This window comes from Pseudomonas marvdashtae, from assembly GCF_014268655.2.
GTDB lineage: Bacteria > Pseudomonadota > Gammaproteobacteria > Pseudomonadales > Pseudomonadaceae > Aquipseudomonas > Aquipseudomonas marvdashtae.
In genome coordinates, this window is record NZ_JABWQX020000001.1 from 1342060 (window position 1) to 1397200 (window position 55141).

55 protein-coding genes, 5 tRNA genes, 2 pseudogenes and 1 riboswitch (2 of these 63 running past the window's edge) are annotated in these 55141 nt (G+C 59.7%); of the genes and pseudogenes, 38 read left to right on the forward strand and 24 right to left on the reverse strand.

Annotated features, from left to right (window positions below; translation table 11 throughout):
• The 4 genes from astD to astE form a co-directional block, all read left to right on the forward strand.
• Positions 1-737: the 3' portion of a succinylglutamate-semialdehyde dehydrogenase gene (gene astD / locus HU742_RS06170; RefSeq protein WP_186643785.1), read on the forward strand. The gene continues 733 nt to the left of window position 1, outside the view; the window shows 737 of its 1470 coding nt (coding positions 734-1470); the start codon falls outside the window, past its left edge; its stop codon occupies positions 735-737.
• A gap of 86 nt (positions 738-823) precedes the next feature.
• Positions 824-2170, forward strand: coding sequence for an N-succinylarginine dihydrolase (gene astB / locus HU742_RS06175; RefSeq protein ID WP_186643685.1), 1347 nt, complete (start codon positions 824-826; stop codon positions 2168-2170).
• A 69-nt stretch (positions 2171-2239) separates the two neighbouring features.
• Complete coding sequence (locus HU742_RS06180) at positions 2240-2527, forward strand: hypothetical protein (protein WP_003178862.1); 288 nt, start codon at positions 2240-2242, stop codon at positions 2525-2527.
• A gap of 12 nt (positions 2528-2539) precedes the next feature.
• Positions 2540-3547 carry a succinylglutamate desuccinylase gene (gene astE, locus HU742_RS06185; RefSeq protein WP_186635897.1) on the forward strand — a complete coding sequence of 336 codons (1008 nt, stop codon included), beginning with the start codon at positions 2540-2542 and terminating at the stop codon, positions 3545-3547.
• Between the two features lie 58 nt (positions 3548-3605).
• On the opposite strand, the gene HU742_RS06190 is transcribed toward astE, so the two are convergent.
• Positions 3606-4115, reverse strand: coding sequence for a 6,7-dimethyl-8-ribityllumazine synthase (locus tag HU742_RS06190; RefSeq protein ID WP_186643686.1), 510 nt, complete (start codon positions 4113-4115; stop codon positions 3606-3608).
• 101 nt (positions 4116-4216) lie between these two features.
• Positions 4217-4385: riboswitch (FMN riboswitch) on the reverse strand.
• Positions 4386-4527: 142 nt separating this feature from the next.
• Between HU742_RS06190 and ltaE the strand changes: the two genes are divergently transcribed.
• The 7 genes from ltaE (at position 4528) to HU742_RS06225 (ending at position 10487) form a co-directional block, all read left to right on the forward strand.
• A complete protein-coding gene (gene ltaE / locus HU742_RS06195) occupies positions 4528-5532 on the forward strand; it encodes a low-specificity L-threonine aldolase (RefSeq protein ID WP_186643688.1) in 1005 nt (334 codons plus the stop codon).
• A gap of 146 nt (positions 5533-5678) precedes the next feature.
• The gene (alaS, locus tag HU742_RS06200) at positions 5679-8300 is read left to right on the forward strand and encodes an alanine--tRNA ligase (protein WP_186643690.1); all 2622 of its coding nucleotides are present in this window, start codon (positions 5679-5681) and stop codon (positions 8298-8300) included.
• An 85-nt stretch (positions 8301-8385) separates the two neighbouring features.
• Positions 8386-9627, forward strand: coding sequence for an aspartate kinase (locus HU742_RS06205; RefSeq protein ID WP_186643692.1), 1242 nt, complete (start codon positions 8386-8388; stop codon positions 9625-9627).
• A 185-nt stretch (positions 9628-9812) separates the two neighbouring features.
• The gene (gene csrA, locus HU742_RS06210; protein WP_003178872.1) at positions 9813-10001 is read left to right on the forward strand and encodes a carbon storage regulator CsrA; all 189 of its coding nucleotides are present in this window, start codon (positions 9813-9815) and stop codon (positions 9999-10001) included.
• 62 nt (positions 10002-10063) lie between these two features.
• Positions 10064-10154: transfer RNA gene (locus HU742_RS06215), tRNA-Ser, on the forward strand.
• A gap of 107 nt (positions 10155-10261) precedes the next feature.
• Positions 10262-10338 (forward strand) — tRNA-Arg (locus HU742_RS06220).
• Positions 10339-10410: 72 nt separating this feature from the next.
• Positions 10411-10487 (forward strand) — tRNA-Arg (locus tag HU742_RS06225).
• Positions 10488-10527: 40 nt separating this feature from the next.
• On the opposite strand, the gene HU742_RS06230 is transcribed toward HU742_RS06225, so the two are convergent.
• The gene (locus tag HU742_RS06230) at positions 10528-11019 is read right to left on the reverse strand and encodes a cell envelope protein SmpA (RefSeq protein ID WP_186643787.1); all 492 of its coding nucleotides are present in this window, start codon (positions 11017-11019) and stop codon (positions 10528-10530) included.
• A 323-nt stretch (positions 11020-11342) separates the two neighbouring features.
• On the opposite strand from HU742_RS06230, the gene mgtE reads away from it, so the two are divergent.
• Positions 11343-12785, forward strand: coding sequence for a magnesium transporter (gene mgtE / locus HU742_RS06235; RefSeq protein WP_186635906.1), 1443 nt, complete (start codon positions 11343-11345; stop codon positions 12783-12785).
• 123 nt (positions 12786-12908) lie between these two features.
• Here the strand turns inward: mgtE and HU742_RS06240 are convergent, their stop codons facing one another.
• Positions 12909-13235: an Arc family DNA-binding protein gene (locus HU742_RS06240; protein WP_186635909.1), complete on the reverse strand. Its 327-nt coding sequence runs from the start codon at positions 13233-13235 to the stop codon at positions 12909-12911.
• A 529-nt stretch (positions 13236-13764) separates the two neighbouring features.
• Here HU742_RS06240 and HU742_RS06245 point away from each other — a divergent pair.
• The 5 genes from HU742_RS06245 (at position 13765) to HU742_RS06265 (ending at position 19273) form a co-directional block, all read left to right on the forward strand.
• Positions 13765-13841 (forward strand) — tRNA-Arg (locus HU742_RS06245).
• A gap of 220 nt (positions 13842-14061) precedes the next feature.
• Positions 14062-15669 (forward strand): tetratricopeptide repeat-containing response regulator, encoded by a 1608-nt coding sequence (locus HU742_RS06250; protein ID WP_186635912.1) that lies wholly within the window; start codon positions 14062-14064, stop codon positions 15667-15669.
• Positions 15662-16354, forward strand: coding sequence for a sensor histidine kinase (locus HU742_RS06255; protein WP_186635915.1), 693 nt, complete (start codon positions 15662-15664; stop codon positions 16352-16354). The genes HU742_RS06250 and HU742_RS06255 overlap by 8 nt, the downstream gene beginning before the upstream one ends.
• Positions 16355-16599: 245 nt before the next feature.
• Positions 16600-17841, forward strand: a complete 1242-nt coding sequence (locus HU742_RS06260; protein ID WP_186643789.1) for a glutamine synthetase family protein — start codon at positions 16600-16602, stop codon at positions 17839-17841.
• A gap of 70 nt (positions 17842-17911) precedes the next feature.
• The gene (locus tag HU742_RS06265; RefSeq protein WP_186643694.1) at positions 17912-19273 is read left to right on the forward strand and encodes an MFS transporter; all 1362 of its coding nucleotides are present in this window, start codon (positions 17912-17914) and stop codon (positions 19271-19273) included.
• Between the two features lie 62 nt (positions 19274-19335).
• Here HU742_RS06265 and HU742_RS06270 read toward each other — a convergent pair whose 3' ends face one another.
• From HU742_RS06270 to flgA, 4 genes are all read right to left on the reverse strand, one after another.
• Positions 19336-20082, reverse strand: coding sequence for a flagellar brake protein (locus tag HU742_RS06270; protein ID WP_186643701.1), 747 nt, complete (start codon positions 20080-20082; stop codon positions 19336-19338).
• Positions 20083-20174: 92 nt separating this feature from the next.
• On the reverse strand, positions 20175-20642 hold the full coding sequence (locus HU742_RS06275; RefSeq protein ID WP_186635924.1) for a flagella synthesis protein FlgN: 468 nt from the start codon (positions 20640-20642) through the stop codon (positions 20175-20177).
• Positions 20643-20690: 48 nt separating this feature from the next.
• Positions 20691-21005 (reverse strand): flagellar biosynthesis anti-sigma factor FlgM, encoded by a 315-nt coding sequence (gene flgM, locus HU742_RS06280; protein WP_186635927.1) that lies wholly within the window; start codon positions 21003-21005, stop codon positions 20691-20693.
• 160 nt (positions 21006-21165) lie between these two features.
• Positions 21166-21930 carry a flagellar basal body P-ring formation chaperone FlgA gene (gene flgA / locus HU742_RS06285; protein WP_186643703.1) on the reverse strand — a complete coding sequence of 255 codons (765 nt, stop codon included), beginning with the start codon at positions 21928-21930 and terminating at the stop codon, positions 21166-21168.
• Between the two features lie 78 nt (positions 21931-22008).
• Here flgA and HU742_RS06290 point away from each other — a divergent pair, with 78 nt between their 5' ends.
• Both HU742_RS06290 and cheR read left to right on the forward strand, forming a co-directional pair.
• Complete coding sequence (locus HU742_RS06290; RefSeq protein WP_186612250.1) at positions 22009-22935, forward strand: chemotaxis protein CheV; 927 nt, start codon at positions 22009-22011, stop codon at positions 22933-22935.
• A gap of 55 nt (positions 22936-22990) precedes the next feature.
• Positions 22991-23818 (forward strand): protein-glutamate O-methyltransferase CheR, encoded by an 828-nt coding sequence (cheR, locus tag HU742_RS06295; RefSeq protein WP_186635932.1) that lies wholly within the window; start codon positions 22991-22993, stop codon positions 23816-23818.
• Positions 23819-23841: 23 nt separating this feature from the next.
• On the opposite strand, the gene dspII is transcribed toward cheR, so the two are convergent.
• Positions 23842-24954: an enoyl-CoA hydratase/isomerase DspII gene (dspII, locus tag HU742_RS06300; protein ID WP_186612248.1), complete on the reverse strand. Its 1113-nt coding sequence runs from the start codon at positions 24952-24954 to the stop codon at positions 23842-23844.
• 131 nt (positions 24955-25085) lie between these two features.
• Between dspII and ung the strand changes: the two genes are divergently transcribed.
• On the forward strand, positions 25086-25778 hold the full coding sequence (ung, locus tag HU742_RS06305; RefSeq protein WP_186635938.1) for a uracil-DNA glycosylase: 693 nt from the start codon (positions 25086-25088) through the stop codon (positions 25776-25778).
• A gap of 29 nt (positions 25779-25807) precedes the next feature.
• On the opposite strand, the gene HU742_RS06310 is transcribed toward ung, so the two are convergent.
• Genes HU742_RS06310 through HU742_RS06325 form a run of 4 tightly spaced genes read right to left on the reverse strand, consistent with a single transcriptional unit; the run spans position 25808 to position 29866 of the window.
• On the reverse strand, positions 25808-26848 hold the full coding sequence (locus HU742_RS06310) for an AbrB family transcriptional regulator (protein ID WP_186635941.1): 1041 nt from the start codon (positions 26846-26848) through the stop codon (positions 25808-25810).
• Positions 26841-28355 (reverse strand): tripartite tricarboxylate transporter permease, encoded by a 1515-nt coding sequence (locus HU742_RS06315; protein WP_186635944.1) that lies wholly within the window; start codon positions 28353-28355, stop codon positions 26841-26843. The genes HU742_RS06310 and HU742_RS06315 overlap by 8 nt, the downstream gene beginning before the upstream one ends.
• Before the next feature lies 1 nt (position 28356).
• Entirely contained in the window at positions 28357-28818 is a 462-nt protein-coding gene (locus HU742_RS06320; protein WP_186635947.1) for a tripartite tricarboxylate transporter TctB family protein, read from the reverse strand.
• Between the two features lie 55 nt (positions 28819-28873).
• Positions 28874-29866, reverse strand: a complete 993-nt coding sequence (locus HU742_RS06325) for a Bug family tripartite tricarboxylate transporter substrate binding protein (protein WP_186643705.1) — start codon at positions 29864-29866, stop codon at positions 28874-28876.
• A 456-nt stretch (positions 29867-30322) separates the two neighbouring features.
• Between HU742_RS06325 and HU742_RS06330 the strand changes: the two genes are divergently transcribed.
• Both HU742_RS06330 and HU742_RS06335 read left to right on the forward strand, forming a co-directional pair.
• The gene (locus tag HU742_RS06330; protein ID WP_186612242.1) at positions 30323-30994 is read left to right on the forward strand and encodes a response regulator; all 672 of its coding nucleotides are present in this window, start codon (positions 30323-30325) and stop codon (positions 30992-30994) included.
• Positions 30987-32378 carry a sensor histidine kinase gene (locus HU742_RS06335; RefSeq protein ID WP_186635953.1) on the forward strand — a complete coding sequence of 464 codons (1392 nt, stop codon included), beginning with the start codon at positions 30987-30989 and terminating at the stop codon, positions 32376-32378. The genes HU742_RS06330 and HU742_RS06335 overlap by 8 nt, the downstream gene beginning before the upstream one ends.
• Positions 32379-32514: 136 nt before the next feature.
• Here the strand turns inward: HU742_RS06335 and HU742_RS06340 are convergent, their stop codons facing one another.
• Both HU742_RS06340 and ygfZ read right to left on the reverse strand, forming a co-directional pair.
• Complete coding sequence (locus HU742_RS06340) at positions 32515-33336, reverse strand: HDOD domain-containing protein (RefSeq protein ID WP_186635956.1); 822 nt, start codon at positions 33334-33336, stop codon at positions 32515-32517.
• 34 nt (positions 33337-33370) lie between these two features.
• A complete protein-coding gene (gene ygfZ, locus HU742_RS06345) occupies positions 33371-34312 on the reverse strand; it encodes a CAF17-like 4Fe-4S cluster assembly/insertion protein YgfZ (RefSeq protein WP_186643708.1) in 942 nt (313 codons plus the stop codon).
• Positions 34313-34462: 150 nt separating this feature from the next.
• On the opposite strand from ygfZ, the gene HU742_RS06350 reads away from it, so the two are divergent.
• A complete protein-coding gene (locus HU742_RS06350) occupies positions 34463-34717 on the forward strand; it encodes an FAD assembly factor SdhE (protein ID WP_060541233.1) in 255 nt (84 codons plus the stop codon).
• Positions 34701-35153 carry a protein YgfX gene (locus tag HU742_RS06355; protein WP_186643709.1) on the forward strand — a complete coding sequence of 151 codons (453 nt, stop codon included), beginning with the start codon at positions 34701-34703 and terminating at the stop codon, positions 35151-35153. The genes HU742_RS06350 and HU742_RS06355 overlap by 17 nt, the downstream gene beginning before the upstream one ends.
• On the opposite strand, the gene nadB is transcribed toward HU742_RS06355, so the two are convergent.
• Positions 35122-36738: an L-aspartate oxidase gene (gene nadB / locus HU742_RS06360; RefSeq protein WP_186635966.1), complete on the reverse strand. Its 1617-nt coding sequence runs from the start codon at positions 36736-36738 to the stop codon at positions 35122-35124. The two genes, HU742_RS06355 and nadB, sit on opposite strands and share 32 nt — an antisense overlap.
• Before the next feature lie 559 nt (positions 36739-37297).
• Between nadB and rpoE the strand changes: the two are divergent.
• From rpoE to HU742_RS06380, 4 genes and pseudogenes are all read left to right on the forward strand, one after another.
• Positions 37298-37878 (forward strand): annotated as a pseudogene (gene rpoE, locus HU742_RS06365) (RNA polymerase sigma factor RpoE/AlgU).
• 30 nt (positions 37879-37908) lie between these two features.
• Complete coding sequence (locus HU742_RS06370; protein ID WP_186612236.1) at positions 37909-38490, forward strand: sigma-E factor negative regulatory protein; 582 nt, start codon at positions 37909-37911, stop codon at positions 38488-38490.
• A gap of 8 nt (positions 38491-38498) precedes the next feature.
• Positions 38499-39446, forward strand: a complete 948-nt coding sequence (locus HU742_RS06375; RefSeq protein ID WP_186643710.1) for a MucB/RseB C-terminal domain-containing protein — start codon at positions 38499-38501, stop codon at positions 39444-39446.
• 229 nt (positions 39447-39675) lie between these two features.
• On the forward strand, positions 39676-41103 hold the full coding sequence (locus HU742_RS06380) for a DegQ family serine endoprotease (protein ID WP_186643711.1): 1428 nt from the start codon (positions 39676-39678) through the stop codon (positions 41101-41103).
• Between the two features lie 60 nt (positions 41104-41163).
• Here HU742_RS06380 and HU742_RS06385 read toward each other — a convergent pair whose 3' ends face one another.
• The gene (locus HU742_RS06385) at positions 41164-42597 is read right to left on the reverse strand and encodes a M48 family metalloprotease (protein WP_186635976.1); all 1434 of its coding nucleotides are present in this window, start codon (positions 42595-42597) and stop codon (positions 41164-41166) included.
• 98 nt (positions 42598-42695) lie between these two features.
• Here HU742_RS06385 and HU742_RS06390 point away from each other — a divergent pair, with 98 nt between their 5' ends.
• Both HU742_RS06390 and HU742_RS06395 read left to right on the forward strand, forming a co-directional pair.
• Positions 42696-42935, forward strand: coding sequence for a sulfurtransferase TusA family protein (locus HU742_RS06390; protein WP_186643712.1), 240 nt, complete (start codon positions 42696-42698; stop codon positions 42933-42935).
• Positions 42936-42964: 29 nt separating this feature from the next.
• Positions 42965-44035 (forward strand): AI-2E family transporter, encoded by a 1071-nt coding sequence (locus tag HU742_RS06395; RefSeq protein ID WP_186635979.1) that lies wholly within the window; start codon positions 42965-42967, stop codon positions 44033-44035.
• A 57-nt stretch (positions 44036-44092) separates the two neighbouring features.
• Here the strand turns inward: HU742_RS06395 and HU742_RS06400 are convergent, their stop codons facing one another.
• Together HU742_RS06400 and HU742_RS06405 are read right to left on the reverse strand one after the other, a co-directional pair.
• A complete protein-coding gene (locus HU742_RS06400) occupies positions 44093-44566 on the reverse strand; it encodes a peroxiredoxin (protein WP_186635982.1) in 474 nt (157 codons plus the stop codon).
• Positions 44567-44576: 10 nt separating this feature from the next.
• Complete coding sequence (locus HU742_RS06405) at positions 44577-45137, reverse strand: glycine cleavage system transcriptional repressor (RefSeq protein ID WP_003184325.1); 561 nt, start codon at positions 45135-45137, stop codon at positions 44577-44579.
• A gap of 315 nt (positions 45138-45452) precedes the next feature.
• On the opposite strand from HU742_RS06405, the gene dapA reads away from it, so the two are divergent.
• The 5 genes from dapA to HU742_RS06430 all read left to right on the forward strand — a co-directional run bounded on the left by dapA (position 45453) and on the right by HU742_RS06430 (position 49141).
• Positions 45453-46331 carry a 4-hydroxy-tetrahydrodipicolinate synthase gene (dapA, locus tag HU742_RS06410; protein WP_186643713.1) on the forward strand — a complete coding sequence of 293 codons (879 nt, stop codon included), beginning with the start codon at positions 45453-45455 and terminating at the stop codon, positions 46329-46331.
• A 17-nt stretch (positions 46332-46348) separates the two neighbouring features.
• Positions 46349-47464 (forward strand): NlpB/DapX family lipoprotein, encoded by a 1116-nt coding sequence (gene bamC / locus HU742_RS06415; protein ID WP_186635989.1) that lies wholly within the window; start codon positions 46349-46351, stop codon positions 47462-47464.
• A 4-nt stretch (positions 47465-47468) separates the two neighbouring features.
• Positions 47469-48227, forward strand: coding sequence for an MBL fold metallo-hydrolase (locus HU742_RS06420; RefSeq protein ID WP_186612227.1), 759 nt, complete (start codon positions 47469-47471; stop codon positions 48225-48227).
• Positions 48228-48254: 27 nt separating this feature from the next.
• Positions 48255-48968, forward strand: coding sequence for a phosphoribosylaminoimidazolesuccinocarboxamide synthase (gene purC / locus HU742_RS06425; RefSeq protein ID WP_186635992.1), 714 nt, complete (start codon positions 48255-48257; stop codon positions 48966-48968).
• 83 nt (positions 48969-49051) lie between these two features.
• Positions 49052-49141 (forward strand) — tRNA-Ser (locus tag HU742_RS06430).
• Positions 49142-49345: 204 nt separating this feature from the next.
• Here HU742_RS06430 and HU742_RS06435 read toward each other — a convergent pair.
• The 4 genes from HU742_RS06435 to HU742_RS06450 form a co-directional block, all read right to left on the reverse strand.
• Positions 49346-49960, reverse strand: a complete 615-nt coding sequence (locus HU742_RS06435; RefSeq protein ID WP_186635995.1) for a hypothetical protein — start codon at positions 49958-49960, stop codon at positions 49346-49348.
• A gap of 352 nt (positions 49961-50312) precedes the next feature.
• Complete coding sequence (locus tag HU742_RS06440; RefSeq protein ID WP_186635998.1) at positions 50313-50579, reverse strand: short-chain dehydrogenase; 267 nt, start codon at positions 50577-50579, stop codon at positions 50313-50315.
• Positions 50580-50907: 328 nt separating this feature from the next.
• A complete protein-coding gene (locus HU742_RS06445; protein WP_186643715.1) occupies positions 50908-51312 on the reverse strand; it encodes a hypothetical protein in 405 nt (134 codons plus the stop codon).
• The gene (locus tag HU742_RS06450) at positions 51312-51593 is read right to left on the reverse strand and encodes a hypothetical protein (protein WP_186636004.1); all 282 of its coding nucleotides are present in this window, start codon (positions 51591-51593) and stop codon (positions 51312-51314) included. The genes HU742_RS06445 and HU742_RS06450 overlap by 1 nt, the downstream gene beginning before the upstream one ends.
• Positions 51594-51947: 354 nt before the next feature.
• Between HU742_RS06450 and HU742_RS27005 the strand changes: the two are divergent.
• The 3 genes and pseudogenes from HU742_RS27005 to HU742_RS06460 form a co-directional block, all read left to right on the forward strand.
• Positions 51948-52724: pseudogene (locus tag HU742_RS27005) on the forward strand (MCP four helix bundle domain-containing protein); the annotation flags it as partial.
• Positions 52725-52802: 78 nt separating this feature from the next.
• Positions 52803-53582: a methyl-accepting chemotaxis protein gene (locus HU742_RS27010; RefSeq protein WP_437179890.1), complete on the forward strand. Its 780-nt coding sequence runs from the start codon at positions 52803-52805 to the stop codon at positions 53580-53582.
• A 13-nt stretch (positions 53583-53595) separates the two neighbouring features.
• Positions 53596-54342, forward strand: coding sequence for a phytanoyl-CoA dioxygenase family protein (locus HU742_RS06460; protein WP_186643717.1), 747 nt, complete (start codon positions 53596-53598; stop codon positions 54340-54342).
• An 11-nt stretch (positions 54343-54353) separates the two neighbouring features.
• Here the strand turns inward: HU742_RS06460 and HU742_RS06465 are convergent, their stop codons facing one another.
• Together HU742_RS06465 and HU742_RS06470 are read right to left on the reverse strand one after the other, a co-directional pair.
• Complete coding sequence (locus tag HU742_RS06465; protein WP_186636013.1) at positions 54354-54722, reverse strand: cupin domain-containing protein; 369 nt, start codon at positions 54720-54722, stop codon at positions 54354-54356.
• A 104-nt stretch (positions 54723-54826) separates the two neighbouring features.
• A protein-coding gene (locus HU742_RS06470; RefSeq protein ID WP_186643718.1) for an AraC family transcriptional regulator crosses the window boundary here: on the reverse strand, positions 54827-55141 show its 3' end. 492 nt of this gene lie beyond the right edge of the window; 315 of the gene's 807 nt are visible here — the last part of the coding sequence; its start codon lies beyond the right edge, outside the window — the gene reads right to left on this strand; its stop codon occupies positions 54827-54829.

Below are 55141 nucleotides of genomic sequence, written 5' to 3' on the forward strand. Positions count from 1 at the left end.
AGATGGGCGGTAACAATCCGCTGGTGGTGGATGAGGTGGCCGACGTCGATGCGGCGGTCTACACCATCATCCAGTCTGCCTTCATTTCCGCCGGCCAGCGCTGCACGTGCGCACGCCGTCTGCTGGTGCCGGAAGGGGCGTGGGGCGATGCCTTGCTTGAGCGCCTGGTGCAAGTCAGTTCGACCATCGAGGTGGGCGCCTTCGACCAGCAGCCGGCGCCGTTCATGGGCTCGGTGGTGTCCTTGGGCGCGGCGAAAGCGCTGATGGATGCGCAGAATCATTTGCTGGGCAAGGGCGCGGCGCCGTTGCTGGCCATGACCCAGCCCCAGCCACAGGCTGCGTTGCTGACGCCGGGGATTCTCGATGTGACTGCCGTGGCCGAGCGCCCCGATGAGGAACTGTTCGGGCCGCTGCTGCAAGTCATCCGCTACAAGGATTTCGCAGCAGCGATCAGCGAGGCCAACAACACCCAATATGGCTTGGCCGCCGGCTTGCTGTCGGATTCGCAAGCGCGCTACGAACAGTTCTGGCTGCAAAGTCGTGCAGGTATCGTCAACTGGAACAAACAGCTGACCGGTGCCGCCAGCAGCGCGCCGTTCGGCGGTGTCGGCGCCTCGGGCAACCATCGCGCGAGTGCCTATTACGCGGCGGATTATTGCGCTTATCCGGTGGCCTCGCTGGAAACCCCAAGCCTGGTCATGCCGGCGAGCCTGACGCCTGGTGTGCGGATGGCGTAAAACCGCTATCGCGGGTTCGCTCGCGATAGCCGCGCCGTAGTTGTTATTGATGCCTATAAAAAACAGATTCTCGTGGAGCCTCGCTGATGAAATCCTATGAAGTCAACTTTGACGGTCTAGTGGGGCCGACCCATAACTACGGCGGGCTCTCCTACGGCAACGTTGCGTCCCAGAGCAACAGCCAGCAGTCGTCCAACCCCAAGGAAGCGGCGCTGCAGGGCCTGGCGAAAATGAAGGCGCTGATGGAAATGGGTTTCCAGCAAGGTGTGCTGGCGCCACAGGAGCGTCCGGACGTGGGGGCCCTGCGTCGGTTGGGTTTTTCCGGCAGCGATGCCCAGGTCATCCAGCAGGCGGCGAAGGAAGCGATGCCGCTGCTCGTCGCCAGTTGCTCGGCCTCGAGCATGTGGGTCGCGAATGCCGCCACCGTCAGCCCAAGTGCCGACACCGCCGACGGCCGCGTGCATTTCACCGCCGCCAACCTCAATTGCAAATACCACCGCAGCATCGAACACCCGACCACCAGCCGTGTGCTCGGAGCGATGTTTGCCGACCAGCAGCACTTCGCTCATCACGCTGCCTTGCCGGCGGTGGCGCAGTTCGGCGATGAAGGCGCGGCCAACCACACGCGTTTCTGCCGCGCCTATGGTGAGGCTGGTGTCGAATTCTTTGTGTTCGGTCGCAGTGCTTTCGACAGCCGTTATCCATCGCCGCACAAATACCCGGCGCGCCAGACCCTCGAGGCGTCCCGCGCGGTCGCCCGCCTGCATGGCTTGAGCGAAGAGGGCGTGGTGTACGCCCAACAGAATCCGGCGGTGATCGACCAGGGCGTTTTCCACAACGATGTAATCGCGGTGGGCAACGGCGAGGTGCTGTTCTATCACGAGGACGCATTCCTCGAGACCGAGAAGATGCTGGCCGAACTGAGCAGCAAACTTGCCAAGGTTGGTGGGAAATTCCAGTCGGTGTGCGTGCCGCGTTCGGCCGTTACCGTCGATGATGCGGTGCGTTCCTACCTGTTCAATAGCCAATTGCTGTCGCGTCCCGACGGTTCGATGCTGCTGATCGTGCCGGAGGAATGCCGCGGCAACGAACGCGTCTGGCAATACCTGCAAGGCCTGACCGGCGCTGGCGGCGTGATCCGCGAAGTGAAGGTCTTCGACCTCAAGCAAAGCATGCAGAACGGTGGTGGCCCGGCGTGCCTGCGGTTGCGCGTGGCGCTGAACGAAACCGAGCTGGCGGCGGTGAATCCAGGGGTTATCATGACCGCGCCGCTGTACGATTCGCTGACCCACTGGGTCGATCGCCACTACCGCGACCGGATGACCGAAAACGACCTGGCGGACCCGCAATTGCTGCTTGAATGTCGGTCGGCACTGGATGAACTGACACAAATCCTTAAACTTGGCTCGGTTTATCCCTTCCAGATCAATTGAAAGCGCGCGCGACCTGACTACAGTCAAAGCAGGGCGCGTTGCCTTATCCCCAGACGAGAATGTAAAGACATGAGCGATACCCTGCAGCTGATCCTTGAAGACACCGACGGCACGCAACTGGAAACTTCCTGCACGCGCGTCGCAGTGATGTGGCAAGGCAAGGAACTGTGGATCCAGCAGGATGGCCGCGGCCAGTTGCTGATCGGCGTCGACGTCGAAGAAGGGGATGAGGAATACGCCAACCTGCTGCTGCGTCCATTGGCGACCAACCTGGTCAGCCTGCAACTGGAAATGGAACCGGCCGACGTCGGCGATGATGACCATGTCCATGGCCCGGATTGCGGCCACGACCATTAAGGAACCCGCGCTATGCTCGCCCTCGGCAAACTGCTTGAACTGACGCTCGCCGGCCGTGAACCGGCGGAGAAGACTCAACTGACTGTCGAAGGCGTACGGATGCGCTGGTTGAGCGAGGGCGCGCTTGAGGTCAAGCCGCCCGAAGCCTGGGATAACGGCCTGGACCTGCTGCTATCGGCCGGAATCCACGGCAACGAAACCGCGCCGATCGAATTGCTCGACCGCCTGCTTCATGGCATTGCCCGCGGCGACCTGAAGCCTCGGGCGCGCATTTTGTTCCTGTTCGGCAACCCCGAGGCCATCCGTCGTGGAGAGCGCTTCGTCGAGCAGGACGTCAACCGGCTGTTCAACGGTCGCCACGAATTGAGCGGCGGCCCCGAAGCGTTGCGAGCGTGTGAACTTGAACGACTGGCCGCGAGTTTCTTCAGCGTGCCGGACCGCAGCCGTCTGCATTACGACCTGCACACTGCGATTCGTGGCTCGAAGATCGAGCAGTTCGCCCTGTATCCCTGGAAGGAAGGCCGTCCGCATTCACGTCGCGAACTGGCGCGCCTGCGCGCGGCGGGCATGGAGGCGGTGTTGCTGCAGAACAAGCCGTCCATCGTCTTCAGCGCCTACACCTACGATCAGCTCGGCGCCGAGTCTTTCACCCTCGAATTGGGCAAGGCCCGGCCGTTCGGACAGAACAACGGGGTTAACGTCAGCTTGCTGGAAACCCGCCTGCAACAGATCATTGAGGGCAACGAGCCGGAGCTGGATGAAGGGCTCGATGGCTTGCAACTGTTCAGCGTCGCCCGGGAAGTCATCAAGCACAGCGATAGCTTCCGCCTGAACTTGCCGGCGGACATCGAGAATTTTTCCGAGCTTGAAAAAGGTTATGTGCTGGCCGAGGACATCGCCCAGACTCGTTGGGTGATCGAAGAGGAGGGGGCCCGGATCATCTTCCCGAACCCCAAGGTCAAGAATGGCTTGCGTGCCGGGATTCTGATCGTGCCGGCGACGGACGAAAACCTGGCCTGAATCCAGCGTTGACTCGGTCGTGGGAGCGAGCAAGTCCGCCCCCACGATCGAATCGGCGTCAGACTGCCAGGGCGCGCTGCTCACTGCGGCGCAATGCCCGGGTCTTGTGCAGCGTATCAGCGCAGGTCTTCGCCGCTTCCTGGCCCTTGTGCACGAAATGCTCGAAGAAGAACTTCTGATGTTCTTCGCCGGCATGAAAGTGATGTGGCGTGAGCACGACCGAGAACATCGGCACTTCGGTTTCCAATTGGACCTGCATCAGGCCGCTGATCACCGATTGGGCGACGAATTCGTGACGGTAGATGCCGCCATCCACCACCAAGCCTGCAGCAACGATGCCGGCGTACCGGCCGGATTTTGCCAGCAGCTTGGCGTGCAGCGGAATTTCAAAGGCGCCGCCAACCTCGAAGAAGTCGATGTCGCTTTCCTGATAACCCTGGCTGATCATCTCGGCGACGAAGCCTTTACGGCTCTGGTCGACGATTTCCTTGTGCCAGCAGGCCTGGATGAACGCGACGCGCTCGCCCGGATGGGTTTTGGTTTTGCTGTCGATTGCAGTGGGTTGCATGTTCTGGTTCCTGTTTGTGTGAAAAACAGGGCGTCATGAATCGAAGGGGATTCGAGGGTACGCCGCGCACAAGACAGTCGCAGGCGGCCCTTGGGTGTCAATCCCGTTCTCTCTTCATCCGGACTATGACCGTCGGCCCCGGGATCGCACCGGGTCTGCTGACCTTGTCGCTGCACCGCAAGAAAGTGGTGAGTGCCAAGCGCTCGCGGGCTATGCGCATTGCGCGCAATTACCGCCGGTGGGGAGTTGCACCCCGCCCTGAGAACGTTTTTGTCGCCGTGGTTGGCGGCGGAGGATTTTTAACACATATTTCGGTGCAACGCATGGGCAACTGGCTTGATTATTCATCGCCATGCCCGCAGTAATTGTCATCCGAAAGGGCATTCCCCCATCTGAACCCGAGGCCAGATTCATGAGCGTTATCGACCTTCGCAGCGACACGGTGACTCAACCTTCCGCCGGCATGCTCGATGCCATGGCCAATGCGCCAACGGGCGACGACGTCTACGGTGAAGACCCGACCGTCAATCGCCTCGAAGCCGAACTTGCCGAGCGCCTGGGCTTCGCGGCGGCGCTGTTCGTGCCGACCGGCACCATGAGCAACCTGCTGGGGTTGATGGCTCATTGTGAGCGCGGCGACGAATACATCGTCGGCCAGCAGGCCCACACCTACAAATACGAAGGGGGCGGTGCGGCGGTGCTCGGTTCGATCCAGCCCCAGCCTCTCGAGGTACAGGCCGATGGCTCGCTGGACCTGACGCACGTGGCTGCGGCGATTAAACCCGATGACTTCCACTTTGCCCGCACCCGCCTGCTGGCCCTGGAAAACACCATGCAGGGCAAGGTGCTGCCCCTGGAATACCTGGCCCGGGCCCGGCGTTTCACCGAGGAACACGGCTTGGCGCTGCACTTGGACGGCGCGCGCCTGTACAACGCCGCGGTCAAGCTGAACGTCGACGCGCGCGAGATAACCCAGCATTTCGATTCGGTGTCGGTGTGCCTGTCCAAGGGCCTGGGTGCGCCCATTGGCTCGGTACTGTGTGGCAGCGTCGAGCTGATCGGCAAGGCCCGGCGGCTGCGCAAGATGGTCGGTGGCGGCATGCGCCAGGCCGGGATCCTCGCGGCGGCGGGGCTGTATGCCCTGGAGCATCAGGTCCAGCGCCTGGCCGATGATCACGCCAATGCCCAGCGGCTCGCCGACGGCTTGCGTGCGGCAGGCTATGACGTCGAGCCCGTGCAGACCAACATGGTCTACGCACAGCTTGGCGAGCGGGCCGAGGCGATCAAGGCATTCGCCGCGGAACGTGGCATCAAGCTCAGTGCCGCGCCCCGTTTGCGCATGGTGACCCACATGGACGTCAGCGCGGGGCAGATCGACCAGGTCATCGACACTTTCGTCGACTTTTCCCGCAACTGATCGCCCCGGCGAGCCAATTGACGGTTTCTATCGCATAAACACGCTGTACCCCACGCAAAGGGCCGATATAATGCGGCCCTTTGCCGTTGCTTCGTCTGTTGACGTTTTGCACAGGCCTTTGGCCGCAGCCTCCGTGGAAGAACCTAATGAAAAGCGCAGAAATCCGTGAAGCCTTCCTTCGCTTCTTCGAAGAGCAAGGCCACACCCGAGTAGCCTCCAGCTCTTTGATTCCGGGCAACGACCCGACCCTGCTGTTCACCAACGCGGGGATGAACCAGTTCAAGGACTGCTTCCTGGGCCAGGAAAAACGTGCCTACACCCGTGCGGTGAGCAGCCAGAAATGCGTACGCGCTGGCGGCAAGCACAACGACCTGGAAAACGTCGGCTATACCGCTCGTCACCACACCTTCTTCGAAATGCTGGGTAATTTCAGCTTCGGCGACTATTTCAAGCGCGACGCCATCACCTTCGCCTGGAACTTCCTGACCTCCGAGAAGTGGCTGAACCTGCCCAAGGAAAAGCTCTGGGTCACGGTCTACGCGACGGATGACGAAGCCTATGACATCTGGACCAAAGAGGTCGGTGTCCCAGCCGAGCGCATGGTGCGCATCGGCGACAACAAAGGCGCGCCTTACGCTTCCGACAACTTCTGGACCATGGGCGATACTGGCCCGTGCGGCCCTTGCACCGAGATTTTCTACGATCACGGCGCCGACATCTGGGGCGGCCCACCCGGCTCGCCGGAAGAAGATGGCGACCGCTACATCGAGATCTGGAACAACGTCTTCATGCAGTTCAACCGCACCGCCGATGGCGTGTTGCATCCGCTGCCAGCGCCGTCGGTGGACACCGGCATGGGCCTGGAGCGGATCAGTGCGGTGCTGCAGCACGTTCATTCCAACTATGAAATCGACCTGTTCCAAAGCCTGTTGAGCGCTTCGGCCAAGGCCATCGGGTGCTCCAACGACAACCAGGCTTCGCTCAAAGTGGTGGCGGACCACATCCGTTCGTGCGGCTTCCTCATTGCCGATGGTGTGCTGCCATCCAACGAAGGCCGTGGCTACGTGCTGCGCCGAATCATTCGCCGCGCCTGCCGTCACGGCAACAAGCTGGGCGCCAAGGGCAGCTTCTTCTATCAGATCGTCGCCGCGCTGGTGGCCGAGATGGGCGAGGCTTTCCCGGAACTCAAATCCCAGCAGGCGCACATCGAGCGCGTGCTCAAGGGCGAAGAAGAGCAGTTTGCCAAGACCCTGGAGCAGGGCCTGAAGATCCTCGAGCAGGACCTGGCCGAGCTCAAGGGCAACGTGGTTCCGGGCGATGTGGTGTTCAAGCTGTACGACACCTATGGCTTCCCGATGGACCTGACCGGCGACATCGCCCGCGAACGCAACCTGACCCTCGACGAGGAAGGTTTCGAGCGCGAGATGCAAGCCCAGCGCGTGCGTGCGCGTTCCGCCAGTTCTTTCGGCATGGACTACAACAGCCTGGTCAAGGTTGACGTGGCGACCGAGTTCACCGGTTACGCCGCGACCACCGGCTCGGCCAAGATCGTCGCGATCTATAAGGACGGCCAATCGGTCGACATCCTGAGCGAAGGCCAGGAAGGCGTGATCGTGCTGGACAAGACGCCGTTCTACGCCGAATCCGGCGGCCAGATCGGCGACAGCGGTTATCTACAAGCGGGCAGCTCGCGTTTCGACGTGCGTGACACCACCAAGACCGGCGGCGCCTTCCTGCACCATGGCGTGCTGGCCTCGGGCAGCCTGATGATCGCCGCTCCGGTGGCGGCCCATGTCGACGCCGAGGTTCGGCATGCCACGTCGCTGAACCACTCCGCCACGCATTTGCTGCACGCCGCGTTGCGCCAAGTGTTGGGCGAGCATGTCCAGCAGAAGGGCTCGTTGGTAGATAGCCAGCGCCTGCGCTTTGACTTCAGCCATTTCGAAGCGATCAAGCCGGAGCAACTCAAGGCGCTGGAAGACATCGTCAATGCCGAAATCCGCAAGAACTCCCCGGTAGAAACCGAGGAAACCGACATCGAGACCGCCAAGCGCAAGGGCGCGATGGCGTTGTTCGGCGAGAAGTACGGCGACAGCGTGCGCGTGCTGAGCATGGGCGACTTCTCCGTTGAACTGTGCGGTGGCATCCACGCCAACCGGACCGGCGATATCGGCCTGCTGAAGATCATCAGCGAAGGCGGCGTGGCTTCCGGCGTGCGGCGTATCGAGGCGGTCACTGGCGCTGCGGCGCTGGCGTACCTCAATGCGGCGGAAGAACAACTCAAGGAAGCGGCGACCCTGATCAAGGGCAGCCGCGACAACCTGATCGACAAGCTCTCGGCCGTGCTGGAGCGCAACCGCCTACTGGAAAAACAACTCGAGCAGTTGCAAGCCAAGGCTGCCAGCGCTGCGGGCGACGATCTGTCGGCCCAGGCCGTGGACGTCAAGGGCGTGAAGGTGCTGGCCGTGCGTCTCGATGGCCAGGACGGCAAGGCGCTGCTGGCGCTGGTCGATCAACTGAAAAACAAACTCGGCCGCGCAGTGATCCTGCTCGGCGGTGTCCATGAGGAAAAGGTCGTTCTCGTCGCAGGCGTGACCAAAGACCTGACTGGCCAACTCAAAGCCGGTGATTTGATGAAGCAGGCCGCTGCGGCAGTGGGCGGGAAGGGCGGTGGTCGTCCGGACATGGCGCAAGGCGGCGGTACCGACGCCAGCGCCCTGGACGCGGCACTGGCCCAGACCGTTGCATTTGTAGAGCAGGGTATTTAAGGCAGCGCTCCGGGCTCGCCAAGCGTGGGCCCGACCGCTGTTGATTGATTATTGGGCGCCCTTCATGGGCAGAGGCGGCTTTGAAATGGCTTTGATCGTACAGAAATTTGGAGGCACCTCGGTCGGCACCGTCGAGAGAATCGAACAAGTCGCCGACAAGGTTAAGAAATTCCGTGACGCGGGCGACGACCTGGTGGTCGTGCTGTCGGCAATGAGCGGCGAGACCAACCGTCTGATCGATCTGGCCAAGCAAATTAGCGGCGACCAGCAACCGGTCCCCCGCGAGCTGGACGTGATCGTGTCCACTGGCGAGCAGGTGACCATTGCCTTGCTGGCCATGGCCCTGATCAAGCGTGGCGTGCCGGCGGTGTCCTACACCGGCAACCAGGTTCGTATCCTGACGGACAGCGCGCACAACAAAGCGCGTATCCTGCAGATCGACGATCAGAAAATTCGCGGTGACCTGAAGGCCGGTCGCGTTGTGGTCGTCGCCGGCTTCCAGGGCGTGGACGAGCACGGCAATATCACCACCCTCGGTCGTGGCGGTTCCGATACCACCGGCGTGGCGCTGGCGGCAGCCCTCAAGGCTGACGAGTGCCAGATCTACACCGATGTGGATGGCGTCTACACCACCGATCCGCGGGTTGTCCCCGTGGCTCAGCGCCTGGACAAGATTACCTTCGAAGAGATGCTGGAAATGGCCAGCCTCGGTTCCAAGGTGTTGCAGATCCGCGCGGTTGAATTCGCCGGCAAGTACAACGTTCCGCTGCGCGTTCTGCACAGCTTCAAAGAGGGTCCGGGCACCCTCATTACTATTGATGAAGAGGAAACCATGGAACAGCCGATCATTTCCGGCATCGCTTTCAACCGCGATGAAGCCAAGCTGACCATCCGTGGTGTGCCAGACACTCCCGGCGTGGCCTTCAAGATTCTCGGCCCGATCAGTGCCGCCAACATCGAAGTGGACATGATCGTGCAGAACGTCGCGCACGATAACACCACCGACTTCACCTTCACCGTGCACCGCAACGACTACCAATCTGCTGAAACCGTGCTGAAAAAGACGGCTGTCGAGATCGGTGCCCGGGAAGTGGTGGGCGATACCAAGATCGCCAAGGTCTCGATCGTCGGTGTCGGCATGCGTTCCCACGCAGGCGTGGCCAGCCGCATGTTCGAGTCCCTGGCCAAGGAAAGCATCAATATCCAGATGATCTCCACCTCGGAAATCAAGGTGTCCGTGGTGATCGAAGAGAAGTACCTGGAGCTGGCCGTGCGCGCCCTGCACACGGCTTTTGAACTCGACGCTGCTGCCCGACAGGGCGAGTAAGGCGTTGTCCGGAGGGCGCGGCATTGACCGCGCCCTTTGTTTTTCTGAATGGCGTGCCCCAAAACTGTTCTTTTGCGCGCGCTGGTCAATACTAGGCCTGTAGGCTGCGACCGTTTCGGTTGTAGGTCCCATGCCTTTTTTTTGCAGATTGTTGTCCCTGAACTGAATTGGGTGAGGAGAAAGGTATGCTGATTCTGACTCGTCGGTGCGCAGAAAGCCTGATTATTGGCGATGGCGAAATCACCGTGACCGTGCTCGGCGTCAAAGGAAACCAAGTACGTATCGGCGTCAACGCACCGAAAGAGGTCGCTGTGCATCGGGAGGAAATTTACCTGCGTATCAAGAAAGAGAAGGACGACGAACCAAGCCATTAATTTTTATCGATTTTTATGTTTGCAAACGGGGATGAAGGTGGTTAATATACGCCCCGTGTTGCGGAGAGCTGGCCGAGTGGCCGAAGGCGCTCCCCTGCTAAGGGAGTACACCTCAAAAGGGTGTCGGGGGTTCGAATCCCCCGTTCTCCGCCATTATTCGTTTAGTGCGCTGTAGTCTGGCTTGATCGGTAAGTGATTGAAATTACTGAAAAAAGCGCTTTACAAAAAGATTCGGCGACCTATAATGCGCGGCAACAAATGCACTCGTAGCTCAGCTGGATAGAGTACTCGGCTACGAACCGAGCGGTCACAGGTTCGAATCCTGTCGAGTGCACCATTTAAGAGTTGCTTGCAGCAATGCAAATAACTTGGCTTCAACCAGTTGTGATCTGGTATAAAACCACAATCTGCACTCGTAGCTCAGCTGGATAGAGTACTCGGCTACGAACCGAGCGGTCACAGGTTCGAATCCTGTCGAGTGCACCAAACACCAAAAAGCCCGCGTTTAACGCGGGCTTTTTGCTGTCTACGATTTGCCTTTTACACAGCCTTTCTCATCGAATACAACTTCTGCACTGCGGCCTTTCTTCGCTTTGTAGGTATACCGCGTACTCGAATTCCGAATCTTGATCGTGTCGGGCTTGCCCAGCGCGCTGATGACGTCCTGCTGGCTCATGCCGGCGATGATGCGTTGGTTGATGATGGCTTCGCGGCGCTGGCCGGCGTTGATCAGATTCCCGCAGTTGTCTTCGAACTGGCCAACAATGGCCGGTTCCTTGCGCCTGGTTATGTTGCCGGATGTTTGACGGGGTTCCGCTTCGGGCAGCATCGGCTCGGCGTGGCTCGGCGTGAACGAATGAATCTGCTGCAGCGACAGGGTCTCGCCTGCTTCGCAACTCAAACTCGTAAACGTAACCTGCCCAGCGACGTTTTCGCAGCGGTGCACGGTTTGCCCGGTAGCCCATAAAGGCATACAGGGCAGGGCGGCGAGCAAAAACAGACAGTGACTTGGCGACATCATCCTGGCGTCCTCCTTGACGTTGAAATCAAAGGGTAGCCGCTGGGTTTCTGCCTAGGCATGTGTTTTCTTTTCAAGATAAGTCGTCGTAAATGCAGAGGTTCAGCCTGTGTCCAGGTTTGTCTCGCAAGCGCTTGTTCTTGCCATGATTTTTTAACGTTTTACAGCTTCAAGCGGTGTATGATTGCGCCCGTCAGCCCCGCCGGGGCTTTGGAATATCTTCATGGACTTACCCAGTAGTTACTCAATATCCCGTTTTGCCAATCATGAACTGACTGATTGATCCTTCCGGCGTGTTCCACTGCTGGGAGTGGAGTTCGCCTATGACCGAAGTAGAAGTAAAAAAAACGCAGGAAAGCCTTCAGGATCGCCTCGCTCAAGTCGTTGAGCTGCTGCATCGCCAGCGGGTCGTCGAAGACCTGACGCATCGCCAGGAAGGCCCTCACTCCGACCGGGTCGGGAACCTGGTCCACCGGCAGAATCTCGTCGAGTTGCAGCGCAAGCTCGATGACCTGCACTCGGCCGACGTCGCCTACATCCTTGAAGCCTTGCCACTGGAAGAGCGTCTGACGGTCTGGCAACTGGTCCAGGCTGATCGCGACGGTGACATTCTGCTCGAAGTGTCCGACTCGGTCCGTGAGACCCTGATCGCCGACATGGATGATCACGAGTTGCTGGCTGCCGCGAAGGAGATGGACGCCGACGAACTCGCCGACCTTGCCCCCGAACTGCCGCGCGACGTTGTCCATGAGCTGATGGAAGCCCTCGATGGCCAGCAGCGTGAGCGTGTGCGCTCGGCGTTGTCCTACGACGAGGAGCAGGTCGGTGCGCTGATGGACTTCGAGATGGTGACCATCCGCGAAGACGTCAGCCTTGAAGTGGTCTTGCGCTACCTGCGTCGCCTCAAGGAGCTGCCGGGGCATACCGATAAACTCTTCGTGGTCGATTACGACGGCGTGCTCAAGGGCGTGCTGCCCATCAAGCGCTTGCTCGTCAATGATCCAGAGAAGCAAGTGGCCGAGGTCATGGCCAGCGATCCGGTGAGTTTCCACCCGGACGAAAATGGCTACGATGCCGCCCAGGCGTTCGAGCGTTATGACTTGATTTCCGCGCCGGTGGTGGACAAGAACGGCAAGCTGATCGGCCGTCTCACCATCGATGAAATGGTTGACCTGATCCGTGAGGAAAGCGAAAGCGAAGTCCTCAGCATGGCCGGTCTGCGCGAAGAAGAAGATATTTTCGCCTCGGTCTGGAAATCCCTGCGTAACCGTTGGGCCTGGCTGGCGGTCAATCTGATTACGGCTTTTGTCGCTTCCCGCGTCATCGGCCTGTTCGAAGGCTCCATCGAGAAGCTGGTGGCGCTCGCGGCGTTGATGCCGATCGTTGCCGGTATCGGCGGTAATTCCGGCAACCAGACCATTACCATGATCGTTCGCGCCATGGCGCTGGACCAGGTCAGCACCGGCAATACCTCGCGATTGATGCGCAAGGAATTGGCAGTGTCCTTGATCAACGGCGTGGTCTGGGGTGGGGTGATCGGCGTGGTGGCGTATCTGCTATATGGCAGCTGGTCGCTTGGCGTGGTCATGACTGCCGCGATGACGCTCAACCTGCTGTTGGCCGCGCTGATGGGAGTATTGATCCCGATGACCTTGGCCCGTCTGGGGCGCGACCCGGCAATGGGGGCCAGTGTGATGATTACCGCCGTGACGGACAGTGGCGGTTTCTTTATCTTCTTGGGTTTGGCGACGATCTTCCTGCTCTGAGCACCTCATAAAAGAAGCCCGCCTGATTGGCGGGTTTTTTCTGGGCGATGACTTTGCAATCAGATGCCGGATCCAAGGCAAAAAAAAGCCAGCACAAGGCTGGCTTTAATGTCTGGGCTGCGATCAGGACGCGTCTGCGGCCATTTCGACGTCGTGGGCAATCAGCGAAACGAGGGCGTTTTGCTGGCGATGGGAGAGTTGTCGGAAGCGTTGAAGCAACTCGCGCTCATGCAACGACAGCTCCGGGCTGTCCAGGCGCATGCTCAGCTCTTCACCCAAGGCACCTTCCTGAATCAGGCTTTGCTCTAGGCGCGCGATGATTTCGGAGTTCATGCTGCGGTGATGATTACGAGCCACCTCGGCAATGCGTTCCCGCATTCCGTCTGGCAGACGTACGACGAACTTGTCAGCCGTACGGCTGGAATAAATTGCCTGTTTCATTGGGCGCATATTTATTTAACCGGTTAGTTCAGGGGAGCGGTTCTCGGGATTGGCCGCAGGATGTCGATAGGACAAGGTCTGCAGCCAAATGTTCAACCTGAATTGTTAAGAGGCCCGCATCATGCCTCAAAATTGCCAGATCATTGGCGCCAATTCTGTGACAAATTCTGATCCGCGTAAAGGCGTTATGCCAGTACCCTTCGTCAAAAAATGCGGACTGGTTTGAAAAAACACACAGGTTCCGCATTTGTGACCACTGCATCGTGTCGTTGTGCCATACCGTTGGGCGGATAACCGGTACGGAGCGAAACCTCTGCCGTCCTTGTTCTTTATAGGATAGTGGCAAATGGCCGATTTACTAGGCCGGGATGCTTTGGCGCGGATGAATGGCGGCCGAATTCTCCAGGGACGCGGTCGCTGCGCGTACCGAGCCGCACCATTTGCCTACACTTAAAAAACATGGACGACATGACAAACGCAGGGCTGGCCGTTAACATGCTCGCCGTCCAACGCACCGCGTTTCTCGCGGTCGACTTGTGTCTCAGTAGCTCAATTGGATAGAGCATCCCCCTCCTAAGGGGAAGGTTGGCAGTTCGAACCTGCCCTGGGACACCATATTTTCTGCCCCGCCCTGCAAGTCTCTCTCGATCCCCTTAACGGAACGCCAACCGCTGCCGATAACCCGATGAGCCGGTTTTCGTGACGCCCCGAGGTTCTGGATTGGCTCGCGATGTGCGCTGCGAGTGTCTATCCTCTGCGCGCGTCGCCGGGCTGCGGGGCGGTGTTTCATCGTTTTGCCGTTGAGTTCATCTTCTTATTTGCCTGGACATCCTCGATGCTCGCGTACCACCAAAAAAGTTTTCTGATCGTCGATGATTTCTCGGATTTCCGCAGTTCCGTCCGGTCTATGTTGCGTGAGCTGGGCGTCAAGGACGTGGATACCGCCGACACCGGTGAGGTGGCGCTGCGCATGTGCTCGCAAAAGCGCTATGACTTTATTCTGCAGGACTATCACCTGGGCGACGGCCGCAAGAATGGCCAGCAAGTGCTGGAAGACCTGATGGTCGAAAAGCTCATCAGCCATGAAAGCGTGTTCCTCATGGTGACTGCCGAAAGCAGCCAGGCGATGGTGCTCAGTGCCCTGGAGCATGAGCCCGATGCGTACCTGACCAAACCGTTCAATCGTTCCGGCCTGGCCCAGCGCCTGGAGCGCCTGGAGCAGCGCAAGACGCTGCTCAAACCGATCCTGCAAGCCCTTGATCGTGGCAAGCCGATGGAAGTGCTCAACGCCTGCATCGCGCTGTGCAAGCAGGATCCGCGCTACGGACCGTTGTGCCTGCGCTATCGAGCCGATGCGTTGCGTGACTTGAATCAGAACGAAGCGCTGGAGCGCCTATACAACACCATTCTTGCGGACCGCCCATTGCCATGGGCGTACGCGGGCCTGGGAAAATTGTTGTTCAAGCGCGGTCAGGTCCTTCAGGCCAAGGACGTTTATCAGAAGGCTCTGAAAGTATTCCCGATGATGCCGGCCTTATATGACGGCATGGCTGAAGTGCTGGTGGCCGAAGGCGATACGAAACAGGCGCAACACGTATTGGAAGAAGCGGTTCGCTTGTCACCGCTGGCGGTGCGCCGGCAATCGTTGCTGGGCAAGCTGGCAATGACCAATGAAGACTACGAGACCGCCTCGAAAGCCTATCGCCAGGCGGTCGGGCAGGGTGCGCAGTCGCGCTTCAAGGATCCGGAAAGCAATCTCGGCCTGGCCCACGCGTTGATCAGCAAGGGTAGCGAGAAAGGCCTGGACACGCGTACCCGGCTGGAAATCAACACGACGCTCAGCGCCGTGGCGAAGGATAATCCCAGCGATCCGGGGTTACAGGTTCGGGCCCGCTTGATGAAGGCCACGAGTCTGCTGCTCAACGATGCCGAAACCGCCGAGAAGCTGACCGAGCAGGCCTTGCAGCGTCTCGACGGCATGGAACAGTTCATGAGCGCCGAAGCCGCTTTGCTGGTTGCCAAGCAGTTGCAGATGCTTGGGCAGACCAGCGCCGGCGAGTCGATGCTCAAGAACTGCGCGGAAATTTATGGCGATGACCCAGCCGTGATGCAGGGTATCGCCAAGCTCACCGATGACCCCAACATCCTCAACCAGGGCAACGCCGCCGCCGAGCTGAACCGCGAAGGTGTGCGCGTCTACAAGACCGGCGCGTTGCCTGAGGCGCGAGAGCTGTTCCGTCGTGCCCTGAAGATGCAGCCCAAAAACATCAGTATTGCCCTGAACATGGCGCAGTCGTTGTTGCACGGCACCGATACCAGCGTGGAATCGGAGCTGCTGCAGGAATGCCGCGCCTGCCTGAAACTGGTGGGCATGATGCCCGACACCGATGCGCGTCATGCGCGTTATCAGAAACTGCGAAGCAAGGCATTTGGCGATGAATGACAGCGAACAGGCGCTCGATTTTTCCACGGTGATCGCGTCTACCGTGCACGACATGAAAAACTCCCTGACCTTGCTCATGCAGGCTCATACGCAATGGCTCGAGCGTTTGCCGGAACCTGATCGGCAGACGTCGGAGCAGGGCGTGATGGAGTTCGAATTCGCCCATCTCAATGGCTTGCTGGTGCAACTGCTGGGGTTGTACAAACTCGGCGTCAATCAGTTGCCGCTGCATCCGGCCTATCACGAGCTGGATGATTTCATCGAAGCGCAACTGGCCGGCCATCAGGACGTGTTCCGCAGTCGCGGGATCATGGCCACTTATGAAGTCGATCCGCTGAGCCCGCTGGGTTTCTTCGATCGCGAGTTGATTGCTTCGGTGCTCGATAACATGATCAACAACGCCATTCGCCACGCTCGGCAGACCGTGTTGATCAGCGTGAGCGATGAGGCCGGGCAACTAGTCCTGACCATCAATGACGACGGTGAAGGTTATCCGCCCGAAATGATCGAGCGTCAGGCCGAATACGTCCAGGGCATCAACCACAGCAGTGGCAGCACCGGGCTGGGCCTGTATTTCGCGGCGAGAATTGCCGGGCTGCATCAGCGTGGCGGTTTGAGCGGGCGTACCGAAATTGCCAATGGCGGTGTGCTGGGTGGCGGAGTGTTCAGGCTTTACTTGCCTTGAGCCCGTTGCGCCAATAGCGCCGGCGATGCGCATCGTCTCTAAGCGCCGGTGTTTATTGTTTTCAGGCGCTTGATATTCCGAACAGCTGGAGCCTATTTTGTACGGGTTGCCGTTCGCGGCTCGCACATAACAAGGATTGCGTCATGACGACCGATGGCCAGCGTTCACTCGCGCAGCGACTGACCGGCATTGATGAGATTGAATGTGTCACGCCGGATTTGAATGGCGTGCCCAGGGGCAAGGTAATGACCGCCGAGGGCTTTTTGGAGGGCCGGCGGTTGCAGATGGCGCGAGGCGTGCTGCTGCAATGCATCATGGGCGGTTATCCGCCGTCGCGTTTTTACGGTAGCGACGATGGCGACCTGGCGCTGGTCGCTGATCCAGAGCAGGTCCATCGCCTGCCGTGGAGCCAGTCGCCGCGTGCCTTGGCTATTTGCGACGCCGATGAGCTGACCGGCGAAAGCTCGCGACTCTCCACACGTGGCCAGCTCAAAGCGGTGATCGCCCGGTATGCCGCCCGCGGCTTGGCGCCGGTGGTGGCTACCGAGTTGGAATTTTTCGTGTTCGCACCCAACCCGGACCCCACCCAGCCATTCCTGCCGCCGGTGGGGCTCGATGGCCGCCGCGAAGACGGCCAGTCCGCGTTCAGCGTGAGTTCCAACAACGGCTTGCGCCCGTTTTTCAACGAAGTCTACGCATGCATGGCGGCGCTGGGATTGCCCCGCGATACCTTCATGCATGAAATGGGCGTGAGCCAGTTCGAGATCAATCTGCTCCATGGCGATCCGTTGTTGCTCGCCGACCAGACGTTCCTGTTCAAGCACCTGCTCAAGGAAGTCGCCCTCAAGCACGGCCTGACCGTGGTCTGCATGGCCAAGCCCCTGGCCCATACGCCGGGCAGCTCGATGCATATCCATCAGAGCGTGGTCGAACTGGGCAGCGGTCGTAATGTGTTCAGCGACGAGGCGGGCGAGCCGACGGCAGCTTTCCGGCACTTCATTGGCGGGCAGCAGGCCGGCATGGCGGATTTCACCGCGCTGTTCGCACCGAACGTGAACTCCTACCATCGGTTGTGCCATCCATTCGCCTCGCCAAACAACGCGTGCTGGTCCCATGACAATCGTTCCGCCGGGTTGCGCATCCCCGCCAGTGCGCCGCAGGCCCGACGGGTCGAGAACCGCTTGCCGGGTGCCGACGCCAACCCTTACCTGGCGATTGCCGCGAGCTTGGCGGCGGGCCTCCATGGCATCGAAAACCAACTTGAGCCGAGCGCTGTGATCCAAGGCGAATTCGAGGTGCCGGATAATTTGTCCCTGCCGTGTACCTTGCACGCGGCCCTCGAACGTCTCAAGCGTAGCCAGTTGGCGAAGGAACTGTTCGGTGCCGAGTTCATCGAAGGTTACATCGCTTCGAAGACCATGGAACTGACCAGCTTCTTTGACGAAATCACTCCCTGGGAGCGGCGTGTCCTAGCGGCCCAGGCATAACGAACCGTTGCATTCGGGCTACCTTCAATAGATAGCCCTCACTCACCTCAAGGAGCCGCTCGGAACGCCGATGCGCCAAATCTGGAAACCTTTTCGAGCGCTTTATTTTTCCTCGCTGATGATGCTCATCGGCTCGGGCCTCCTGAGTACTTACCTGGCCTTGCGCCTGGCCGCCGACCACGTCGACAGCCTATGGGTCGGTGCGCTGATGGCCGCCAACTATTTCGGCCTGGTGCTGGGCGGCAAGATCGGTCACCGACTGATTGCCCGCGTCGGGCATATTCGCGCCTATTCGGCCTGCGCCGGAATCGTCGGCGCGGCGGTATTGGGCCACGGCCTGATAAATTGGCTGCCGGCCTGGATCGTGCTGCGGATGATTGTTGGCCTGGGCATGATGTGCCAGTACATGGTCATCGAGAGTTGGCTCAACGAGCAGGCCGAGGCCAAGCAGCGCGGGGTGGTGTTCAGCGGCTACATGATCGCCTCGTACCTGGGGCTGGTGCTGGGGCAATTGATTCTGGTCATGCACCCGGCCCTTGGGTTGGAACTGCTGATGCTGGTGGCCTTGTGCTTCGCCCTGTGCCTGGTGCCGGTGGCGCTGACCCAGCGGATTCACCCGGCACCCTTGCATCCGGCGCCGATGGAGCCGCGTTTCTTTATCAAGCGCGTGCCGCAATCGTTGACCACGGTCCTGGGCTCCGGGCTGATCGTCGGCTCCTTCTACGGCCTGGCGCCGCTGTACGCTTCTCAGCAGGGCTTGAGCACAGAACAGGTCGGTCTGTTCATGGGTAGCTGCATTTTTGCCGGGCTGCTGGTGCAATGGCCGCTGGGCTGGCTATCGGATCGTTACGACAGGGCGCTGTTGATCCGCTGCTTCGCGTTGATCCTTGTGGTGTGCGCGCTGCCGTTGGCGATCCTGCCGAAGGTGCCGCTGGAAGTGTTGTTCGTGGCGGGGTTCTTCTGTTCCCTGGTGCAGTTTTGCCTGTATCCATTAGCGGTGGCGTTCTCCAACGACCATGTCGAAGGTGATCGTCGGGTGTCGCTGACGGCCATGTTGCTGGTGACCTACGGCGTTGGCGCCAGTATTGGCCCGCTGGTGGCCGGGGTGCTGATGAAGTTGTATGGCAGCCAGATGCTCTACGGCTTTTTCGCCTTGTTTGCGTTGATCCTGGTGTGGCGGATCCGGCCGAAAGCGGTAACCAATCTGCATCAGGTCGACGATGCGCCGCTGCACCATGTGGCCATGCCGGACAACATGACCAGTTCACCCTTGGTGGCGTGCCTCGATCCGCGGGTCGACGAGCAGGTTGTGCAGGAGCAGATGCAGACGTCACCCAATCCGGACGTCGAGCCCGAGCCGGAATTGGAGCCGGTCATCGAAGGGGCCGACGATGAACCTCCACCCTCCGATTTCACTCGGGCAAGGCCTTGAGCCTGGCATAAAAAACGGGCAATCCCTCGTGAGGATTGCCCGTTTTTTCATGCGTGCGAAAATCAGAAATCGTCTTTATCGAACCGACGGGCTTCACGCTGCAATTGATACACGAAACGCTCGACCTGACGCTGTACCAAGCCGCTGATATTGTGAAAGCGAACACCGGCAAAAGTGGTATTGATCCGCTCTTCAAAATGCAGATAGCGCAGTTCCACCGGCGCGGTCATGTTGCCGAAAGGCAAGGCGGCGATAAAACGCTCGTAGACTTGACCCAGTTGCAGCCGTTCGGTGATGTCGCCATCGAAGCGTAGCTTGCAGCCGGTCGCGGAGATATCCAGCAACTTGCCGTTCACCGGAGACTTCAGCTTGTCGCCCCCCAACTCCACGTTCACCAGCTGCGCCAGTTTCAGGGCGGCGCGGAAGGCATTGCGACGTTGGTGATAAACCACTTCATCAGGCAGGGCGCCGCGATAGCAGCGTCCGTCTTTGGACTCCTGGATGGTCAGCACACCGTTGCCTTCCCACGCGATGCGCACGCCATCATGGAAACCCTCGACTCGAAACGGCTCGCCCGCCAGCAGGAAACGCTCGCCGTCACGGGGGATCATTTCATCCAGGGCCAGGGTATTGCTTTCGCGGTCGACATCCACCAGATAGCTCTGGAAACGCTGGCTGCGCTCATGGAAGGTGATGATCAACGGGTCATGGCTGTCTTGCAGCATCCGCAGGTTGCCGGAGATTTCCAGAGGGGTGCTGAGGACCTTCGGTGGCTGCGGAGCATCATCCGCGTTTGAGGCATTGAACACGGTGGGTCAATCTCCAGGCAAAATACGACTACAAAGAGCCAGCATTTTGCCAGCATGTAGCGCGCGTTGATAGTGCGCAGGCATCGTTCCCTTCATGCCTGGCTGAGCGGGCGGTGCTTGACCAGTTTTGCGGTCGAACCGCGAGCGTCATAAAGCGTAGGGATTTCGCCACCATTGAGGATGCGCAACTGGTTGGCCGTAGCGGCCTGCTGCATCTGGATGGATTGACCGATTCGAGCGTTGGCGGCCTGGCACTGGCTGAGCAAGTCAGTGAGCGCTGCGCTCTGGGATAACAGCTGATCGCCAATCGATGATTGACTCGCCAACTGCTCAAGGCCGCTATTGTCGGCGGGCAGGTTGAGGCTGGCGAGAATCTCGCTGCGCTTGCGGCCATGCTGATCGAGCAAAATGATCAATGCCTGTTTCTGCGCCAGAATATTTTCCAGCAGGGGCATGTCGCGACCGTGCAGTGCCAGGGATTCGGTCTGCAGCAGCTCCAGCAATTGTTGCGCTGGAGCGAAGTCGTCGTTGATCAGTTGCAATAAATGAGTGTCGTGCATGGCTGGCCTTGGGTCTTAAGCGTCCAAAAGCCTGGCGCAGGCGGCGGCCTAGCGCTGGGCTTCGAAATTGAGCAGTTTGCTGGCTACACGGTTGCTGTCGACTTGGTAGCTGCCATCGGCGATTGCTGCTTTCAACTGCGCCACGCGGGCGTTGTCGACGACAGGTTGATCGCGCAGCTTATCCGTGACCTTTTGCAACTGCTGAGCCTCATTGCTGAGGTGTACCGACTCCCCGTTGCTGACAGTAGAAGCTTTTTCGGCTGGCTTGGATTTGTCGGTTTCGACGGTTTCCTTGCTGGCGCTGGTACGGGTGGTGCCTGTCGTGGGCGAAGAGCTGTTTAGACGGTTGAAATCGATGACCATGGTAAAAAACCTCTGGGTATTTGGACGCTTGCCATGTTTTCGGCCATTCCCAAATAAACTTTAGGCTCATTTATCAAATGAACGTGCGCACATCTGCGCTTGCCTTTGCGTAGGCACAGTCTAGGGAACACCGAGGTCAAGCGCCAGCCTGTCACCCTCCTTACATAGCCACTTCCACTTGGCCCGGCGCGGTCACTTGCGCCTTGATGACCCGCTGGGAGTTGAGGTTTTTCACTCGAATCTGTTCACGCATGCCGCCGTTGGACAGGGCTTCGCCGGGCATCCGCACGGCCAGGGTGCCGCTGCGCGCGGTGATCACGACCTGATCGCCCTTGCGGACCACTTCGGCTTGTTCCAGGTGCACGAGGGTAACGACCTGATCAGCGACCATTGGTCGGACAAGTTTCTGCCCGATGGCCTGATCGACGGAGGTCAGGAAACCCTGGGTAATCTGGCTGACATCACGTTCACGCAGCACCACATCCTGAGGCTCGACAATCCCGGCACGCTTGAGCGGGCGAGTGGTGGTGACAATCTCCCGAAACAGGCGCACTTGAGCGGGCACGAACACCGTCCAGGGCGCGGCACTGTCACAACGAACCTTCACTGTGACGCGGCCCAGGGGCCTGGCTGGGCTCTCCAGCGAGGCAGTCAATTCCTTGTCGCACATCGGCATCCGCATGCGCGGGTCGAGCTGGTTGACTTCGATCTCGTAACGACCTTCGGTTTGAGTGGTTGCCAGATAGTCTTCTACGGTGAACTCAAGAAAGCCCTGAGTGACGCCGATAAGGAGATCAGGCAAGGTTACCGCAGCAGCACCGAGGGCAGGACCGCCCGAAGCGAGCAGGCAGGCAGCCAGCAACGCACCGAGCCAGTGGCGGCAGTGAGTGGTCAGGCGTCGAGAAAATGTCGTTTGTGCGTTCATGCCGGTTCAATAGCAAGCCCCGTGCCGTTTAGTGATGAATGCGCGTCGGACACATTAGCGTTAGGTAGGAGTCAGGGCATGGCGGGAGTGATGGATTCGGTAAACCAGCGCACACAGCTGGTCGGTCAGAATCGCCTGGAGCTGTTGTTGTTCCGTCTCGATGGCCAACAACTGTATGGGATCAACGTATTCAAGGTCCGCGAAGTGCTGCAATGCCCTAAGCTGACGTTGATGCCGAAGTCCAGTCCCGTCGTGTGCGGTGTGGCGAATATCCGGGGAGCGACCATCCCGATTCTCGATCTGGCAATGGCAACCGGTTCCGGCCGGCTGCTGGACCAGAGCAACCCATTCGTGATCATCACCGAGTACAACACCAAGACCCAAGGGTTTCTGGTGCGATCGGTGGAGCGCATCGTCAACATGAACTGGGAGGAGATCCACCCGCCACCCAAGGGCACTGGCCGCGACCACTACCTGACGGCGGTGACGCGAGTCGACAACCAGCTGGTGGAAATCATCGACGTGGAGAAGATCCTCGCCGAAGTGGCGCCGACCCCAGAGGCGATTTCGGTCGGTGTAGTGGATGCAGAGACCCAGCACAAGGCGATTTCGCTGCGTGTGCTGACCGTCGACGATTCATCGGTGGCACGCAAGCAGGTCACCCGTTGTCTACAAACGATCGGCGTCGAAGTGGTCGCCCTGAACGACGGACGGCAAGCGCTGGATTACCTGCGCAAGCTGGTCGAGGAAGGCAAGAAACCGGAAGAAGAATTCCTGATGATGATCTCCGATATCGAGATGCCGGAGATGGACGGGTACACGCTGACATCGGAGATCCGCAGCGACCCGCGTATGCAAAAGCTGCACATCATCTTGCATACTTCATTGTCCGGGGTGTTCAACCAGGCGATGGTCAAGAAGGTCGGTGCCGATGATTTCCTGGCCAAGTTCCGACCCGATGACCTGGCTTCCCGGGTGGTCGAACGCATCAAGTCAGCAGGTTAAAAGGTCGGGCGCGTTGTGCGCCCGGCAAGTCAATACAGTGAAAAGAGGCGGTATTTTGTCTACGGGTAATTTGGATTTCGAACAGTTCCGGGTCTTCCTGGAAAAAGCCTGTGGCATCTTGCTTGGTGAAAACAAGCAATACCTGGTGTCTAGCCGTCTCAATAAATTGATGGAACAGCAGGGCATCAAATCATTGGGCGAACTGGTCCAGCGTATCCAGACCCAGCCGCGCAGCGGTTTGCGCGAGATGGTGGTGGACGCCATGACCACCAACGAAACCCTGTGGTTTCGTGATACCTATCCCTTCGAAGTATTGAAGAACAGGGTTTTGCCGGCGGCCATCAAGGCCAGCCCGGGCCAACGCTTGCGTATCTGGTCGGCGGCCTGTTCGTCGGGGCAGGAGCCTTATTCGCTGTCGATGTCCATCGACGAGTTCGAAAGGACGAACCTCGGCCAGTTGAAAATGGGCGTACAAATCGTCGCCACCGATCTGTCGGGGACTATGCTCAACAATTGCAAGACCGGCGAGTACGACAGCCTGGCCATTGGCCGTGGCCTGTCGCCTGATCGCTTGCAACGTTACTTCGACCCGAAAGGGCCAGGCAAATGGGTGGTCAAGGCGCCCATCAAGAGCCGAGTGGAGTTCCGCTCGTTCAACCTGCTCGACAGCTACGCCAGCCTGGGCAAGTTCGACATCGTGTTCTGCCGCAACGTGTTGATCTATTTCTCCGCTGAAGTGAAGAAGGACATCCTGCTGCGTATCCACAGCACCCTGAAGCCGGGCGGCTATCTGTTCCTTGGCGCGTCCGAGGCATTGAACGGCTTGCCGGATCATTACCAGATGGTTCAGTGCAGCCCTGGGATCATCTATCAGGCGAAGTGATGGGTGTGCTGCGGGTCGGCCGTTTACTCGTTGGATAAATCCGCCAATGGATGGCGCCCCTCCCATGCCTTGTGGAAATGCGCCTCTACTGCCGCTTCGGGCACATGGTTGATGTCAGGCCAGTGCCAGCGGGGTTTGTGATCCTTGTCGATCAACCGCGCCCGTACGCCTTCGCTGAATTCCGGATGACGGCAGCAGTTCAGGCTCAGGGTGTATTCCATGCGGAACACTCCAGCCAACGACAGATGGCGCGCGCGGCTGATCTGCTCCCAGACCAGGTGCGCCGTCAGCGGCGAGCCTTCGGTCATGGTCTTGGCCGCCCGGGCGATCAGCGGATCCGGATGGTCCAGCAGCAAGCTGAGGGCTTTCCAGGCGCAGCGCACATCACTGACGTCCAGCCATTCGTCGATTTTCTGCCGGCGCGGCAACCATTGCGCATCCGGTAACTGGCCGACGGCTTCCTGCTCCAGCGCCTTGAGCAGGCTGTTGAGCTGCATCTCGGTTTGCTCCTGCCAGTTGAGCTGCAGAAGACCCTCGATCAAATCGTCCTGTTGCTCATCAAGCAGAAAGCGGTCGGCCAGGCCCAAGTCAATCGCATCCCGGGCGTTCATGTGGGCGCCGGTCAGGCCGAGAAACAGGCCAAGCTTGCCGGGCAGGCGCGACAGGAACCAGCTGGCGCCTACATCTGGATATAAGCCGATGCTGATTTCCGGCATGGCCAGGCGACTGCTTGGCGTGACGATCCGCGTACTGGCGCCTTGCAGCAGACCCATGCCGCCGCCAAGCACATAGCCATGACCCCAGCACAACAAGGGCTTGGGGTAGGTGTGCAGATTGAAATCCAGCCGGTATTCCGCCGCGAAAAACTGCGCAGCCAGGGGCGGCACTTCGCCGGGTTGGGCGCGGCAGGCTTCCACCAGGCTACGGACCTCGCCGCCGGCGCAGAAGGCCTTGGCGCCGTTGCCGCGCAGCAATACACAGACCACCTGCGGCTCCCTGGCCCAGGCGTCGAGGCGATCACGCAAGGCGTTGATCATGGGCAGGGACAGGGCGTTCAAGGATTTCTCGGCGTCCAGGGTGGCGATGCCCAGACGCGCTCCGTTGATGCCGGTGAGTTCTTCGAAGTGCAGATTCATCGTGACCTCGATCAGAAAATTGAATGATCAGTATGACCGCTGTGTGGGAAAGTGCCGGACCAGCGTCAGATCAATTGACAAGCCCTGTAGGCTTTCCTAGGGTGCGCCCATTGTTTTTTTCGAGTGCAACCATGACTGCCGACGATCGTATCAAACTCGAACCGAGCTGGAAGCAGGCACTGCGTGCCGAGTTCGACCAGCCCTACATGACCGAGTTGCGCGAGTTCCTGCGCGGGGAATATGCGGCGGGCAAGGAGATTTATCCACCGGCCCCGCTGATCTTCAATGCGCTCAATTCCACGCCGCTGGACGAGGTCAAGGTGGTGATACTGGGCCAGGATCCGTATCACGGTCCGGGCCAGGCCCACGGCCTATGCTTTTCAGTACAGCCGGGCGTGCCGACACCGCCGTCGCTGGTAAACATCTACAAGGAATTGAAGCGCGACCTGAACATCGACATTCCCAACCATGGCTATTTGCAGCATTGGGCTGACCAAGGCGTGTTGCTACTCAACACTACCCTGACCGTGGAACGCGCCAACGCCAATGCCCACGCCAAAAAAGGCTGGCAGCACTTTACCGATAAGGTCATCGAGGTGGTCAGCGAGCACCAGCCTCACTCGGTGTTCCTGCTGTGGGGCGCTCATGCGCAGAGCAAGCAGAAGCTGATCGATGCGACCAAACACCTGGTATTGACCTCGGTCCACCCGTCACCGCTGTCGGCCCATCGAGGCTTCATCGGCTGCGGGCATTTCAGCCGGACCAACAAGTTTCTCGAACAAAATGGTGAGAAGCCGATCGACTGGCGATTGCCGCCGGTCTGAGTGGCAGGCGGAAAAAGCCCGTCGGACGATCAGACCGAATCGGGCTTGCGAGTCCAATACCTAAATAATGGCTCCGCCAGAAACAGCACGAACAACAGCCGCATGACTTGCAATGCTGTTACCAACGGCACCGACAACTGTAGCGTTTCCGCCGTCAGGCTCATCTCCGCGATGCCGCCGGGCATCATGCCGAGCGTCAGCGACCGCAAGTCCAGATGGGTCAGGGTGCTCAGTCCGAGGGCTGCGAGGGTGGCGATGAGCATCGTCAACACCGTGCCGATCAAGGTGCGACCCATGAACGACGGTGCCCGGCGGAAGAACTGTCGGTTGAAATGACAGCCCAGGCCGCTGCCGATCAGCCATTGGCCGATCTGGCTGCCACCCTCGGGCAGGCCGATGTGCAAATCCCAACCGATGCTCACCGCTGCGCTGACCAGCAGCGGCCCGAACAGCCAGGGGTTGGGTTGGCGCAAGCGTTCCCAGATCCAGGCGAGCAGGGCGCCCGCCGGGAACAGAATCGCCAGCCACAACCAATCCACTGTAGCGGCGTGGTGGAGCGGAGTGCCTTCGCCCAGCAGATACTTGAAAGCGGCCGGCACGCACAGCACCACCACCAGCACCCGCAGGCTCTGACCCGCTGCGACACGGCTGAGGTCCGCGCCGTTGCGAGCGCCGAGGTTGACCATTTCGCCGGAACCGCCAGGCATGCTCGAGAAGAATGCGGTGGCGCGGTCTTCGCCGGTGCGGCGCATCAGCCACACGCTCACCACGCTGGACACGCTGGTGATCAGCGCGCCGAAGAAGATCAGGCCGAAGTGGCTCAGGACTTGTTCCATCACCACCGGCGTAAAGTGTAGGCCGATACCAATGCCCACCACCCATTGGCCGCATTTGCGGCCGCCGGGGATTTCCATCAGTTGCCAGGGAGTCAGGCAGCGCACCAGGATGATCGCCAACAGCGAGCCGACCATCCAGGGCAACGGCCAGCCGATCAGGCTGGCCAGATAACCGCCGGCCAGACCGACCAGCGGTGTTCCCCACCATTGTCTGAAGGTTGGCGCCTCAGACATTGGCCAGGGCACGACGCTGGGCGCTGCGACGACGCCAGATGCGCAGCAGTGGCAAGAACAACATGATCGCCGTCAGGATCCAGCAACCGAAGGTGATCGGACTCGACCAGAGGATTTCCAGCGCACCGTTGGAGATCGACAGCGCACGGCGCAGGTTCTGCTCCATCAGGCCACCAAGGATGAACCCCAGCAGGACGGGCGACAGCGGGAAATCAAACTTGCGCAGGATGTAGCCGAAGATGCCGATACCGATCATCAGGAACAGATCGAACGTGGTGGCGTGCACCGCGTAGACACCGATCCCGGTGATGATCGCGATGACCGGCACCAGCGCCCAGTTCGGCACGGCCAGGATGCGTGTGAAGATACGGATCATCGGGATGTTGAGGATCACCAGCATGATGTTGGCGACGAACAACGACGCGATCAGGCCCCAGACGATGTCCGGTTGTTGCTGGAACAGCAGCGGGCCGGGCGTGATGTTGTACAGCGACAGCGCGCCGATCATCACCGCCGTGGTACCCGAGCCGGGAACACCGAGGGTCAGCATCGGCACGAGTGCGCCGCAGGCTGCGCCGCCGATGGCGGTTTCCGGTGCCGCGAGGCCGCGCTTGTCGCCTTGGCCGAACGTGCCACTGGTTCCGGCGATGCGTTTTTCAGTCATGTAGGCCACGGCACTGGCCAGGGTCGCGCCCGCGCCAGGCAATACGCCCATGATGAAACCGAGCACGCCGCAACGGATGTTCACCCAGAAGACCGAGGCCGCTTCCTTGAAGTTGAACATCATTCGCCCGGTGGCCTCCACCGCTTCCTGGCCGCGATGGGTTTTTTCCAGCAGCAACAGGATTTCGCTGATGGAGAACAGGCCCAGCACCAGCACGACGAATTGGATACCGTCGGTCAAATGGATGTTGTCACCGGTGAAGCGGTAGACGCCGCTGTTGGCATCGATGCCGACACAAGACAGGAACAGGCCGATCAGCGCTGCAATGAACGTCTTGAGCGGTCGATCACCGGCCATGCCGCCGAGGCAGACAATGGCGAACACCATCAGGACGAAGTATTCCGCCGGCCCGAATGCAATTGCCCATTTGGCTAGCAGCGGGGCAAACAGCACCATGCCGCAGGTGGCGATGAACGCGCCGATGAACGAACTCCACGCCGACAGCGACAACGCCACCCCGGCCAGGCCTTGACGAGCCATCGGATAGCCGTCGAGGGTGGTCATCACCGTGGAGGCTTCGCCGGGGATGTTCAGCAGGATCGAGCTGATGCGTCCGCCGTATTCGCAACCCAGGTACACCGCCGCCAGCAGGATCAGCGCCGACTCCGGCGGCAGTCCCAGTGCGAAGGCAATCGGGATCAGCAGCGCCACGCCGTTGATCGGGCCCAGGCCCGGCAGCAGGCCGACCACAGTTCCGATCAGCGTGCCGCTCAACGCGGTGACGAGGTTGTACGGCGTCAGCGCAACGCCAAAACCCTGGCCTAGATAATTCAGGGTATCCATATCAATTCTCCAGGACGTCGAGCAGGCCCAGGGGCAGCGGCACGTCCATCAGCTTGTCGAACAACAGATAAAGACCGATGGCCATCAGGCTGATGATCACCGCGCTCGGAACCCAGCGACCGCCATACAGGCGCGCCATCGGCACACCGACCAGGATGCTCGCGACGATGAAGCCCAGGGGTTCGAAGGTCCCGGCGAATACCAGCAGCAGTGCCACGCAGATGCCAATCTTCTGCAGGGTTTCACGGTCCAGTTGCGGGTCGTCCTCGCTGTGCACGACCGGCGTAGGGCGAAACAGCATGTACAGCAGCGCCAGCCCCATCAGCGCCAGCAACAGCAAGGGGAACGCGCGCGGACCGACCGGTTCGTAGGAAAAGGCGGCCTGATAGGGCCAAGCCATCAGTGCCAGGCCGATACAGACCAGCAGTAGCACCGCGGCAAAAATACGTTGGATGGTGAGCATGACTAACTCCTGGGCGGCGCCGACAAAACCAGCGCCGCCGCGAGAACAGAGACGGTTACTGGATCAGGCCGAACTCTTTGGCCAGCACCTTGTAATCAGCCACTTGCTTCTTCACGTAGGTGTCCAGTTCCGGGCCGGTCATGGCGAACGGGAACAACTCGCGCTGGTCACGCAGCTTGGCGAACTCGTCGGAAGCCAGCAGTTTGTCGAAGGCATTTTTCCACCAGGCGTAGTCTTCATCGCTGACCTTCGGCCCGAGGTAGAAGCCACGAACCACCGGCCAGACGATGTCGTAGCCTTGTTCCTTGGCGGTCGGAATGTCTTTCATTTCCGGCTCGTCCAGGCGTTTATCGGAGAACACCGCCAACAGACGCATGTCGCCACTCTGGATGTGCGGCATGGAGTCGGAGATGTCGGTACTGCCCACTTGGATGTGACCACCGAGCAGCGCAGTGGCAATTTCGCCGCCGCCTTCGAGGGCCACATAACGCAGTTCGCGAGGGTTGATGCCGGCGGCCTTGGCAATCAAGGCAGTCTGCATCCAGTCCTGGCTGCCGACGGTGCCGCCGGAGCCGATCACCACGGAACCGGGATCTTTCTTCAGCGCCTGGACCAAGTCATCGAGGGTCTTGTAGGGCGAGTCGCTTTTCACTGCGATGGCGCCATAGCTGGTGCCCACGGCAGCGAGCCAGCGTACTGCGCTTTCATCGAAGCGACCGAACTTGCCTTGTGCCAGGTTCAGCAACGAGCCGCTGGACCAGGCCACCAGTGTGCCGGCATCGGCCGGGCGCTGTGCAACCACCGCGTTGTAGGCCACCGCGCCGACACCGCCGGGCATGTAGGTGACGCGCATCGGTTTGGTCAGTAGTTTTTCGTTGAGCAGCGCGCTTTGGACCAGCTTGCACGTCAGGTCGAAACCACCGCCGGGGGAGGCTGGGGCGATGCACTCGGGGCGCTTGGGCTCTTTGGATGGATCAGCCGCGAGCAACTGCCCGGCGAACATCAGGCATCCGGCGGCCAGGGCTACTTTACGCAGTGATAGGTTCATTTTTGTCTCCACAGGAGTTGTTGTTGTGTGTTGCGAATGAGGCATTGCCAGGCGTTGGCGCTGTAGCTGACCAGCGACGATCAAAGGCGCGGCAGATCGCGCTGCGCGAGTGCACCGAGACGTCGATTGAAATCGGCGCGGGCAGCGGCACAGGCAAGGGTAGTCTGGTTGAGTCTGGAAAGACGGATGGGCGTTGACGCCTTGGGCTGCATGGACAGCATGGTGAATACTCCGCTTTATTGTTTTTATTGGTGAAAACGCTTCGAGGCGTTTTTCGCTCGCGAGGTGTGTCGCGACCGGCAGTCGTAACTGTCCGTGTCAGGACTCTAACGGCCGAACCTTTCGCTAACCTTTCAAAAGCTTTCAGAATGTTTTTTGCCTTCACAGTGGCGGATGCGGCTGTAAACTCCGCGCCAAAGAATGGCGCTGGCCATCCCCTGAATCGAGGAAAAACCCATGCGTGTCCTGCTCGTCGAAGACCATCTGCAGCTCGCTGAAAGTGTCGCCCAGGCCCTCAAGAGCACGGGCTTGACGGTGGACGTGCTACACGATGGGGTGGCCGCCGACCTGGCGTTGAGCAGCGAGGAATACGCGGTGGCGGTCCTTGATGTGGGGTTGCCGCGCATGGACGGATTCGAGGTGCTGGCGCGCTTGCGAGCGCGGGGCAAGACCTTGCCGGTGCTGATGCTGACCGCTCGCAGCGATGTCAAGGACCGCGTCCACGGGCTGAACCTCGGCGCCGACGATTACCTGGCCAAGCCTTTCGAACTCACCGAGCTCGAAGCCCGGGTCAAGGCGTTGCTGCGCCGTAGCGTGCTGGGTGGCGAGCGCCAGCAGCGCTGCGGAGGACTGGTCTACGACCTCGACACCCGTCGCTTCACCCTCGACGACGAACTCATGACACTGACGTCCCGCGAGCAGGCCGTGCTGGAGGCGTTGATCGCCCGGCCTGGTCGGGTGATGAGCAAGGAGCAGTTGGCGGCCCAAGTGTTCGGCCTGGATGAAGAGGCTAGCCCCGATGCCATCGAAATCTACGTGCACCGTTTGCGCAAGAAACTCGACGGCCATGCGGTGGCAATCGTGACGTTCCGGGGGTTGGGTTACTTGTTGGAAACCCGCGATGCATAAGCCCGACAGCCTGCGTTGGCGGCTGCTGCGCAACCTGGCATCGCTGTTGGTGGTGCTGATGCTCGCAAGCGGCCTGAGCGCCTATTGGAACGGTCGTGAAGCAGCCGATACCGCCTACGACCGCACATTGCTGGCTTCGGCCCGGACCATTGCCGCCGGCCTTTCGCAGCGAGACGGCACGCTCAGCGCCGATGTGCCTTACGTGGCCTTGGATACTTTCGCCTATGACAGCGCCGGACGGATCTACTACCAGGTCAACGACATCCACCAGAAGCTGATTTCAGGTTACGAGAATCTTCCCGGTCCGCCGCCCGGTACGCCGCGCACCGATGACTATCCCGCGCTGGCACGTTTCTACAACGCTCGATATGAAGGCCAGAATGTGCGAGTGGTGAGCCTGCTCAAGGCCGTGAGCGAGCCGGAGATGAATGGCATGGCGGAAATTCGCGTGGCGGAAACCGAAGAGGCGCGGGTCAGCATGGCCCGGAGCCTGATGGCCGATACGCTGTTGCGGTTGGGCATGCTCGCCGTGGGTGCGCTGCTGTTGGTGTGGTTCGCCGTCAGTGCCGCGCTGCGTCCGTTGGAACGCTTGCGCACGGCAGTGGAAGAGCGTCAGCCGGACGACTTGCGACCTTTGCCGCTGATAGAGGTCCAGCATGAGCTGTGGCCGCTGGTCAGAGCCCTGAATCATTTCACCGAGCGCCTGCGCGGCCAGTTCGAACGTCAGGCGCAGTTCATTGCCGATGCCGCCCATGAGTTGCGAACCCCTTTGGCCGCACTCAAGGCGCGCCTGGAGTTGGGCTTGCGCGCCAGCGAGCCGCCAACGTGGCGCGAAACCCTGGAAAGCGCGGCCCAGGGCACCGACCGCCTGACCCATCTGGCGAATCAGCTGCTGTCGCTGGCACGAGTGGAAAATGGTGCGAGGGCGATTGCCGAGGGCGGCGCGCAGTTGCTCGACCTCAGCCAACTGGCCCGTGAACTGGGCATGGCCATGGCGCCGTTGGCCCATGCGCGGGGTGTCGCATTGGCCCTGGAAGCCGAGGAGCCTGTCTGGTTGCGGGGCGAACCGACACTGCTGAACGAGCTTTTGAGCAATCTGGTAGACAACGCCCTGGCCCATACGCCAGCGGGCGGCAATGTGATCCTGCGGGTCGCCGCACCGGCGATACTCGAGGTCGAGGATGATGGCCCAGGCATTCCCCTGTATGAACGAGAGCGGGTGTTCGAGCGCTTCTATCGGCGCAACCAGCAAGTGGCCGGCTCCGGCTTGGGGTTGGCGATCGTTGGGGAAATCTGCCGGGCGCATTTGGCGCAGATCACCTTGCATGATGGGCAGGAGGGGGGATTGAAGGTGCGGGTGAGTTTTATCCCTGGCTCAGACTGACTCTGAGTCGAGGGCCTGTGGCGAGGGGATTTATCCCCGTTGGGTCGCGAGCGGCCCTTAAAAGCTTGCGCCTGCTGCGCAGTCGAGCGGGATTAAGCTCCCCCGCCACATGAAAGTGTGGTGGTTGCGAAATTTGTCAGTAAAACATCGACCGCGCCTCTTCGATGTCCGCGCACCGGTCCTTGTCGTCCAGGTCCAGGCCCAGCTTCTTGACCGCGGGCACTCCAAACACGTCGATCTTGCTCAGCGGATGATTGCTGTCCCTGTGGCAATACAGCGAGGCGACCTGCACCAGGTCGACGTAATCGAGCTGCCTGGAGTCCCGGCTGAAATCCAGATACTGGCCTGGCAGTTTTACCAGCTTCTCCGGAAACTCCCAGACACTGAGCAGCTTGTCCCCCAATACGGGATGAATCGTCTCGATGACGTGGTTGAGGCTGACCGGGTCCGAGAGCAACTCATTGTTGTCCTCGGCATACGTCAGGATCGGCAGGACGCCAATCTGGTGGACCAGCCCACCCAATGCAGCCTGGTCAGGCTTGAGATGGGTGTAGCTGCGGCACAGCGCGTAACTGACGCCCGCGATCTCCAAGCTTCTGCGCCAGACTTCCCGCATCTTTTGTTCCACGACCTCGGAGCGGGCATGGAATATCTGTTCCATGACCAGGCCGATGGCCAAATTGCTGCTGTAGTTGACCCCCAACCGCGTGATGGCCGTGTGTAAGTCGGTTACTTCCTGGGTAGCTCGCAGCAGCGGGCTGTTGACGACCTTTATCAGGCGCGCCGACAGCGCCGTGTCGCGGCCGATCACTTTGCTCAGGTTGCTGACGCTGATCTCCGGGTCTTCAGCGGCCCGGCGAATCTGCATGGCCACTTCCGGCAATGTCGGCAGGACCAAGTCGTCATTATCGATGGCCGCCACCAAGTCCCGCTGGACCTTATCCGCCAAATCGCTCATTTCGTTTCTCTAGGTGCTGCGAAAAATGTTGCGATCAACGCTGGATTTCGCGGTCGCGGTCCAGTTCGTAAGGCAAGTCCAGCAAGTGTAGCGCGGGTCCTTCCAAAGCACCGAGGTGCAGATTTCCATCTTCTGCCGCTTCGGCCTGCAAGACTGCCAGCAGTTCAATATTTCTTTCGGTGCGGGCGGCAATGACGACCTCGCCGATGGAACTGCCGTGGGTGGGAGAGAAAAGGGCGGTGCCAGGTTCTGGCAGTTCATCGGCTTCCAACTGCAGGCGATACAGTCTGCGTTTGAGTTTGCCCAGGTACTGCATGCGCGCGACTATTTCCTGGCCGGTGTAGCAGCCTTTCTTGAAGCTCACGCCGCCAACGGCTTGCAGGTTGAGCATTTGCGGAATGAACAGTTCGCGGGTGGCCGGCATGACTTGGCCTATGCCCGCGCGAATCTGGCCCAGCAACCATTGGTTCAGGTCGCTTTCGGCCAGCAGCGTGCGCAGGCGGGTGCGCAGCGTATCGGCCTGTTCGGCGCGAGCCCAGAGCTCGGCGCGGCCGGGAGAGACGCGAATGGCGATCAACGATTCATGGCGAGCCACGCTGTCAGTGTCGACCGGCAGCTCCAGGCCCAGGTCGCTGAGCGCTGTGTCGGCGTTTTCCAGTCCGAAGCGGACCCAGGCTGCGCTTTCATCGGTGAGCTTGGATTTGGAAAATACAGCGTATTTCTTCAAGTCCGCTAGTTGCGGCTCGAGCAGTTCGGTGGCCATCGCCATCAAGACCCCGTCACCTTCGAGCAGGATCCGGAAGCTCGATTGCATCCGGCCTTTCTGGGTGCACCGGGCGCCCAGGCTGGCCCGGCTGTCGCTCAGGTAGTTGAGATTGCAAGTCAATTGGCCTTGCAGGAATTTGCCGGCGTCCACGCCGCGGACCGCGAGTACGCCTTCGTGGGACAGGGTGCAGAAAAAAGCGGAATCAGCCATGGGTCATCGCAGGGTAAAAAAGTCTGGTGGACATCATAAGGGGGCGCCCTTGAAATGGGTAGTTTACAAAGGATTGGCGGCGCCCGACCAAAGCCGTCTGTTCCGCCACGGTCGGGCCTGTATACTTGCGCTCTATTTGAGGAGCGCTCCATGGTTGAAGATGTTGAACTGAATCGCCTCTACTGGCACAGCCGCCGCGGCATGCTTGAGCTTGACGTGCTGCTGGTGCCGTTCGTGAAGGAGGTCTACCCGCACCTCAATGAGGTGGATCGTGCGTGCTACGTTCGCCTGCTGGAGTGCGAGGACCAGGATATGTTCGGCTGGTTCATGGAGCGCAATGAATCCGAAGACCCGGAGCTGCAACGCATGGTCCGGATGATCCTGGACCGTGTCCAGCCCAAGTAATTGCTTCGAATGCCGCTGGCACGTCTCCGGGCAGTTGCTGGCGGCCTACCTGCTGGCCCAGGCATTCGCCCTGGGTTCGTCGTTGCTGTCGAATGTCCCGCCCGTGTTCGCCGCCGTTGGCGTCGTGCTTTGCATATGCCACGGCGCCTGGGTATTGCCGCGATTTATATTGCTGACTCATCGCCAAGCCTTTCGTGGCTTGCGTCGTGATGCCGATGGCTGGCAGCTCTGGAGCGCCAGTGGTGGCTGGCAAGCGGTGCAGTTGCGGCCCGACAGTCTCGCGTTACCCTTGATCGTCGTGCTGCGCTTTCGCCTGCAGGGTGAGCGACGGGTTCGCTCGTTGTGCGTGCCCCGTGACGCGCTGGCGCCGGATGTCCATCGGCGCCTGCGCGTGCGGCTCAAGTTCAGCCGGCGTAGGTGGGCGGCACCAGAATAGTGTCCAGCGCTTCCGGCAGCAGGTTCGGGTAGTCGAGCGTGTAGTGCAGGCCGCGACTTTCCTTGCGTTCCATGGCTGAGCGAATCATCAGTTCGGCCACTTGCGCCAGGTTGCGCAGTTCAATCAGGTCGCGGCTCACCTTGTAGTTGCTGTAGAACTCATCGATCTCATCGAGCAGCAAGCGCACCCGATGCTGGGCCCGTTGCAGGCGCTTGTTGGTGCGTACGATGCCAACGTAGTCCCACATGAAGCGCCGTAATTCATCCCAATTGTGCGCAATGATCACGTCTTCATCCGAGTCGGTGACCTGGCTGGCGTCCCACGAGGGCAGGGCGGCGGGAACAGCGACCTGGGTCAATTGCTCAAGGATGTCTGCCGCTGCGGAGCGTGCGTAGACAAAACACTCCAGCAGCGAGTTGCTGGCCATGCGGTTGGCGCCGTGCAGGCCGGTGAAACTGGTCTCGCCGATGGCGTACAGGCCTGGCACGTCGGTGCGGCCCTGCTGGTCGACCATCACGCCACCACAGGTGTAATGCGCTGCGGGCACCACCGGGATCGGCTGCTTGGTAATGTCGATGGAAAACTCGAGGCAGCGTTCGTACACCGTCGGGAAATGGCTCTTGATGAACGCTTCAGGTTTATGGCTGATGTCCAGGTAGACGCAGTCGATGCCCAGGCGCTTCATTTCATGGTCGATGGCCCGTGCAACGATGTCCCTAGGGGCCAGTTCCGCACGAGGATCGAAGCGTTGCATGAAACGCTCCCCATTGGGGAGCTTCAGGTGAGCACCCTCACCACGCAGGGCCTCGGTCACCAGGAAACTCTTGGCCAGCGGGTGATACAGGCAGGTCGGGTGAAATTGGTTGAATTCCAGGTTCGCCACCCGGCAACCCGAACGCCAGGCCATGGCAATGCCGTCGCCGCAGGCGCCGTCGGGGTTGCTGGTATACAGATAGACTTTCGCCGCGCCGCCGGAGGCCAGGATCACGAAGCGTGCGCCGTAGGTGTCGACTTCGCCGGTGCCTCGGTTGAGGACGTAGGCGCCCAGGCAGCGGTCGCCGTCCAGGCCCAGGCGTCTTTCGGTGATCAGGTCGATCGCGACTCGCTGTTCCAGCAATTCGATATTCGGCCGCTGCCGGGCCTGGGCCAGCAAGGTCTTGAAGATGGCCGCGCCGGTCGCATCGGCGGCATGGATGATCCTCCGGTGGCTGTGGCCGCCCTCGCGGGTCAGGTGGAACTCAAACCCGCCATCTTCAGTACCGGATTGCTCGTCACGGGTGAAGGGCACGCCTTGGTCGATCAGCCATTGGATGGCCTGTTTGCTGTGCTCGACGGTGAACCGCACCGCGTCGGGATGGCACAGGCCGCCGCCAGCGTTAAGGGTGTCGTCGACGTGGGATTCAATGGTATCGGTGTCATCCAGCACGGCGGCGACACCGCCCTGGGCCCAGAAGGTCGAGCCGTTGGCCAGGTCGCCTTTGCTCAGCACTGCGATGCGCAAGTGCTCCGGCAGGGTCAGGGCGAGGCTCAATCCGGCGGCACCGCTGCCGATTACCAGAACATCGTGTTGGAACTGTTGGCTCATTAGAAGTTTTCCGCTCAAGGCGACCCGGTTTCGGGGTTGGCACCAGACATCCGCTACATCGGGTCGGGAAGCCACGCAGCCCACTAGTATATAGAGGGGGGGACCGGCACAATAGCCGGGCGTTCATGGCAATATGGAACCAGTGGGGCGGGAAAAGCGAGGCGCTTCGTCGCAGGACGGTTTTCCTGATGAACGACAAGGCGGCCGTTTCGTCGATTAAGCGCTGTTTATCTCGTCACGCAAGGCCAATGTTTGCTTCGAAGCTCTATAAATAGCGGGAACTTTTGCCAAGCGTCTACGTTCAATAGACGGTTGCCTGCAAAAGGGAACAGCGTCGGGTTGGTGCAGGACTTCGATTTGAGTCCTCCTCCGACAGGCCCGGCGACAGATTATTCGCGCAGCCGGGGAATCTCGTGCTGCGCTTTTCGTGCGTGCCGGATCAGAGCACGCCGGAAACTTGCTTGGAAGGGGGAGAACTTTTGCGAAAAGCCCGAGTCTATGTTTGCAAGCCCGGTCAATTAGTAATGCAAGCCTCCTTCGAGCTTATCGAGGAGTGTTCATGCTAACCCAGGAAGAGGATCAGCAGCTGGTCGAACGCGTTCAGCGCGGCGACAAGCGAGCTTTCGATCTGCTAGTGCTGAAATACCAGCACAAAATTCTCGGGTTGATCGTGCGTTTTGTGCACGACACCCATGAAGCCCAGGATGTCGCCCAGGAAGCCTTCACAAGGCCTACCGCGCACTTGGTAATTTTCGCGGGGACAGCGCGTTTTACACGTGGCTTTACCGCATCGCCATTAACACGGCGAAAAACTATCTGGTTTCACGCGGCCGCCGGCCGCCGGATAGCGATGTAAGTTCCGAGGATGCCGAGTTCTATGATGGCGATCATGGCCTCAAGGACCTCGAGTCACCGGAGCGAGCGTTGCTGCGGGATGAGATCGAAGGCACTGTCCATCGAACCATCCAGCAATTACCTGAAGATTTGCGTACGGCTTTAACTTTACGTGAATTCGACGGTCTGAGTTACGAGGACATTGCGAGCGTCATGCAGTGTCCGGTGGGTACCGTGCGCTCCCGGATCTTCCGCGCTCGGGAGGCCATCGATAAAGCCCTGCAACCGTTGTTGCAGGAAAACTGAGACAGCGGCGACAGCCAAGAGAGGAACGCCATGAGTCGTGAAGCCCTGCAGGAATCGCTGTCCGCAGTGATGGATAACGAAGCGGACGAATTGGAATTGCGTCGGGTATTGAATGCCTTTGACGATGTTGAAACCCGTGAGACCTGGGCTCGTTACCAGATCGCCCGGGCTGTCATGCACAAGGACTTGCTGCTTCCGCGTCTGGACATCGCTGCGGCCGTTTCTGCTGCATTGGCTGATGAAGCCGTACCGGCGAAAGCCTCCCGTGGTCCATGGCGTAGCCTGGGTCGACTGGCTGTGGCCGCTTCGGTGACCGTAGCCGTACTGGCAGGTGTGCGCTTGTACAACCAGGATGAGATTGCCGGTGTACAGATGGCCCAGCAGTCCAACCAGCCAAGCTTGGCCACCCCACAGGTCAAAGGCCCTGCGGTACTGGCTGGCTACAGCGAAGGTTCGGAAGCTGCCGGCACCAACGGTGTCCTGCAAGGACAACCAGGCTGGCATGATCAGCGCTTGCCCAACTATCTGCGCCAGCATGCCCAGCAGGCTGCGTTGAAAGGGACTGAAAGTGCACTGCCATACGCTCGTGCAGCGAGTCTGGAAAACCGTTAAGGAGGACCATGCGCGCCATACCTCTCTTATCGCTTCTGCTCGGTGGCTGGTGCGTTGTTCCAGCCCATGCCGGTGAGGCTCAAGACTGGCTTAATCGTCTAAGCCAAGCCGAGCAACAGCAAAGCTTCCAAGGTACTTTCGTTTACGAGCGTAACGGTAGTTTTTCTACCCATAGCATCTGGCATCGCGTCCAGAATGGCAAAGTCCGCGAGCGGCTACTGCAGCTCGACGGTTCGGCACAGGAAGTCATGCGCATTGATGGACGTACTCAATGCGTCAGTGGCAGCTTGATCGCTGGGCTGGGAAATACGCCTGATGGCACTGCGCGTGCGCTCGATCCGCAAAAACTCAAGAATTGGTATGACCTTGCCGTCATTGGCAAGTCGCGCGTGGCTGGGCGACAGGCAGTGATCGTCGCCCTGACGCCCAAAGATCAGCATCGCTATGGCTTTGAGTTGCATCTGGACAAGGAAACCGGTTTGCCGCTCAAGTCGCTCCTGCTCAATGACAAGGGCCAGTTGCTCGAACGTTTTCAGTTTACCCGCCTGAATATCACCGAACCTTCGGACGGCGATCTGCAGGCCAGCGCCGAGTGCAAGGCCGTTGCGCAAGACCCTGATAAAGCCCCCGCGGTAAAGACCGCCTGGCATTCGGACTGGCTTCCGCCTGGCTTCGAACTGACCAGCAGCGTTGCGCGAAAGGATCCGGACACCAAGGTCCAGGTCAGCAGCTTGATGTACGACGATGGCCTGGCTCGCTTTTCGGTGTTTCTCGAACCGTTGAACGGTGCTACAGCTACCGACACTCGCACCCAGTTGGGGCCGACGGCTGCTGTATCTCGTCGTCTCACCACGCCACAAGGTGAAATGATGGTGACGGTGGTGGGTGAAATCCCTATCGGCACGGCGGAACGTATCGCATTGTCCATGCGCTCCGACGTCGCGGCAGCGAAGTAGTACATTGCTCAGGTGGCTCGATTGCGCATGAGGCCGGTAACGCCGAGGCTTGATCGAAATGCCGAAACTTCCTGTCAGCATTTTCATTTGCAAAAATACGATTTTTTTTCTATAGGTCAGAGCCGCTCGGCTCTGGCCTTGTCTGTTTGCGGAACAAAAATACCGGCGTATCGTTACCCGGTGTTTTTGCTCCATATCGCTTAACCATGCTCGTCGTAACGGGAGCCGTATGTCGATACCACGCTTGAAAACCTATCTCTCCATATTTGCCACCGTACTGGTTCTCGGTCAGGCTGTTCCCGCGGTGGCGGTCGAGTTGCCGGACTTCACTCAATTGGTCGAACAGGCTTCGCCGGCTGTCGTGAACATCAGTACCACGCAGAAGCTGCCGGAGCGTCGGGTGATGGATCCGCAAATGCCGGACCTGGAAGGCTTGCCGCCCATGTTGCGTGAGTTCTTCGAGCGTGGCATGCCGCAGCCGCGCTCGCCCGGTGGTGGCCGCCAGCGTGAAGCGCAGTCTTTGGGCTCAGGCTTCATTATTTCGCCGGACGGCTACATCCTGACCAACAACCACGTGATCGCCGACGCCGATGAGATTCTCGTGCGCCTGGCCGATCGCAGTGAGCTCAAGGCCAAGCTGGTCGGCACTGACCCACGTTCCGACGTGGCGTTGCTGAAGATCGAAGGCAAGGATCTGCCCGTGCTCAAGCTCGGCAAATCCCAGAACCTGAAAGCCGGCCAGTGGGTGGTGGCGATTGGTTCGCCGTTCGGCTTTGACCATACCGTGACCCAGGGTATCGTCAGCGCAATTGGTCGCAGCCTGCCGAATGAAAACTACGTGCCGTTCATCCAGACCGACGTGCCGATCAACCCGGGCAATTCCGGTGGCCCGTTGTTCAACCTCGACGGTGAAGTGGTAGGCATCAACTCCCAGATCTATACCCGCTCGGGCGGTTTCATGGGCGTGTCCTTCGCCATTCCGATTGACGTCGCCATGGACGTTTCCAATCAGTTGAAAAGCGAAGGCAAGGTCAGCCGTGGCTGGTTGGGCGTGGTCATTCAGGAAGTAAACAAAGACTTGGCTGAATCGTTCGGGCTGGAAAAACCTGCTGGCGCCCTGGTGGCGCAGATTCAGGAAGGTGGCCCGGCTGCCAAGGGTGGCCTGCAAGTCGGTGACGTGATTCTCAGCCTCAATGGCCAGCCGATCATCATGTCTGCTGACCTGCCGCATTTGGTGGGCGCACTGAAGGCCGGTGCCAAGGCCAACCTGGAAGTGATTCGTGAAGGCAAGCGCAAGAACGTCGAGCTGACGGTTGGCGCGATCCCTGAAGAAGGCAAGGAACTGGATTCACAGCCGAAGTCTGGCGTAGAGCGCAGCAGCAATCGCCTGGGCGTGGCCGTGGCTGAGCTGACCGAGGAGCAGAAGCGCACGCTGGAGCTGCAAGGCGGCGTTGTGATCAAGGAAGTACAGGACGGTCCCGCGGCGCTGATCGGCCTGCAACCGGGCGACATCATTACGCACCTGAACAATCAGGCCATCGGCTCCACCAAGGCGTTCACCGACATTGCCCAGGCACTGCCGAAGAATCGTTCGGTGTCGATGCGGGTCCTGCGCCAGGGACGTGCGAGCTTCATCACTTTCAAACTGGCCGAATGATCGGTTGATCGCTGAAAAAAACCGCCTCGAAAGAGGCGGTTTTTTTTGTCTGGCGAATGCTCAGCCCATCATGTCCTTGACCATGCGCTCCTGTTCCATGAGCTCTCGCTGCCGGGCATCAATGCGCGACGACAGCGGGAAATTGGTGCCGGCGCGCCGTTTGGCGAAGTCCAGCTGCTGAATGGCCTGACGGTAATCGCCCACCAGCGCGAAGTATTCGGCACGTGCTTGATGCAGGCCGATGATATTGCCTGACAGCCCGCGGGTTTCCGCCACCATGTACCAGACGTCCGGGTCGTCCGGGCGGTTCTTGAGCAGAGTTTCCAGGGCCTTCTCGGCATCGGCGGGGCGGTTCTGCTTGAGCAGCAGTTCGACACGCACTTGGTTGAGCGGATAGTTGCCCGGGTATTGCACCAGTAACCGGTCGACGCGAGATTGAGCATCCGCCAGCTTGTTGCTGGTAATGTCCAGATCCACTTCGGCCAGGTTGTAGATGATCTCGTTAGGCGATTTCGCCAGCAACGGCTTGAGATTTTCGCGAGCCTCATTCAACTGGCCGCCCTTGATTTGCGCGATCGCCAGGCCATAACGGGCGACATCGTTCTTCGGGTTTTCATCCAGCAGTGCGCGAAAGCGCTTGGCGCCCAGGCCCGGGGTTTCTTCGTAGGTCAACTGGACCCGCGCGCGAATCAGTTGATAACGCATGCTGTCCTCGATGCCCCCCGGCCTGGCCTGTTCGGCACGGTTGCGGGTGTCGGCAATGCGCGATTCGGTGACCGGGTGAGTCAGCAGGAACTCCGGAGGCTTGGCGTCGAACCGGTATTGGCGCATCAAGCGTTCGAACATGGTCGGCATTGACCGCGGGTCGTAGCCTGCTTTTTCCAGGTTCTGGATACCGATGCGGTCGGCTTCCTGTTCGTTCTGCCGGGAGAAGCGGCGTTGCTCCTGGATGGCGGCGGCCTGGGTCCCGGCGATGGCGGCGATGCCGGCGTCACCGCCGCCGGCGGCGGCTATCACGATGCCGGCCAGCAGTGCGGCCATCATCGGCACCTGCATGCGCTGCTGGGCTTCGACGCCGCGAGCGAAGTGGCGTTGTGACAAGTGCGCCAGTTCATGGGCCATGACCGATGCGTACTCGCCTTCGGTCTGCGCGTTGAGGAACAGCCCGCCGTTGACCCCGACGATGCCGCCGGGTGCGGCGAACGCGTTGAGCTGGGGACTGTTGATCAGGATGAACTCCAGGCGCCGGTCGTTGACCTGGCTGGTTTCCACCAACTTGTAGACACTGGACTCGACGTAGTCCTTGAGCTGCGGATCGTTGAGTTGCGAGACCTGGCTGCGCAGCAGGGCCAGCCAGGCGCGACCCAGTTGATGTTCCTGTTCCGGCGAGACGATGGCAGAACTGGCATCGCCAAGTGACGGCAGGTCGTCGGCGAAGCCCGGTGAGGCGAGCAGGCAAGCGAGCGTCAGCAGGGTGGGGCGCAGAAATGTCATGCACGGAGCCTTAGTCGACAAAGACCTTACTGTAGCCGGACAGCGGGTCTGGGACCAGATATTCTAGGCGGCTCGACGACCTGTTGCGGAGTGAAACAATGACCGATGCTGTAGCCCACGATGCCGAGTTGGACGCCAGTGGCCTGAACTGTCCGTTGCCGTTGCTCAAGGCCAAGCTGGAACTCAATCGCCTGGCCAGCGGCGCCGTGCTCAAGGTGACCGCGACGGATGCGGGCTCCCAGCGCGACTTCCGGACCTTCGCCAGGCTTGCCGGTCATACGCTGCTGCGTGAAGAAGACGAAAACGGCGTCTACCGTTATTGGCTGAGGAAAGCCTGAAAACGGACAGCAATTCATAAGGATTTTTAATGTTCAAAGTGTTACGTGACTGGATCCAGCGCTACTTCTCCGATGAAGAGGCGGTGGTATTGGCCGTGCTGTTGTTCCTGGCCTTCACGGCTGTCCTGACATTGGGCGGCATGCTCGCGCCGGTCTTGGCGGGGATGGTGCTGGCGTACCTGATGCAGGGGCTGGTCACAACGCTGGAGCGCTTGCGGCTGCCAGGCTCCGTGGCGGTGGGGTTGGTGTTCGCACTGTTCATGGGGCTGCTGGTGGTGTTCCTGGTGGTGATCGTGCCCTTGCTCTGGCACCAGTTGGTAACCTTGTTCAACGAGCTGCCAGGGATGCTCGTGAAATGGCAATCGCTGCTGCTGCTACTCCCGGAGCGCTACCCGCACCTGGTCTCGGATGAGCAGGTGCTGCAAACGATCGAAGTGGTGCGCGGCGAGATCGGCAAGTTCGGCCAGTGGGCCCTGACGTTCTCTCTGTCCAGCTTGCCGCTGCTGGTGAACATCATGATCTATCTGGTGTTGGTGCCGATCCTGGTGTTCTTCTTTCTCAAGGACCGGGAAATGATCGGACGCTGGGTTCGTGGTTACCTTCCTCGCGAACGGGCGCTGATCACTCGGGTAGCCCAGGAAATGAATCGCCAGATCGCCAACTACATTCGCGGCAAAGTCATCGAGATTTTCATCTGCGGCGGCGTCACCTATATCGGTTTCGTCGCCCTGGGCCTCAACTACGCCGCGTTGCTGGCGCTGCTGGTGGGGATTTCGGTGGTGGTGCCTTACGTCGGCACCGTGGTGGTGACCGTGCCGGTGGCGCTGATTGCGCTGTTCCAGTGGGGCTGGAGCGACCAGTTCATCTATTTGATGGCGGTGTACGGAATCATCCAGACACTGGACGGCAACGTGCTGGTCCCGCTGCTGTTTTCCGAGGCGGTGAACCTGCACCCGGTGGCGATCATCTGCGCGGTTTTGCTGTTTGGCGGGCTGTGGGGGTTCTGGGGAGTGTTCTTCGCGATTCCCTTGGCGACGCTGTTCAAGGCGGTGCTGGATGCGTGGCCAAGCAAGGAACCGGTGGTGGCGCCGCTCTTGTAGCCGTCTTGGGCACATGGCGAGCCGGCTCGCCATGTGCCCAAGACAGGCAATGACACCTCAGGCGTTATTCAGCGCCTGAGCCGCCGCCAGCACCGCGTCCACATGGCCCGGCACCTTCACGCCACGCCATTCCTGACGCAATACACCGTCCTTGTCGATCAGGAAAGTGCTGCGGTCAACGCCCAGGTACTCCTTGCCATACAGCTTTTTCAGCTTGATCACATCAAACAGCTGGCAGACGGCTTCGTCCTTGTCGCTGATCAGCTCGAACGGGAATTCCTGCTTGCACTTGAAGTTCTCGTGGGACTTGATGCTGTCCCGGGAGACGCCAAACACCTGGGTGTTGGCCGCCTGGAATTGTGCGTATTGATCGCGAAAACCCTGGCCTTCGGTGGTGCAGCCGGGAGTGCTGTCCTTGGGGTAGAAGTAAATCACCACCTGCTTGCCTTTGAGGGCCGCGAGGCTGACAGTCTGCCCGCTGGTGGCGGGCGCTTGGAAATCGGTAACCGGCTGGTCGACGGCAACGGCCATGAACGCTTCCTTACATTGGGTTTTGTGGACGCCACGGTTCGATCAATGCGTCCAGGTTCATCGCATCGGCGAAATCCAGGAACTGATCACGCAGCCAACTGATCTGGGTGCCGGCCGGCAAGGTCACGGTGAACGTGGCGTTGAGCATGGTGCCGCCCGTTTGCGGGGCCTGATAGGTGTCGCACGTGAGGTTTTCCAGCTCGACGTGGTGGTCCATGAAAAACTGGCACAGCTCGTTGATGATGTCCGGGCGGTAGGCCGAACTCACATAGGCCACGTAGGGCAGGGCCTGGGGACGGTTCTCCAAGGCAGCGCTGCGCACCACGTTAACGGTGAAGGCGTGCTTCTTGGCCAACACGGGCAGGCTACCTTCCAGGCGGGCGAGGGCGTCCCAGCTGCCGGAGATCTCGAGCACGAGCGCGCTGCATTCGCCATGACGGGTCAGGCGTGAGGTCACGACGGCGCAGCGATTTTCATGGCTGGCGCGGCACAGGACGTTAGTCAGCTCCATGGGGTTGGCGCCAAGGGCACTGATAACAAGGAATTGTTCGCGGACTGTGGGGGTGGACATGCAGCATTCCTAAAGCGATGAGCGGTCGGTATGTTTCAGCTCGACGGGGCGACAGCACTGGGAAAACGAACGGTTCAAGCCTTTTGCTTTTTTGTGGCGCTGCGCTGCGGGACATCACGCAAACACCTGTTCAAGAGCAGGATCGAGGCTTGTAGCGACGAAAACGGAGGCTGGAAACCGGCGTATGAGCTTATCGGTACCGATCAAAGGCTGAAGGGTAGCGAAAACCATCGCCAAGGGGAATGGGAGTTCGCTTGTACAAGCATCTTGGCGCCAGTACCATTACGGCTCTCTTTTTCCGGCAGGAGCGGTTTCATGATTGCGGGCAGTATGGTGGCACTGGTCACACCCATGGATGCACAAGGGCGTCTTGACTGGGCCAGCCTCAGCAAACTCGTGGACTTCCACCTTGAAAACGGCACCCACGCCATCGTCGCCGTCGGTACAACCGGCGAGTCGGCAACCCTTGACGTCAACGAGCACATCGAAGTCATCCGCGCCGTGGTCAAGCAGATCAATGGGCGCATTCCGGTGATCGCCGGTACCGGCGCCAACTCCACCCGCGAGGCCGTCGAGCTGACCCGCAACGCCAAGGAAGCCGGGGCCGACGCCTGCCTGCTGGTCGTTCCGTACTACAACAAGCCGACCCAGGAAGGCTTGTACCAGCACTTCAAGCACATTGCCGAAGCGGTCGACATCCCGCAGATCCTCTATAACGTCCCCGGCCGCACCTCCTGCGACATGCAGGCCGAGACTGTGATTCGCCTGTCCACCGTCCCGAATATCATCGGCATCAAGGAAGCCACCGGCGACCTCGTGCGAGCCAAGGCCATCATCGATGGCGTCAACAAGGATTTCCTCGTGCTGTCCGGCGATGATCCAACGGCCGTCGAGCTGATCCTGATGGGCGGCAAGGGCAACATCTCCGTCACTGCCAACGTCGCCCCGCGCGAGATGGCCGACCTGTGCGAGGCCGCGCTCAAGGGCGACGCCGACACCGCACGGGCACTCAACGAAAAACTGATGCCGCTGCACAAGGACCTGTTCATCGAGGCCAATCCGATCCCAGTGAAATTTGCCCTGGTCGAAATGGGCTTGATGCACGAAGGCATTCGCCTGCCGCTCACCTGGTTGAGCAATACCTGTCAAGAACCGCTGCGGCAGGCCATGCGCCAGTCCGGCGTCCTGGTTTAATTGAGGAACTACAACGCATGAAGCGAATGGCCGGCCTTTCCGCACTTGCCTTGATTATCTCCAGCACCAGTGGCTGTGGATGGGTCTGGGGCCCGGATGGTTATTTCCGTGACCGTGGTAGCGACTACCTCGAAGCGCAACAGACTGCACCGATGCAACTGCCACCCGACGTCAGCGTCGCCAAGCGCCTGGATCCGCTGTTGCCGATCCCGCGCAACGTCGCCGACGACAGCGTCAAGGGCGAATACATCGTGCCGCGTCCACAGCCGCTGTCGGCCGTGGCCGATGCGAGCGACTACACCCTGCAAAAGAGTGGCGATTCGAGCTGGGTCATGGGCCAGCACCCGCCGGCCGAAGTCTGGCCCGTGGCGATCCAGTTCTTCCAGGACAACGGTTTCCGCCTGGATGAGCAGCGCCCACAGACCGGCGAATTCACCACCACCTGGCAACGCGCCGATGAACTGTCCGCCGCCATGGCCAAGCGCCTGAGCGCCGCCGGTGTTGCCGCCGACAGCGAAACCCGCGTACGGGTACGGATCGAGCCGGGTGTGCAGCGCAACACCAGTGAAATCTACGTCGTCAGCGCCGAGCGTCCCGCCGGCAGCACCGCCGACGTGGCCTTCACCAACCGCTCGGTCAATAGCGGCCTCGACGCCGCGCTGGTGGACGACATGCTCGCCAGCATGAGCCGCACCGCCGAGCAGGGCGGTTCGGTGTCGATGCTGGCCACCCGAGACTACGACACCCCAAGCCGCGTCAGCCTGAGCGAGGACGGCAGCGGTAACCCGGTGCTCAACGTCGGCTCCGACCTGGATCGTGCCTGGTCGAGCGTGGGTCGTGCGTTGGAGCAGGGCGAATGGCGAGTTGAGGACATCAACCGCAGCCTGGGCCTTTACTACATCAACCTCGCTGAAAAAGCCGAGAAGAAAGACGAGAAGCCTGGCTTCTTCAGTGGTCTGTTCGGCAGCGCGCCGGACAAGGAAGAAATCGAAGCCCGTGCCGAGCGTTATCAGGTTCGCCTGAGCAAGGTCGGCGACAACGTCCAGGTGACCGTCGAGAAAAACATCAACACCGTTGCGCCGGCCGATGTGGCCCGCAAAGTGTTGGGCGTGATTCAGGACAACCTGGGCTGATCCGATGCGTTTTGCCGTTCTCGGCAGCGGTAGCCAGGGCAACGGCACGCTGATCGCCAGCGCCGGTACCTATGTGCTGGTCGATTGTGGTTTCTCCTTGCGAGAAACCGAGAAGCGCCTGTTGCGCCTGGGTGTCCATCCGGCGCAACTGAGCGCGATACTCGTGACCCACGAACATGCCGACCACGTGCATGGCGTGGGTTTGCTGTCTCGGCGCTACAATCTGCCGGTCTACCTGAGTCGCGGAACGCATGGCGGCCTGCGCAAACCCATCGAACCGGCTGGCTTCGTGGCCGGTGGCGAGCAGTTGCGCATCGGTGCCCTGGACATCAGCGTGGTCAGCGTGGCGCATGACGCCCGTGAGCCGACGCAATATGTCTTCAGCGATGGCGAGCGGCGCTTCGGATTGCTGACCGACCTGGGCTCGTACTGCGACAGGGTCATGGACAGTTATCGGGACCTCGATGCGCTGATGATCGAGTCCAACCATTGCCGCGACATGCTGGCGCGAGGGTACTATCCGTACTTCCTCAAGCAGCGGGTCGGCGGGGAACACGGACATTTGAACAACCACCAGGCGGCATTCCTGGTGGCCGAGTTGGGCTGGCAAGGCCTGCAACACCTGGTCCTGGCCCATCTGAGCAGCAAGAACAACCTGCCGCAGCTGGCCCGGCAATGTTTTGTCGACACCCTTGGGTGCGACCCGGACTGGCTGCAACTGGCCGATCAAGATTCAGGGCTCGACTGGCGACATATCGCCTAGCCCACTACTTAGCAAGCGGAGCCCATCATGGAAAAACGTGAAGAACTCTACCGCGGCAAAGCCAAGTCGGTTTACAAGACCGACGACGCTGACCGCTTGATCCTGCTGTTTCGCAACGACACCTCGGCGTTCGACGGCAAGCGCATCGAACAGCTCGACCGCAAGGGCATGGTGAACAACAAGTTCAACGCCTTCATCATGCAGAAACTCGAAGCCGCCGGCGTGCCGACCCAGTTCGACAAGCTGCTGGGCGACAACGAATGCCTGGTCAAGAAGCTGGACATGATCCCGGTCGAATGCGTCGTGCGTAACTACGCCGCCGGCAGCCTGGTCAAGCGCCTGGGCGTGGAAGAGGGCATGAAGCTCAATCCCTACACCTTCGAGCTGTTCCTGAAGGACGACGCCAAGGGCGATCCCTTCATCAACGAATCCCACGTCGTGGCCTTCGGTTGGGGCACCAGCGAACAACTGGCGCGCATGAAGGAATTGTCCCTCAAGGTCAACGAAGTGCTGACCAAGCTGTTCGACGACGCTGGCCTGTTGCTGGTGGACTTCAAGCTTGAATTCGGCGTGTTCAGCGATGGCTCCATCGTCCTGGGCGACGAATTCAGCCCGGACGGCTGCCGCCTCTGGGACAAGGACACCAAGAAGAAGATGGACAAGGACCGCTTCCGCCAAGGCCTCGGTGACGTCATCGAAGCCTACGAAGAAGTCGCCCAGCGCCTGGGTGTACCGCTGTAATCGACGCAAGCATCTGATAGCACGGAAAAAATTTCGCCCGGGGGTTCGCTTCCGGCAAATGTGCTGGTATGATGCGCGCCACTGGAGAGATGCCGGAGTGGCCGAACGGGACGGATTCGAAATCCGTTGTACTGGCGACAGTACCTAGGGTTCAAATCCCTATCTCTCCGCCATAATTGTGTATGACTAAACCCCTGAAATGGTTGAACATTTCAGGGGTTTTTTCGTTTCTTGCGTTTGGTTTAGGGGGGAGCTAAAGGGCTCGCTATGATGCCGTCTCAGAATGCTCTGTGAATGCGGTTGATAGGTTAGCTATCGACTTGGGAGAAGGGCGGGAGATACGACTTGTAGACGCGTGGTGGTTGGCCCAGCTCTTTTTAACGACTGGTTTTCCCCGTATTGGCATCTAGGTAGACTTTGTTGCTTAGGGACATACCGCCGCAATACGTGAAGTACATCCCCGGGCCCCTATTGCTCGAAGCCATCCACCCTCCCATCTCTATGAAGTCTCCTTCCGTACAGGTTCCTTCGTCTATGAGTTGGCGAGCGGCCTGGGAAAATTTGGCCTTGTAGATTCTGTAGTCGTCCGAACCTTTGATGAGGGAATCATCGCCGGTTGCGTTCTCTGCGGGGTCATTAGGACGATTCTTACTAAAATCTTTGATTTGGACCCATTCGGCGAATTTTCCTTCTCTAATGCCGTTGGCACTGGTGCAGGCTTTGTTCCCGTCTTTCACATACTCGCTTTTACCTCCAACACAAGATGCTGAGTACGCCTTGGTGATACGGGCCCAATCTCCTTTTCTTTCTAAAACGTCTACCCCCTCCCTAAACATTAGACGGCCTGCTACTCCACACTCGGTAGAAGGACAGGTGTGTCTGGCGGTGCGATCAGTGGTCACCCACAGCTTGCTTTCCGCCAGCGCATGGATTGAGAGTGTTTGAAGTACGCTGTAAATCGAGAGGCTGAGAATGAAACTTCCGATTTTCATTGGTTTGCGCCTTGATGATTTATATTTTTCCAGTTCCGTGTTTCTTCAAAAAGTGCGGAAGTTTTAACGACTGGCATCCAAGCCTACTTTGTAATAGGAAGCTTGCCAGTGATTACAAATCTATCGAGCACTTTCTGACCATCACGTGCAGCTTGTCGAACGTCAAGAAATGTCAGCTCTTCGTGAGTGACTTTTCTGCGCGCTTTCTCGACTTTTTTATAGTAGCCATCGGAGCCTCCGAGGTGCGTTGATCAGCTTATGTGATTAATCGAGTCTGGGTAAACCGGAGGGTTTCAGTGTCATCGAACCATGCTCGTTTTGACGAAATAGGCCCCGTGAGAGGCCCTTTGAGCTAGGCCGGCTCTGCATCCAATCGCCGGGCAATGACATCGAGCACGTCGCAGCCATCCCTCAAGGAGATGCAGCATAGTTGTGCAAAGTCCTGGAGGACCACTGACTCACTCGGAATATCTCCTCGCATGGCGAGGTTCTCTAGAAGCTGGGTGACCGCGCGAATTCTATAGCCCGCCGTGTCGAGCAGGATGTGCAAAGGCGCAGAGGTATCGACGAAGAGGGGTTGATCGTCGGCATTGTTGGTAAGAGCCATGTATCTATTCATTTCAAACTCCGTTTGATTGAGGGCTTTTCTTACCATTTGTCATTGGGTCGCCAAACCCAAGCCGCTCTTACGAACGACAATTGGACTATAGAGCCCTTCTGTAGAAATCATCAATCAGATGATGCGTAAGAAGATTCCCTGAATTATGTGGGCTGGAAATGTCAGAAAATTCCCCTTCTGCAATTGCGTCCCGCCGCCCTTTTTATTGCGCCCACCCCATTCTGGGATCTAAATAATCACGGCGTTTCGGTCGCAGTTTTGCGGCAGGTCGTCAGCAATCCAACGCCGGCCCGCTTGGGTACGCTGGGCGTCGGCGAGCCGATAAAGACTATTTCTGACGTTTGGCTTTGGCGGCTTTTTGCACGGCTGGGTAGTAACTGATGTCCAGCCTCCCCATCTTCGGCAAGGGGACGCAGGCATAGACGCTTTGGTTCGGTGCAAACCAATCTGAATCGAATAAAACCTGGACTTCATGATTCAAATCGAACTTTGTCCGGTGGGTCAGTCCGCTTGAAGAAAAACCAGGATCTGCGGGATCTAACACAAACTCACCTGGGTAAAGCTTCTCGGTTTTTTGAGTCGTTCCATAGGCGATTCTTACGGCGTGGTCGTCATCAAAAACAGCGACTATTAAACCGGGTCGAGCTTTTGGGCCGGGTTTCCCGACAACCTCTGGAAAATGGCACCAGACAAAATCGCCTGGTGCAGGCAGTGGACGAAAAGGAACGGTCATTAATAGAGCCTTCTGGTTACGCGTTCCTCCGGAATATCCGTAGCAGGGCTAGCGGCACGAATCGCGGCGATTTGTTCTTGGGTCAACGGGCCGTCATCCAGCTCGTACTTTGGTAAATAACGGTCAGCTAGCTGACGCAGTGCGAGGTGAGCGATTTCGGTTTTACTCAGGCCGGTCTGACGCATAAGTAACTCGATGGTCGAGAGACTGACCCCCGTCGGTGTGTCCTGTTTACGTAACCGCAGCAGGAAGCTTTCGGATTTTTCAGCGATGCTGGGCATGATGTGCTCCATGTGTAGCGTGGTCTCAAGTTAGGGAGCGTCCTGCTCCTGTACACCTTCTTCCTGAGGGTGATATCTATTGTATATCAGTTTTCCAGAGTGAACATTCTCTTGAATCCTGACGGTGAGGTGCTATCTGCGGCGATCTTTGAAGCCTATCGCGGCTGGAGAACCTGTGCGACGGGCTTGTATCCAGATGAAGGCTATCAATGTGGTTTTCAGAAAGGTCCTACGAAGCGCCTCACTTTTGGTTGAGTCGTTTCGTCACTTCTTTGTGACAATCAGACTAATGGTCTATAGCTCAAGACATGGCTGCCGATAGGTAGGTATTCCCCCGTGTAAGGAGTGACCCCCATGCCGCGATTTTTTGCCGACCTTGGCTTTCGCTGGAAAATCACTCTCCCGATCGCCTTCCTGGCTGTATTGCTGGCCCTGATGGGGTGGACAGGCATGCGTGGCATCAACCAGGTGACCGAATCCAGCACGCAATTGACTAAACGTTATCTGCCGGCCATCAGCCTGTTGCTCAATGCTGATCGTGATCTTTATCAGGCGTTCGTGGCCGAGCGCAGTCTGTTGGATGGTCATGCAGACGTACATGTGCAAGCGCTGAGTGCCAGTCATGGCGAGAATGCCAAGCAGGCTTACGACCGTGTGCAGCAATATGCCGCAATGCAGCCCGGTGCCGAGGCGCAGGCGTTGGTCAGTCAGTTCAATGACAGCTTCGGCAAATGGATGCAGGTTTCGCGGCGGGTCCTCGAGCAGTCTGTCGGCGATCCGCAGGGTGCCAGCGCCCTGAGTTTTAGTGACAGCGAGCGCCTGTTCGAAGCCATGCGTGATTCCATCGACAAGCTGGGTGAGCTGGAAGATGCCGCCTCGCACCGTGAGGGCGACGCGGCGATTGAAAACGGCGAGGCCGTCGGTATACATCAGGGCGTGATTCTGCTGGTCGGCCTGCTTGGTTGCATCTTGGTAATCGTTGTTCTGCCCTTGGTAGTGCTGACCCCTATGCGCCGGTTGTTGCAAAGGGTCGAGCAGATCGCCGAGGGCGGGGGCGATTTGAAGGGGCGTCTCGAAGTGCGTTCGGCCGATGAGTTGGGCCAGCTCGGCAGCGCTTTCAACCGCTTTCTCGATAAGCTGCAGCCTTTGATCGCCGAGGTCGGGCGGGTGACCGGGGAAGTCGACTCCGCGGCGCGCGCCATGGCCACCATGGCGGCGACGAATGACCGATTGATTAGCAGCGAGCACGCCGCACTGGATCAGGTCAGCACCGCCGCCACGCAGATGAGCGCGGCGGTGCATGAAGTGGCGCATAACGCGGCGAATGCCTCGGGCGCCGCGCAGCAGGCGAGCAGCCAGTCCCGTGACGGTGCCGAGGTGGTCAGCAGTACCATCGAGTCGATCCGCCAGTTGGCCCAAGAAGTGGAGAGCGCTTCGGGCACGATCGAGGCACTGGCCCAGGAAACTTCCAGCATCGGCGCCGTACTCGAGGTAATCCGCGGCATTGCCGAGCAAACCAACTTGCTTGCGCTGAACGCGGCCATCGAAGCTGCGCGAGCCGGTGAGCAAGGCCGTGGTTTTGCCGTGGTCGCCGACGAAGTGAGGGCGTTGGCGGCGCGGACCCAGGATTCGACCAAGGACATCCAGGTTCGCATCGAGCGCTTGCAAAGTGGTGTCGCCAAGGCCGTGCAAGCCATGCAGGTCGGTAGCGATAAGGCCCGGGACAGTGTTGAACGCGCCGCGGGTGTCGATCAGGTGCTCAGCGGTACCGGTGGTTCGATCCAACGGATCAACGACATGGCCGCGCAGATCGCCAGCGCATGTGAAGAGCAGAGCAGCGTCACCGAGGAAATAGCCCGCAATATTTCCGATATCCGTGATCTGTCCAACGAAGCGGCCTCCAATTCTGCCCAGAGCATGCAGGCCAGCCAGCAGCTCTCCAATCTTTCGAGAAACCTGGCAGAGCTGACCGGCCGCTTCCGTACCTGAGGCAGGTGTTGTCGTGTCCGTTGCCGATCAGTTGCGAGCGTTGCATCAGGACGGTTTTGTCCTGATGCAGGCTGTCTTGAGCGCGGGGCAGATCGCCGACCTGCGTTACGCAACCGACCAGCTGAAACCCCAGCACTGGGACTACAGCGGCGTCATCGATCATTACAAATGTGTGTTCAACCGTGACCCGTTCTGGCTGCCGTACCTGGAAGTGAGCGGGGTGATCGAGCTGGCCGAGGCTGCCTTGGGGGAGGATTGTCACATCATCGGTCAGACGGCCTGGCGCTGCCATCCAGGTTTCATCGGCGCCCCGCTGCATCTGGATTACCTTCCTATGGCGCTACCCTCCAGCCTGTTGGAAAACCCGGCCTTTGACCTGCCGATGCAGGTGTTCACCGCGCAGTTTTATCTCGATGACATCGATGCCGACTTGAGCCCGACACAGGTCATTCCCGGCAGCCACAAGGCTGGCCGCGCGCCAATGGCGGGTGAAACGCAATGGCAGGGCCGTGCGGCGCAGCCAGTGCTGTGCCGGGCGGGCGATGTCCTGATATTGCGTAGCGAGTTGTGGCACGCCGGCAGTGACAACCGCACCGTCGACCGCACGCGGTACATGCTCCAGGTGCACTACGGCCGGCGGATGATTGCGCAGAAGTTCTCGCCTTATTTACATTGGCAGTTCAACCCTGAGGTCCTGGCCGCCGCGACACCTCGCCAGCGACGGCTGCTGGGCGACCATCAGGAAGCAGAATACGACTGAACCTGGCTCGGTCAGATCCAGACGTCATTGACCGCCGTTCGCTCATTGGTTTCTTCGCCGGTATTGATGACGCCCCGAGGCTCGATCAATAGCAGTTTCACTTGCCGTTCGGCACTGGGTTTGTGCTCGACACCCTTCTTCACCACGAACATCTCGCCCGGGCCAATCGTTATTGCGCCGTCGCGAAAGTCGATACGCAGCTCACCTTCCAGCACGACGAATGTTTCGTCGGTGTCGGCATGGGTGTGCCAGATGAAGTCGCCTTCTAGCCGGGCGATCTTGAACTGATAGTCGTTCATTTCGGCGATGACCTTTGGCGCCCACTGTTCATCAAACAGTGAGTATTTCTGGGCGAAGTTGATCGGGGAGTACTGATTCATCGGGACACGCTCCTCAAAACTGGGTGATGAGCGCTACCTTACGGCGCAAGGGCGAGGCAGGTATTGGATGATCGTGCAGCTTTGGCGTTGCGCGGCGTAACACCTCAACGCAGCATCTTTAGCCAGCGTGCCGGTGAAATACCAAAAGCCTGGGTATGCAGTCGAGTCATATGGCTCTGGTCGAAAAAACCGCAAGCCACGGCTGCTTCGCTCAACGGCACGCCATGCAATACCAATCGCCGAGCTTCGTTCAATCGACGCTGGGTGATGTAGCGGTAGGGGCTGGTGCCGTACAAAGCGCGGAAATCCCGAGACAGGCTCCACCGGTCCCGGCCACTGGCTTGAACCAGGTCATCCAGGGTAATCGGCTGGTCAAGGGCGTCGTGGATGAGTAGGCGTGCACGCTCTGCCGCCGGATA

What these genes read in the sequence shown, in the direction of transcription:
- astB (WP_186643685.1), top strand. Translation starts at nt 824, where the DNA reads ATGAAATCCTATGAAGTCAACTTTGACGGTCTAGTGGGGCCGACCCAT.
- HU742_RS06180 (WP_003178862.1), top strand. Translation starts at nt 2,240, where the DNA reads ATGAGCGATACCCTGCAGCTGATCCTTGAAGACACCGACGGCACGCAA.
- astE (WP_186635897.1), top strand. Translation starts at nt 2,540, where the DNA reads ATGCTCGCCCTCGGCAAACTGCTTGAACTGACGCTCGCCGGCCGTGAA.
- HU742_RS06190 (WP_186643686.1), bottom strand. Translation starts at nt 4,115, where the DNA reads ATGCAACCCACTGCAATCGACAGCAAAACCAAAACCCATCCGGGCGAG.
- ltaE (WP_186643688.1), top strand. Translation starts at nt 4,528, where the DNA reads ATGAGCGTTATCGACCTTCGCAGCGACACGGTGACTCAACCTTCCGCC.
- alaS (WP_186643690.1), top strand. Translation starts at nt 5,679, where the DNA reads ATGAAAAGCGCAGAAATCCGTGAAGCCTTCCTTCGCTTCTTCGAAGAG.
- HU742_RS06205 (WP_186643692.1), top strand. Translation starts at nt 8,386, where the DNA reads ATGGCTTTGATCGTACAGAAATTTGGAGGCACCTCGGTCGGCACCGTC.
- csrA (WP_003178872.1), top strand. Translation starts at nt 9,813, where the DNA reads ATGCTGATTCTGACTCGTCGGTGCGCAGAAAGCCTGATTATTGGCGAT.
- HU742_RS06230 (WP_186643787.1), bottom strand. Translation starts at nt 11,019, where the DNA reads ATGTCGCCAAGTCACTGTCTGTTTTTGCTCGCCGCCCTGCCCTGTATG.
- mgtE (WP_186635906.1), top strand. Translation starts at nt 11,343, where the DNA reads ATGACCGAAGTAGAAGTAAAAAAAACGCAGGAAAGCCTTCAGGATCGC.
- HU742_RS06240 (WP_186635909.1), bottom strand. Translation starts at nt 13,235, where the DNA reads ATGCGCCCAATGAAACAGGCAATTTATTCCAGCCGTACGGCTGACAAG.
- HU742_RS06250 (WP_186635912.1), top strand. Translation starts at nt 14,062, where the DNA reads ATGCTCGCGTACCACCAAAAAAGTTTTCTGATCGTCGATGATTTCTCG.
- HU742_RS06255 (WP_186635915.1), top strand. Translation starts at nt 15,662, where the DNA reads ATGAATGACAGCGAACAGGCGCTCGATTTTTCCACGGTGATCGCGTCT.
- HU742_RS06260 (WP_186643789.1), top strand. Translation starts at nt 16,600, where the DNA reads ATGACCGCCGAGGGCTTTTTGGAGGGCCGGCGGTTGCAGATGGCGCGA.
- HU742_RS06265 (WP_186643694.1), top strand. Translation starts at nt 17,912, where the DNA reads ATGCGCCAAATCTGGAAACCTTTTCGAGCGCTTTATTTTTCCTCGCTG.
- HU742_RS06275 (WP_186635924.1), bottom strand. Translation starts at nt 20,642, where the DNA reads ATGCACGACACTCATTTATTGCAACTGATCAACGACGACTTCGCTCCA.
- flgM (WP_186635927.1), bottom strand. Translation starts at nt 21,005, where the DNA reads ATGGTCATCGATTTCAACCGTCTAAACAGCTCTTCGCCCACGACAGGC.
- flgA (WP_186643703.1), bottom strand. Translation starts at nt 21,930, where the DNA reads ATGAACGCACAAACGACATTTTCTCGACGCCTGACCACTCACTGCCGC.
- HU742_RS06290 (WP_186612250.1), top strand. Translation starts at nt 22,009, where the DNA reads ATGGCGGGAGTGATGGATTCGGTAAACCAGCGCACACAGCTGGTCGGT.
- dspII (WP_186612248.1), bottom strand. Translation starts at nt 24,954, where the DNA reads ATGAATCTGCACTTCGAAGAACTCACCGGCATCAACGGAGCGCGTCTG.
- ung (WP_186635938.1), top strand. Translation starts at nt 25,086, where the DNA reads ATGACTGCCGACGATCGTATCAAACTCGAACCGAGCTGGAAGCAGGCA.
- HU742_RS06310 (WP_186635941.1), bottom strand. Translation starts at nt 26,848, where the DNA reads ATGTCTGAGGCGCCAACCTTCAGACAATGGTGGGGAACACCGCTGGTC.
- HU742_RS06315 (WP_186635944.1), bottom strand. Translation starts at nt 28,355, where the DNA reads ATGGATACCCTGAATTATCTAGGCCAGGGTTTTGGCGTTGCGCTGACG.
- HU742_RS06320 (WP_186635947.1), bottom strand. Translation starts at nt 28,818, where the DNA reads ATGCTCACCATCCAACGTATTTTTGCCGCGGTGCTACTGCTGGTCTGT.
- HU742_RS06325 (WP_186643705.1), bottom strand. Translation starts at nt 29,866, where the DNA reads ATGAACCTATCACTGCGTAAAGTAGCCCTGGCCGCCGGATGCCTGATG.
- HU742_RS06330 (WP_186612242.1), top strand. Translation starts at nt 30,323, where the DNA reads ATGCGTGTCCTGCTCGTCGAAGACCATCTGCAGCTCGCTGAAAGTGTC.
- HU742_RS06335 (WP_186635953.1), top strand. Translation starts at nt 30,987, where the DNA reads ATGCATAAGCCCGACAGCCTGCGTTGGCGGCTGCTGCGCAACCTGGCA.
- HU742_RS06340 (WP_186635956.1), bottom strand. Translation starts at nt 33,336, where the DNA reads ATGAGCGATTTGGCGGATAAGGTCCAGCGGGACTTGGTGGCGGCCATC.
- ygfZ (WP_186643708.1), bottom strand. Translation starts at nt 34,312, where the DNA reads ATGGCTGATTCCGCTTTTTTCTGCACCCTGTCCCACGAAGGCGTACTC.
- HU742_RS06350 (WP_060541233.1), top strand. Translation starts at nt 34,463, where the DNA reads ATGGTTGAAGATGTTGAACTGAATCGCCTCTACTGGCACAGCCGCCGC.
- nadB (WP_186635966.1), bottom strand. Translation starts at nt 36,738, where the DNA reads ATGAGCCAACAGTTCCAACACGATGTTCTGGTAATCGGCAGCGGTGCC.
- HU742_RS06370 (WP_186612236.1), top strand. Translation starts at nt 37,909, where the DNA reads ATGAGTCGTGAAGCCCTGCAGGAATCGCTGTCCGCAGTGATGGATAAC.
- HU742_RS06375 (WP_186643710.1), top strand. Translation starts at nt 38,499, where the DNA reads ATGCGCGCCATACCTCTCTTATCGCTTCTGCTCGGTGGCTGGTGCGTT.
- HU742_RS06380 (WP_186643711.1), top strand. Translation starts at nt 39,676, where the DNA reads ATGTCGATACCACGCTTGAAAACCTATCTCTCCATATTTGCCACCGTA.
- HU742_RS06385 (WP_186635976.1), bottom strand. Translation starts at nt 42,597, where the DNA reads ATGACATTTCTGCGCCCCACCCTGCTGACGCTCGCTTGCCTGCTCGCC.
- HU742_RS06390 (WP_186643712.1), top strand. Translation starts at nt 42,696, where the DNA reads ATGACCGATGCTGTAGCCCACGATGCCGAGTTGGACGCCAGTGGCCTG.
- HU742_RS06395 (WP_186635979.1), top strand. Translation starts at nt 42,965, where the DNA reads ATGTTCAAAGTGTTACGTGACTGGATCCAGCGCTACTTCTCCGATGAA.
- HU742_RS06400 (WP_186635982.1), bottom strand. Translation starts at nt 44,566, where the DNA reads ATGGCCGTTGCCGTCGACCAGCCGGTTACCGATTTCCAAGCGCCCGCC.
- HU742_RS06405 (WP_003184325.1), bottom strand. Translation starts at nt 45,137, where the DNA reads ATGTCCACCCCCACAGTCCGCGAACAATTCCTTGTTATCAGTGCCCTT.
- dapA (WP_186643713.1), top strand. Translation starts at nt 45,453, where the DNA reads ATGATTGCGGGCAGTATGGTGGCACTGGTCACACCCATGGATGCACAA.
- bamC (WP_186635989.1), top strand. Translation starts at nt 46,349, where the DNA reads ATGAAGCGAATGGCCGGCCTTTCCGCACTTGCCTTGATTATCTCCAGC.
- HU742_RS06420 (WP_186612227.1), top strand. Translation starts at nt 47,469, where the DNA reads ATGCGTTTTGCCGTTCTCGGCAGCGGTAGCCAGGGCAACGGCACGCTG.
- purC (WP_186635992.1), top strand. Translation starts at nt 48,255, where the DNA reads ATGGAAAAACGTGAAGAACTCTACCGCGGCAAAGCCAAGTCGGTTTAC.
- HU742_RS06435 (WP_186635995.1), bottom strand. Translation starts at nt 49,960, where the DNA reads ATGAAAATCGGAAGTTTCATTCTCAGCCTCTCGATTTACAGCGTACTT.
- HU742_RS06440 (WP_186635998.1), bottom strand. Translation starts at nt 50,579, where the DNA reads ATGAATAGATACATGGCTCTTACCAACAATGCCGACGATCAACCCCTC.
- HU742_RS06445 (WP_186643715.1), bottom strand. Translation starts at nt 51,312, where the DNA reads ATGACCGTTCCTTTTCGTCCACTGCCTGCACCAGGCGATTTTGTCTGG.
- HU742_RS06450 (WP_186636004.1), bottom strand. Translation starts at nt 51,593, where the DNA reads ATGCCCAGCATCGCTGAAAAATCCGAAAGCTTCCTGCTGCGGTTACGT.
- HU742_RS27010 (WP_437179890.1), top strand. Translation starts at nt 52,803, where the DNA reads ATGGCGGCGACGAATGACCGATTGATTAGCAGCGAGCACGCCGCACTG.
- HU742_RS06465 (WP_186636013.1), bottom strand. Translation starts at nt 54,722, where the DNA reads ATGAATCAGTACTCCCCGATCAACTTCGCCCAGAAATACTCACTGTTT.